Annotated in this window: 46 protein-coding genes and 3 pseudogenes (2 of these 49 cut by a window edge); 30 read left to right on the top strand and 19 right to left on the bottom strand. The window is 35.7% G+C overall.

Annotation, left to right across the window (positions count from 1 at the left end; all coding sequences use genetic code 11):
* The 4 genes from KZH69_RS08785 to KZH69_RS08770 form a co-directional block, all read right to left on the bottom strand.
* Window positions 1-1,114 carry the 5' portion of a hypothetical protein gene (locus KZH69_RS08785; RefSeq protein WP_219317062.1) on the bottom strand. The gene continues 2,195 nt to the left of window position 1, outside the view, so the window shows 1,114 of its 3,309 coding nt (coding positions 1-1,114); the start codon lies at window positions 1,112-1,114; the stop codon falls past the left edge of the window.
* Window positions 1,104-1,778: a chromosome partition protein MukE gene (locus KZH69_RS08780; protein WP_219317061.1), complete on the bottom strand. Its 675-nt coding sequence runs from the start codon at window positions 1,776-1,778 to the stop codon at window positions 1,104-1,106. Before KZH69_RS08780 ends, KZH69_RS08785 begins: the two co-directional genes overlap by 11 nt.
* Window positions 1,751-3,070 (bottom strand): hypothetical protein, encoded by a 1,320-nt coding sequence (locus KZH69_RS08775; protein WP_219317060.1) that lies wholly within the window; start codon window positions 3,068-3,070, stop codon window positions 1,751-1,753. The genes KZH69_RS08780 and KZH69_RS08775 overlap by 28 nt, the downstream gene beginning before the upstream one ends.
* Before the next feature lie 587 nt (window positions 3,071-3,657).
* Window positions 3,658-3,981, bottom strand: a complete 324-nt coding sequence (locus KZH69_RS08770; RefSeq protein ID WP_219317059.1) for a helix-turn-helix domain-containing protein — start codon at window positions 3,979-3,981, stop codon at window positions 3,658-3,660.
* 172 nt (window positions 3,982-4,153) lie between these two features.
* Between KZH69_RS08770 and KZH69_RS08765 the strand changes: the two are divergent.
* Window positions 4,154-4,362 (top strand): annotated as a pseudogene (locus KZH69_RS08765) (tyrosine-type recombinase/integrase); the annotation flags it as partial.
* A 403-nt stretch (window positions 4,363-4,765) separates the two neighbouring features.
* Here KZH69_RS08765 and KZH69_RS08760 read toward each other — a convergent pair.
* Genes KZH69_RS08760 through KZH69_RS08750 form a run of 3 tightly spaced genes read right to left on the bottom strand, consistent with a single transcriptional unit; the run spans window position 4,766 to window position 7,634 of the window.
* The gene (locus tag KZH69_RS08760) at window positions 4,766-5,998 is read right to left on the bottom strand and encodes a hypothetical protein (protein ID WP_219317058.1); all 1,233 of its coding nucleotides are present in this window, start codon (window positions 5,996-5,998) and stop codon (window positions 4,766-4,768) included.
* A complete protein-coding gene (locus KZH69_RS08755; RefSeq protein ID WP_219317057.1) occupies window positions 5,995-6,435 on the bottom strand; it encodes a Rieske (2Fe-2S) protein in 441 nt (146 codons plus the stop codon). Before KZH69_RS08755 ends, KZH69_RS08760 begins: the two co-directional genes overlap by 4 nt.
* Before the next feature lie 2 nt (window positions 6,436-6,437).
* Window positions 6,438-7,634, bottom strand: a complete 1,197-nt coding sequence (locus KZH69_RS08750; RefSeq protein ID WP_219317056.1) for a di-heme oxidoredictase family protein — start codon at window positions 7,632-7,634, stop codon at window positions 6,438-6,440.
* A gap of 313 nt (window positions 7,635-7,947) precedes the next feature.
* Between KZH69_RS08750 and KZH69_RS08745 the strand changes: the two genes are divergently transcribed.
* From KZH69_RS08745 to KZH69_RS08710, 10 genes and pseudogenes are all read left to right on the top strand, one after another.
* Window positions 7,948-8,271, top strand: a complete 324-nt coding sequence (locus KZH69_RS08745) for a DUF6660 family protein (RefSeq protein WP_369410649.1) — start codon at window positions 7,948-7,950, stop codon at window positions 8,269-8,271.
* A gap of 101 nt (window positions 8,272-8,372) precedes the next feature.
* Window positions 8,373-12,695 carry a CusA/CzcA family heavy metal efflux RND transporter gene (locus KZH69_RS08740; RefSeq protein ID WP_219317055.1) on the top strand — a complete coding sequence of 1,441 codons (4,323 nt, stop codon included), beginning with the start codon at window positions 8,373-8,375 and terminating at the stop codon, window positions 12,693-12,695.
* A gap of 11 nt (window positions 12,696-12,706) precedes the next feature.
* A complete protein-coding gene (locus tag KZH69_RS08735) occupies window positions 12,707-13,975 on the top strand; it encodes an efflux RND transporter periplasmic adaptor subunit (RefSeq protein ID WP_219317054.1) in 1,269 nt (422 codons plus the stop codon).
* A 17-nt stretch (window positions 13,976-13,992) separates the two neighbouring features.
* Window positions 13,993-14,331: pseudogene (locus KZH69_RS20475) on the top strand (MerC domain-containing protein); the annotation flags it as partial.
* 75 nt (window positions 14,332-14,406) lie between these two features.
* On the top strand, window positions 14,407-14,601 hold the full coding sequence (locus tag KZH69_RS20470; RefSeq protein ID WP_255557767.1) for a GDCCVxC domain-containing (seleno)protein: 195 nt from the start codon (window positions 14,407-14,409) through the stop codon (window positions 14,599-14,601).
* Window positions 14,602-14,716: 115 nt separating this feature from the next.
* Window positions 14,717-15,049: pseudogene (locus KZH69_RS08725) on the top strand (YnfA family protein).
* 132 nt (window positions 15,050-15,181) lie between these two features.
* Window positions 15,182-15,649 (top strand): MgtC/SapB family protein, encoded by a 468-nt coding sequence (locus tag KZH69_RS08720; RefSeq protein WP_219317052.1) that lies wholly within the window; start codon window positions 15,182-15,184, stop codon window positions 15,647-15,649.
* Between the two features lie 37 nt (window positions 15,650-15,686).
* Window positions 15,687-17,723 (top strand): heavy metal translocating P-type ATPase, encoded by a 2,037-nt coding sequence (locus KZH69_RS08715; protein ID WP_219317051.1) that lies wholly within the window; start codon window positions 15,687-15,689, stop codon window positions 17,721-17,723.
* A gap of 199 nt (window positions 17,724-17,922) precedes the next feature.
* A complete protein-coding gene (locus tag KZH69_RS20675) occupies window positions 17,923-18,246 on the top strand; it encodes a DUF6660 family protein (RefSeq protein WP_369410648.1) in 324 nt (107 codons plus the stop codon).
* Window positions 18,247-18,321: 75 nt separating this feature from the next.
* Window positions 18,322-20,490, top strand: a complete 2,169-nt coding sequence (locus tag KZH69_RS08710; protein WP_219317050.1) for a TonB-dependent receptor — start codon at window positions 18,322-18,324, stop codon at window positions 20,488-20,490.
* Window positions 20,491-20,592: 102 nt separating this feature from the next.
* Here the strand turns inward: KZH69_RS08710 and KZH69_RS08705 are convergent, their stop codons facing one another.
* From KZH69_RS08705 to KZH69_RS08695, 3 genes are read right to left on the bottom strand one after another with little or no spacing between them, the layout of a single operon-like run.
* On the bottom strand, window positions 20,593-20,799 hold the full coding sequence (locus tag KZH69_RS08705) for a GDCCVxC domain-containing (seleno)protein (RefSeq protein WP_219317049.1): 207 nt from the start codon (window positions 20,797-20,799) through the stop codon (window positions 20,593-20,595).
* A 1-nt stretch (window position 20,800) separates the two neighbouring features.
* Complete coding sequence (merTP, locus tag KZH69_RS08700; protein ID WP_219317048.1) at window positions 20,801-21,400, bottom strand: mercuric transport protein MerTP; 600 nt, start codon at window positions 21,398-21,400, stop codon at window positions 20,801-20,803.
* Window positions 21,397-21,771 carry an ArsR/SmtB family transcription factor gene (locus KZH69_RS08695; RefSeq protein ID WP_219317047.1) on the bottom strand — a complete coding sequence of 125 codons (375 nt, stop codon included), beginning with the start codon at window positions 21,769-21,771 and terminating at the stop codon, window positions 21,397-21,399. The genes merTP and KZH69_RS08695 overlap by 4 nt, the downstream gene beginning before the upstream one ends.
* Window positions 21,772-22,144: 373 nt before the next feature.
* On the opposite strand from KZH69_RS08695, the gene KZH69_RS08690 reads away from it, so the two are divergent.
* Complete coding sequence (locus KZH69_RS08690) at window positions 22,145-22,396, top strand: hypothetical protein (RefSeq protein WP_219317046.1); 252 nt, start codon at window positions 22,145-22,147, stop codon at window positions 22,394-22,396.
* Between the two features lie 101 nt (window positions 22,397-22,497).
* Here the strand turns inward: KZH69_RS08690 and KZH69_RS08685 are convergent, their stop codons facing one another.
* The 5 genes from KZH69_RS08685 to KZH69_RS08665 all read right to left on the bottom strand — a co-directional run bounded on the left by KZH69_RS08685 (window position 22,498) and on the right by KZH69_RS08665 (window position 26,019).
* Window positions 22,498-22,842, bottom strand: a complete 345-nt coding sequence (locus KZH69_RS08685) for a hypothetical protein (RefSeq protein WP_219317045.1) — start codon at window positions 22,840-22,842, stop codon at window positions 22,498-22,500.
* A 169-nt stretch (window positions 22,843-23,011) separates the two neighbouring features.
* Complete coding sequence (locus KZH69_RS08680; RefSeq protein WP_219317044.1) at window positions 23,012-23,362, bottom strand: bleomycin resistance protein; 351 nt, start codon at window positions 23,360-23,362, stop codon at window positions 23,012-23,014.
* Window positions 23,363-23,542: 180 nt separating this feature from the next.
* Window positions 23,543-24,337, bottom strand: coding sequence for an HNH endonuclease (locus KZH69_RS08675; RefSeq protein WP_219317043.1), 795 nt, complete (start codon window positions 24,335-24,337; stop codon window positions 23,543-23,545).
* A 134-nt stretch (window positions 24,338-24,471) separates the two neighbouring features.
* The gene (locus KZH69_RS08670) at window positions 24,472-25,458 is read right to left on the bottom strand and encodes a hypothetical protein (RefSeq protein WP_219317042.1); all 987 of its coding nucleotides are present in this window, start codon (window positions 25,456-25,458) and stop codon (window positions 24,472-24,474) included.
* Between the two features lie 306 nt (window positions 25,459-25,764).
* Window positions 25,765-26,019, bottom strand: coding sequence for a helix-turn-helix domain-containing protein (locus tag KZH69_RS08665; RefSeq protein ID WP_219317041.1), 255 nt, complete (start codon window positions 26,017-26,019; stop codon window positions 25,765-25,767).
* Between the two features lie 569 nt (window positions 26,020-26,588).
* Between KZH69_RS08665 and KZH69_RS08660 the strand changes: the two genes are divergently transcribed.
* The 3 genes from KZH69_RS08660 to KZH69_RS08650 are packed head-to-tail and all read left to right on the top strand — an operon-like array spanning window position 26,589 to window position 33,712.
* The gene (locus tag KZH69_RS08660; protein ID WP_219317040.1) at window positions 26,589-29,615 is read left to right on the top strand and encodes a SusC/RagA family TonB-linked outer membrane protein; all 3,027 of its coding nucleotides are present in this window, start codon (window positions 26,589-26,591) and stop codon (window positions 29,613-29,615) included.
* Window positions 29,616-29,632: 17 nt separating this feature from the next.
* Window positions 29,633-31,051 carry a RagB/SusD family nutrient uptake outer membrane protein gene (locus KZH69_RS08655; protein ID WP_255557701.1) on the top strand — a complete coding sequence of 473 codons (1,419 nt, stop codon included), beginning with the start codon at window positions 29,633-29,635 and terminating at the stop codon, window positions 31,049-31,051.
* Window positions 31,052-31,060: 9 nt separating this feature from the next.
* Complete coding sequence (locus tag KZH69_RS08650) at window positions 31,061-33,712, top strand: alpha/beta hydrolase family protein (RefSeq protein WP_219317039.1); 2,652 nt, start codon at window positions 31,061-31,063, stop codon at window positions 33,710-33,712.
* A 69-nt stretch (window positions 33,713-33,781) separates the two neighbouring features.
* Here the strand turns inward: KZH69_RS08650 and KZH69_RS08645 are convergent, their stop codons facing one another.
* The 4 genes from KZH69_RS08645 to KZH69_RS08630 form a co-directional block, all read right to left on the bottom strand.
* Window positions 33,782-34,048 (bottom strand): DUF6520 family protein, encoded by a 267-nt coding sequence (locus KZH69_RS08645; RefSeq protein ID WP_219317038.1) that lies wholly within the window; start codon window positions 34,046-34,048, stop codon window positions 33,782-33,784.
* A 109-nt stretch (window positions 34,049-34,157) separates the two neighbouring features.
* On the bottom strand, window positions 34,158-35,636 hold the full coding sequence (locus KZH69_RS08640) for a DoxX family protein (RefSeq protein WP_219317037.1): 1,479 nt from the start codon (window positions 35,634-35,636) through the stop codon (window positions 34,158-34,160).
* 111 nt (window positions 35,637-35,747) lie between these two features.
* Window positions 35,748-36,665 (bottom strand): helix-turn-helix transcriptional regulator, encoded by a 918-nt coding sequence (locus KZH69_RS08635; protein WP_219317036.1) that lies wholly within the window; start codon window positions 36,663-36,665, stop codon window positions 35,748-35,750.
* Window positions 36,666-36,698: 33 nt separating this feature from the next.
* Window positions 36,699-37,082, bottom strand: coding sequence for a DUF7793 family protein (locus tag KZH69_RS08630; RefSeq protein WP_219317035.1), 384 nt, complete (start codon window positions 37,080-37,082; stop codon window positions 36,699-36,701).
* 224 nt (window positions 37,083-37,306) lie between these two features.
* On the opposite strand from KZH69_RS08630, the gene KZH69_RS08625 reads away from it, so the two are divergent.
* From KZH69_RS08625 to KZH69_RS08555, 15 genes are all read left to right on the top strand, one after another.
* On the top strand, window positions 37,307-39,736 hold the full coding sequence (locus KZH69_RS08625; protein WP_219317034.1) for a bifunctional aminotransferase class I/II-fold pyridoxal phosphate-dependent enzyme/GNAT family N-acetyltransferase: 2,430 nt from the start codon (window positions 37,307-37,309) through the stop codon (window positions 39,734-39,736).
* Between the two features lie 31 nt (window positions 39,737-39,767).
* Window positions 39,768-40,601 (top strand): RteC domain-containing protein, encoded by an 834-nt coding sequence (locus KZH69_RS08620; protein ID WP_219317033.1) that lies wholly within the window; start codon window positions 39,768-39,770, stop codon window positions 40,599-40,601.
* Between the two features lie 501 nt (window positions 40,602-41,102).
* Entirely contained in the window at window positions 41,103-41,405 is a 303-nt protein-coding gene (locus tag KZH69_RS08615; protein WP_219317032.1) for a helix-turn-helix domain-containing protein, read from the top strand.
* A 90-nt stretch (window positions 41,406-41,495) separates the two neighbouring features.
* Complete coding sequence (locus tag KZH69_RS08610; RefSeq protein WP_219317031.1) at window positions 41,496-42,947, top strand: DUF3945 domain-containing protein; 1,452 nt, start codon at window positions 41,496-41,498, stop codon at window positions 42,945-42,947.
* A gap of 6 nt (window positions 42,948-42,953) precedes the next feature.
* Entirely contained in the window at window positions 42,954-45,044 is a 2,091-nt protein-coding gene (locus KZH69_RS08605; protein WP_219317030.1) for a type IA DNA topoisomerase, read from the top strand.
* Window positions 45,041-45,922, top strand: a complete 882-nt coding sequence (locus KZH69_RS08600) for an ORF6N domain-containing protein (RefSeq protein ID WP_219317029.1) — start codon at window positions 45,041-45,043, stop codon at window positions 45,920-45,922. The genes KZH69_RS08605 and KZH69_RS08600 overlap by 4 nt, the downstream gene beginning before the upstream one ends.
* A 23-nt stretch (window positions 45,923-45,945) precedes the next feature.
* Complete coding sequence (locus KZH69_RS08595) at window positions 45,946-46,383, top strand: DUF1896 domain-containing protein (protein ID WP_219317028.1); 438 nt, start codon at window positions 45,946-45,948, stop codon at window positions 46,381-46,383.
* Window positions 46,370-51,760, top strand: coding sequence for a helicase-like domain-containing protein (locus tag KZH69_RS08590; protein WP_219317027.1), 5,391 nt, complete (start codon window positions 46,370-46,372; stop codon window positions 51,758-51,760). The genes KZH69_RS08595 and KZH69_RS08590 overlap by 14 nt, the downstream gene beginning before the upstream one ends.
* 188 nt (window positions 51,761-51,948) lie before the next feature.
* On the top strand, window positions 51,949-52,320 hold the full coding sequence (locus tag KZH69_RS08585; RefSeq protein ID WP_219317026.1) for a hypothetical protein: 372 nt from the start codon (window positions 51,949-51,951) through the stop codon (window positions 52,318-52,320).
* A gap of 223 nt (window positions 52,321-52,543) precedes the next feature.
* Window positions 52,544-53,179 carry a heavy metal-binding domain-containing protein gene (locus KZH69_RS08580; RefSeq protein WP_219317025.1) on the top strand — a complete coding sequence of 212 codons (636 nt, stop codon included), beginning with the start codon at window positions 52,544-52,546 and terminating at the stop codon, window positions 53,177-53,179.
* Between the two features lie 68 nt (window positions 53,180-53,247).
* The gene (locus KZH69_RS08575) at window positions 53,248-54,741 is read left to right on the top strand and encodes a multicopper oxidase family protein (RefSeq protein WP_219317024.1); all 1,494 of its coding nucleotides are present in this window, start codon (window positions 53,248-53,250) and stop codon (window positions 54,739-54,741) included.
* Between the two features lie 61 nt (window positions 54,742-54,802).
* Entirely contained in the window at window positions 54,803-55,354 is a 552-nt protein-coding gene (locus tag KZH69_RS08570; protein ID WP_219317023.1) for a DUF3347 domain-containing protein, read from the top strand.
* A 1-nt stretch (window position 55,355) separates the two neighbouring features.
* Window positions 55,356-55,814: a heme-binding domain-containing protein gene (locus tag KZH69_RS08565; RefSeq protein ID WP_219317022.1), complete on the top strand. Its 459-nt coding sequence runs from the start codon at window positions 55,356-55,358 to the stop codon at window positions 55,812-55,814.
* Window positions 55,815-55,837: 23 nt separating this feature from the next.
* Window positions 55,838-56,404, top strand: coding sequence for a DUF3347 domain-containing protein (locus KZH69_RS08560; protein WP_219317021.1), 567 nt, complete (start codon window positions 55,838-55,840; stop codon window positions 56,402-56,404).
* 15 nt (window positions 56,405-56,419) lie between these two features.
* On the top strand, window positions 56,420-57,671 hold the 5' portion of the coding sequence (locus tag KZH69_RS08555) for an efflux RND transporter permease subunit (RefSeq protein ID WP_219317020.1). It continues 29 nt past the right edge of the window; only the first 1,252 of its 1,281 coding nucleotides appear in the window; its start codon is at window positions 56,420-56,422; the stop codon falls past the right edge of the window.

Raw genomic sequence — 57,671 nt, 5'->3', positions numbered from 1 at the left:
CGTTTTCAGTCATCCATTTCTCAACTGTTTCTACCTGTTCTTTGAATTTCTGAATTTCTTTGTAATTGTTTTTTATTTCAGCAATCGTCTCATCCGAAAGTTGTGCACCTTCTTCTATTTTTTTCTTTTTTAGTAAAAGCTGTCCCAAGTCATTAATACGTAATTGTGTAAGCTGATTTTCAATATACTGATGCTCCACCTGATTTTGAGCCAAGTCTTTAGAGGAAGTCTGCAACTGGATTTGAGCATTGTTTTGTTCTGTTGTCCAATAGTTAAAACGTTTAATTAGGTATTCACTGTAAAGCGTCTTGAAATTTTTATTTTTTTCTACTACCACCTTCAGTAGGTTCTCTTTCTCATTTATCAGTTCGATTTCTTCCTGAAACCTTCTGTGCTCATGAAAATCATTATTAATATTATTTACTTCATCAGAATACCTTTGCATAATGCTGTTCTGCTCTTCATCGCCAAAAAGGAACTTTTTAATGCTTTCCGATTCGACCTTAAAACCTTTGCCTCTGGAAAAAGACCTCAATATATTGGCATATGTCCTAAGGGTTTCGTCTTTGGTTAAGTCTAAGGACAGGATATCATTCGAATAAAGAATATGGTGGTATTTTTTTCTGTTGAATACCTTCATCCTTGCTTTATTAAACTTATCACAAAGATTGTTTATGGTTTCTATTTTGTCTTCAATGATCAGATCCTTAGTCATTATCGGGTCGCTCATAGGGGATAGGTCTTCCCAGTCATAACCGTTTTGAATGATAAACATCTCGGCTACATTGCTTGTACTTTCGATATATGCACCTATGGTGACATAACTGTTACTACGAACCTCGATATTTAAAAAGACATATCCTCTGGAGGACGCCTTACCCTTTAAATCTAGAAGCATTCCTTTCACATCACGCTGTTTATTTCCATCTGTTGCGGATTTAAATTCACCTGAACCTATTAGAATTAGCTGTATGATATCGGCAACCATGCTTTTCCCACTGCCACTTTCTCCACTGAAATCTGTTCGATAAGGATGGAAGAGGTAATCGGCATTTAAATGTTGTTTGATGCCGATGGTTGATAAGCTGTATATTCTAGGAAAATTATTGTACATCTTTCATTTCTTTAAGCAGGTCGTCTATTGTTTCTATCTGTGGTTGATAGGCACCACGCAGCCTTTCAAATGAAGGCATGATTTTGAATTTGTTTTTATTGTCTTCGTCATCCCACATCAGCCAGCCCAGCTCGCCAAACTTATAAAATGCTTTTTTTACCGTTTCTTCAAATCTCTGGTCATTTAAATCTGAACCTTTATCAGAAGAATTGTCGTTAATTAGTTTCCGGAGTGCATTCTTTTCTTCTTCATACTCGTCATAAAGCAATGTGATAAATTCGGTTATGCTGTCAAGTTCAATGTTGCCATCCATTTTGAACATTTTGAGAAATAACATGCCTATTATAATATGTTCAGTTTTCAGGTAATCCTTATTATCAACTGGGACATTACTTTTTCCGATTTCGTTTACATCAAGGAAGTAATATTGGTTGAATTCATTACCCTCTCTGCAGAGGTTAAGATTGAAAAAATCTTTATAGTAATGTTTCAATGAAATATAATTTTCATTTAAAAAGCGGTACAGGTCTGGCGTTGTGGGATATTCCCGCTGGACATGCATACCATTTTTTAGAGAATAGTCCAATCTGGAGAAGACTGATTGGGCTTTTTTTTCAAAAAGGAAATTATATTTTTCTATTTTTTCTGAATTGTCATCTGCCATATCGATATACCTTTATTTTGACCTGTATAAGATGCCTGTTTGTTGATTATTATCCTGTATTTATTTTTTAAACCTGCACTTCTTCTAAGGGTGTTATGAGCTGTTTTTACAGCAATGGAAAATTTTTCAGTTTCCAGAATTTTAAAGAAAAAAGGTGTAAAATCCAGGATGCTGTCCTGCTCAAGCTGAGAAAATGCAAGCTCTGTCCAATATTTTATCCTCTCTTTTTCATACTTCCACCTGACTGTCTTGTCAACTAAATCTTGCCTTTTAGAGATATTAATTTCCCTTTTGTATACGGTAATTGGCACCTTGGGGCTGATTTCCCTTATTGGTATTACAGTAAGGCGGGCAATAATTTCCGACGCTCTTAGCTTAAATACAGGGATACCTTTGGGAAATTGAATATATTTATTTCCTGATCGTCTTCCGACCGTTGAATGCTCCAGTATGTGAGTGAGGAACTTGTTGGTTTTTCTATCAAAGTCTTGCTTATTAAAATCATATATAAATTCCCTGATCCTAGGTTTTATCTTCTCGATTCTTTTACTGACCTGTTCGAGCTGGCTTCTGGAACTGTCATGAAAATCCTGGACTTTCTTTATATTTTCAATGTAGCCGCTAGCCTCATTTTTTTCAAGGATGACTGTGAGGATTTCGTCGATGTCATATGATATTTGAAATGCATTTCTTAACTCGGATGCCTGCTCCTTTATAATGTCAAGCCCCATTTCAATCTGTTTTAAAATGTCCTGAATATTGCTGCCTTCAGACTTAACGGTAAGTTTAAAGTCACTCACCGATTCATTAACCTGCTGATCCAATATTTCAATCTGGGAAGAGAGTGAGGGCATCCTGATGTCAAAATGATCTTCTACCCACAGATTAAAATTAGTTCCAATCTCCACGGCGGTTGTAAGACTGTTATATAACTCAACAAAGAACCTCTTTATCTTAGCAGGATTATACTTGGCGATAAGACGTTTTTCGAGACTCTGGCAAAATTCAAGTCCGTATTTTTTGAATTTATAAGTCCTTTTAATTTCATTACGCCAAAGAAAAGATTCCTGAAGCCTTAATATCACGTTATTGTTCCTGTTATGTTCTGTTCTGGTGGAATCAGTACCCTGATCTTTAAAAACCTTGTTTATGAGTGAGACGATATTCTCTTCTGTAAAATCTTTGTCTTTATATTTTCCATAGAGCGATAAAATAATTAATCCGTCATTTTTTTCCGGAACTAATTTCTCGTATTGATCTTTGGCTTCTATATATAAATTAAAACTTTCCAAATATTGTTAATTAAGAATAAAATTGATTGATGATTTTTGGGAAAAGGGAAAATATTAAGCTAAATTTAATGAATTTATTTATAAAACTACATTTTATATAATTTTTAGCTGCTGTACAGATGCGTTAATTTTTACCTTTTCATAGTCTGTAATTAAAATAGTTAGGCTAAATTTTTAAAAAAAAACTTCAAGAGTATAAAGATTTTAATTTACATGGTATTGATAATTAGTATAAATAATATAAGCATTGTCTTGAGAAATTCAAATTAATCAATATTAAAAAAAGATTATAATTTGAGGTCCATTTGACAAAAATAAAAAAGGTGGTAAAGAACAACTTCATTTGAAACATCAGATTCACTCAGTTAATTTTGATTATGGATATCTTTTATTAACAATATCGGAAATTATAAAATAGTTTTTATTAACATTGATGGTGTCTAATTAAGGTTTTTCTTTTTGAAAAGTTATATACATTTATAAACTTTGAATATTGATTATATCACTGACATAAAAAAAGCTAAGTGATGTATGATTGCGTACTTAGACATGAAGGTTAAAAAGTAAAAAGGTCAAAAATCTAACATTTAGATTTTTGACCTTTTTTCAATATCATTTTGGATTTCTAAATAAGTTTTTACCCGACCTGACTTAATCCATTTCATCAACTCATGCCTGTAAAAATAAATACGTTTGCCTTGTTTATTAACAGGGATTTCCCTTTTACATACTTTACTATAGATTGTTGATACCGATAGGTCTAAAAGTTTTGATGCTTCTTGAATGTTTAGAACTTCTTCTTTATTTTCTTCTACATTAGAGATTCTTACAATAAGTTTTTCCAAATGCTCCAATTTATCATGAATTTTGTTCATCATTACGGGTATTTGGTCAAAAGTAAATGGCTTCATACGATCTGTTATTTAAATCTAATGTAAAAGTATTTATTGCCAACATTTGAGATAAAAGATGTCCTTTAAAGAGGGAGTTTGGCTTTTAATTGTTACAGGACTATAAGAAATCAAATCCATTAAGGAGAAATGTTGATTCGAACTATTCGGTCTATTAGCCCCATCCGAACGAATGAGTAATCAGAAAATGAATGCCTATTTAAAAGAAATAGCGGGCGTTTGCGAGATAGAAAAAAATTAACCTTTCACATTGCCCGACATACTTTTGCAACCACTGTGACGCTTACTAATGGCGTTCCTATTGAAAGTGTAAACAAAATGCTTGGTCATAAAAACCTTCGTACAATTTATAAATATTTATTTTGCAGAATATACTTATGAAAATGTTTTCTACTATTGTAAATAATTAAACCAAATAAAAATGCCAAATAACTTTTTACCCGAATTAGATGTATTAAGAGAATTTATAGATATTAATAATCTACATATAAATCATTCAAATATTCATTTAAAAAGTAAATGTAATTTTAAAACACTAAGAATACACACAGATGTTTATAGTGATGTAATAATATCTTTCAATAATTATAATGAGAATGTATAGTCATTATTTTTAAGGATTTTGATACAAATTTTTATCCGACAGTTTTTTTAACACCCTATCAAAATATAGACATAGATGACGATGCTTTAATTATTAAAGGTGCTTTTCAAAATAAAAAATTGGATAGATGCAAGGACTCAATTTTCCCATTAAGCAAAAATTAATAATACAACCTTATATCTAAAAATAAGAAGAAATTCCCAAACTAATTCCGTCTGTTATTGAAGGCGGATTACCAAAAATATCTCGTTGTTTTTGATAACGATAATTAAATCGGATAACCGTTTGGGATGTAGGTCTAAAACTAATTGCGGGCATTATACTCCAAAGATCTTCTCCTATATTTCCTCCAGTTTCATTAAAAGTTCCAACATTCCAATCTACATATTCTAATCTACAAGCTAGATTTATGACAGCATTTTCCCAACCTAAAATGGTTCTTTTCAAAACAGGTTGCACAATATCCATAAATCCACCATATTGTTTGTTTCCAAATTGTTGAGAATAAGTTTCAGGAACATCAACATTAATCCAGGCAAATTCTGTTGTAATGAATGTTTTCGTTTTTGGAATCGTTGTATTAAAATCCAATGCAAAAACAGAAACACGCCTTTTGTCATCAATCACAATTCCATCGTCTTGAAATTTATTATAAATTCCTTTCATATAGGATATTCCAAGTTCCCCTATTTTATTGTTTCTAATAGCAAATTTTCCAGTAAATAAAGGTTCTCCGCTATTAATTTCTTCGAATCGTTCAGGGTTTTTCTTTGCTTCCGGTAAAAACGTTTTGTTTTCAGCATTTTCAATTATAGAGTTGTCAAAATTTCCAGACAAATAAACTTCATAACCAAACATCCAATTTTGAGTATATTTTTTTCCAAAAAAACCAGCTCCAGCATTACTGAATGTTCCTGGCAACATTTGAGTTGCTGAAATAGGTCTATCTGTAAATTCCCATTTTGGTCCGTCGTGATTTTGATTAAAAGAGCCTATTGGATTCAAAATTATCCCAGCTCTTAAATTAACTAATGGATGAAATTCTACATCGACAGAAGCAAATTCTATGGCTATTTCTTTCCCTCCATCCTCAAATTCTATTTCGCTTAAAAATTTTACTCTTTTACTAATGGCAGATGACATAAAAACAGACAATCTTCTGGCTTGAAATTGATGCCCTTCTGATGCGCCGTCTGTTGTCATTTTTTGCCAATTCATTTCAACATAACCACCAATAGAAATTGGTGTTTTATTGATATTCAAAGCAGGTCTATTGTATAAAGCATCCATATTCAGAATGTTTTTTACAGTATCTTTTGGGATTCTTTTCAGTAAACTGGGGTCAATTTGAGCAAAAGAAGTTAAACTAGATAACAATACAAAAAGGAATATATAAGTTGGTTTTAATCTCATTTCAGGGATATTTTTAAAATGTTGTTTTCAATTACTATTGGAAATTTTCTCAAGTCTTTATCTGCAGGTCCGTTTTCTAAAACACCTCTATTACTAAATTCACTTCCGTGCGCAGGACATTGAAGCTTATCTCCAAAAACTTGTAATTCTGCTCCTTGATGCGTACAAACCATTAACATAGCAGAATATTCAGTAGAATCAAATCGATAGACGCAAATTGGCGATTTTAATAGCTCATTTTGAATAATGATATATTTCTTGTATGTTGTTTCTCGGTCTTTTTTTATTTCAAAATCAGAAATCGGTACCAAAATATCCGATCCTTTAATTTCTTTTGAAAGAATTTGAGAAGAGCTGCAACTTTGCAATAATGTTATACCTGTAATCCCTGCTAAACAGCCAAAACCACAGGCTTTTAAAAATTCTTTTCTATTCATAATTACAATGATTTTATAAATTTTAATACGGCGTTTTTATCCGATTGGGAAAGGTTTTGAAACGCATTTTTACTATTGTTTGCCTCTCCTCCGTGCATCATTATTGCTTCTTCGATACTTCTTGCTCTTCCATCGTGCATCAAGAAATAATTACCTCCTTGTGAGTTTTCAGAAAGACCGATTCCCCAAAGCGCAGGAGTTTTCCATTCGAATGTTTTGGCACTTCCTTCTGTATAACCATCGTCTAAACCTGCTCCCATATCGTGTAAAAGCAAATCGGTGTATGGCGAAAATGTTTTAAAAGAAAGCGGACTTATAGGCGAATATCCAGTAGTTAGTTCAGATTTATGACAACCTGTACAATTAATTTGTTTGAATAATTGCTTCCCTTGATTTACGACATTATCATTTTGATTGCGTTGAATAGGCGCTTTTAATACATTCAAATAAAAAACAACATCATTTACTTTAGAGGTCGCAACTTCAGGATCAATTTCTAAATTGGAATAATGGTCTATTGGACTGAAAGCAGATGTTATTCCCATATCTTGATTGTAGGCATTCACAGTTTGATGCAATAAATCAAAGGCTGATGCTTTTTTGCCAAATCGTCCGATATATTTTCCGTTTTGAGTAACCGAATTAGATGAAGGTATTGAATATCCCGGAATTGTAATCCAGTTTACTGTTCCAGAAATTCCATCCCCATCGCTGTCATTTGGGTCTGCCATTGCCAATAAATCGGCATCAGAAACATTTTGTAAAAAACCTAAACCTGAAAATGCAGGAGGTGTAAATTTAGAAAACGTTGCTCCAGCAGGAATTTGTTCGGGTAAGAAACCAGGCAATGCTCTGTTTTGCAATTGTGGTCCGCCTTGATTTAAAAATTGGTTTCCAGTTTCGTCAACTTGACCAAAACGAGTAAGTGTTGTAAACAAATGCCCTTTACCATCCCCTGCGTGACAGTTGATACAACTAGTTCCAACAAAGGTTGACCCCAACCCAGTTTCTCGGGTAAAAACTTCATTGACGGCTGCATCACCACGCAAAAATTGAGATAATTGCGAACTCGTAAGCCCCTCTACAGTACCATCTAGTAATTCATCATCTTTAGGAATATCAACATAGCTCGTTTCACAAGATGTTAAACCAATAAGAACACAAGCCACTAAAAGTGTATTCAAAAATTTATTTTTCATTACTCTAAATATTATTTTTAGGCAAAACTAAATAAATATTTAGAATAGTAATATTATTATTGAAATATTTTAAAGCGTAATATATTTACATTTGTTAAATAATTAAATATCAAATGCCAAAACCACAAAGAATAAAAAAGAAAAAGATGGTAAAGAAAAAACCAATTACTGCATACGCAGTGATTCGTGTTATATTCATAACTTTAGTTTGCATAATATTGATATTAGGAATAGTTGCAAAGGTTATCCACTATTTTAACATTCACTGGAAATAATTAGTAACAACAAAAATAAAATTACTACTTTTACAGCAGTGAAACATACAAACACCATATTATCAATCATCTTACTAGTACTTTCCTGTTTGCCTTGTGCAGATATGGAAGTAAATAGTGCAGCACATACTAAACCAGAATTTGCTTCAAACAACGATGAACATTCTCACGATAAACAAAATGATTTGTGTTCACCATTTTGTGCCTGTAATTGTTGCAATGTGTCATTAACATATTTTCCTGTAACAACAATTAATTTCCCCATTACTACTGAAATAATTAAATTACCATTACCTACATACAAATCCATTTTATCTTCCAATTTCTACGGAAGTATTTGGCAACCGCCTCAAATAGCATAATGATGCCCCGCCTTTTTTGGCGGGGTTAGAAAGTTGTGACCTTTTCACAAATAATGGCAAATATTCTATTTGCTAATTTCTAATTCATTATAATATTTTCAATGTTAGACAAAATCATACAATTTAGTATAAAGAACAAATTCATTATACTCTTATTTACCCTTGTACTTATAGCTTGGGGGAGTTATTCTCTTAAAAACTTACCTCTGGATGCTCTGCCAGATGTAACCAATAATCAAGTACAAATTATTACTACTGCCCCCACATTGGCAAGTCAGGAAATAGAGCAATTAATTACCTATCCTCTTGAACAATCTGTAAAAACAATTCCCAAAGTAATCGAATTGCGAAGCATTTCTCGTTTCGGATTATCGGTAGTAACCGTAGTTTTCAAGGACGATGTAGATATTTATTGGGCCAGAGCACAAGTTTCACAACGGCTAAAAGTAGCCGAAGAAAACATACCGGCATATGCAGGAAAACCAGATTTAGGCCCTATTTCTACAGGTTTGGGCGAAATCTACCAATATGATGTTTATGCCAAAAAAGGCTATGAAGACAAATACGATGCCGTAAAATTGCGAACCATTCAGGATTGGATCATCATTCCCCAATTACAGGGAGTTGAAGGCGTAGCTGAAGTAAGTACATGGGGTGGAAAATTAAAACAATATGAAGTAGCGGTAAATCCAAATACCTTAAATAGTCTTGGAGTAACCATCACAGAAATATTTGATGCTTTAGAACAAAACAACCAAAATACAGGTGGTGCTTATATCGAAAAAGACCAATATTCTTATTTCATACGTGGTGTTGGTATGGCTACCGGCATCAAAGATTTAGAAAATGTAGTAGTCAAAAATAGAAATGGTTCACCTGTTTTAGTACGTGATGTAGCAGAAGTAAGAGAAGGAATTTCCTTGCGTTATGGAGCTTCTACAAAAGACGGGAAAGGCGAAATTGTTTGTGGTATGGCCCTTATGCTGAAAGGTGAAAATTCAAAAGCCGTAACCGAAAGGGTAAAAGAAAGAATGGTTCAGATTAACAAAAGCCTGCCCGAGGGAGTTGTTGCCGAAGCCTTTATTGATAGAAGTAAATTAGTCGATAATGCCATTGGAACGGTAACGAAAAATTTACTTGAAGGAGCATTAATCGTAATTTTTGTACTGATTTTATTTCTTGGTAATCTTCGTGCGGGATTAATCGTTGCTTCCGTAATTCCGCTTTCGATGCTGGTTGCCGTTATACTTATGAACGCTTTTGGCGTCAGCGGAAACCTGATGAGTCTTGGAGCAATCGATTTTGGAATTATTGTCGATGGCGCAGTCATAATTGTCGAAGCCACTATGCATCATTTGCAGAAACTCAAAAGAAAAAAAGATTTAACCCAATCTGAAATGGATGAAGAAGTATATCAATCTGCTTCAAAAATTAGAAATAGTGCTGCTTTTGGGGAAATCATTATCTTAATTGTCTATTTGCCAATTCTGGCATTAGTAGGAACAGAAGGTAAAATGTTCAAACCTATGGCAATGACGGTAGGATTTGCTGTAATCGGAGCCTTTATTCTTTCTTTGACTTATGTTCCTATGATGAGTGCCATGTTCTTATCCAAAAATACAGAACACAAATCTAATTTCAGTGACCGTATGATGGCTTGGTTAGAGGGTATATATACCCCATTTCTTGAAAAAGCATTACTTTTCAAAAAAACCGTTCTGGCAATCTCATTAGGATTATTTGTCCTGGCAATCGTAATTTTTCAAAATATGGGTGGCGAGTTTATTCCAACAATTGAGGAAGGGGATTTAGCTATTAATGCTACTATTATGACAGGAAGTTCGCTTTCGCAAATGGTAAAAACGACTACAGAATACGAAAAAATTCTAAAAGCAAAATTCCCCGAAATAAAAACGATTGTGACTAAAATAGGCAGCGGCGAAATACCAACCGATCCAATGCCAATTGAAAGTGGAGATATGATTATTGTATTGAAAGACAAAAGTGAATGGACTGGCGATTATGACAACTGGGAAGATTTAGCCAATGCAATGAAAGAAGAAATGGAAGCCATTCCAGGTGCCAATATAGAAGTATCGCAACCCATCCAAATGCGATTCAACGAATTAATGACAGGAAGCCGAAGTGATATTGCCATTAAAATATTTGGTGATGATTTAGAAACTTTAGGAAACAAAGCTACCGAGTTAATAAGCAAAATCAATAAAATTGAAGGTGTGGGCGATTTAAAAGCCGATAAAGTAACCGGATTGCCGCAAATTACTGTAAAATACGACTATAATAAAATAGCATTATACGGTTTGAATATTACTGATATCAACCAAATCATCCGTTCCTCATTTGCAGGAGAAAGTGCCGGTAAAATCTATGAAGAAAGCAAACGATTTGATGTAGTAGTAAGAATGAATGCTACTAATAGAAGTGATATTACTGATGTAAGTAACCTTTTTATTCCTCTGCCTAATGGTCAACAAGTGCCGCTTTCACAAGTAGCAACGGTTTCGTATGAACAAGGTCCTGTTCAGGTTTCCCGTGAAAATGGTAGACGTAGAATTACTGTTGGATTAAACGTTCGTGGTCGTGATATTAAAAGTGTTGTCGAAGAGATTCAGCAAAAATTAGACAAAGATTTTAAACTTCCAGCAGGTTATTACGTAACCTATGGCGGACAGTTTGAAAATTTAATTGAAGCTACTAAAAGACTTTCGGTAGCGGTGCCAATTGCATTAGGATTAATAATGGTTCTTTTATTTTTTACATTCAATAGTATGAAGCAGGCGGGATTAATATTTACCGCTATTCCACTATCAGCTATTGGTGGTGTTTTTGCCTTGTGGATGCGAGGAATGCCTTTTAGTATTTCGGCAGGAATTGGATTTATAGCCCTTTTCGGAATTGCAGTGCTAAATGGAATTGTATTGATTTCCTATTTCAACCAGCTAAAAACCGAAGGAATAACCGATCCATTGCAACGAGTTTTAATGGGTACAAAAACACGATTACGTCCTGTTTTAATGACAGCTGCTGTAGCCTCTTTAGGTTTTATGCCAATGGCATTATCAACAAGCGGTGGTGCCGAAGTACAAAAACCATTGGCCACCGTGGTTATTGGCGGATTAATATCAGCCACGTTATTGACATTGATTGTTTTACCAATTTTATATTTACTCTTTGAGAAAGGAATTAAAGGAAGAAGAAAAAAAATAAAAACTTCATTCGTTACCTCAATTGTTTTATTGATAAGTAGTTTTTCTTTTGCTCAAAACAGTCAGCCTATTTCACTTCAAAAAGCAATAGAAATGGCAAAAACAAACAATATCGATTTAAAAATTGCCGATAAGGAAATTGAAAAACAAACGGTGCTGAAAAAGACTGCCTTTCAGGCAGATCCTTTGCAAATACAGTACCAGGGCGGGCAATTTAATAGTAAGTATTATGACAGTAATGTTTCTATACAACAATATTTCCCAATAGGAAGAATTACAAAAGCCAACCGACAATTGCAGGAAGAATTGGTAAAGCTAGCAGAAAAGCGAAAAGCATTATCCGAATTTGAAATTGAAAAAGCGGTATCAATCGCTTACTATCAATATTTATACGGCGTTACTATTCAAAAGCTAAATACAGATTTATTGGATATTTATTCTAAATTTCTGAAGAATGCAGAACTTCGTTTTGAAACAGGCGAAAGTGGAAAAATTGAAGTAATCAGTGCCAAAGCAAAATCGAAAGAAATTGAAACCCAGCAAGCACAACTCGAATTTGATTTGGCAATTTATCAAAAGCAATTGCAGTTTTTTATTCAAACCGAAGATAATATTGTACCGGATAGTGCAACACCAATGAAGTTTTCAATGCTGTCGGATGAAAACCAATCTAAAGCAGCAACTTTAGTAAGTGATTATTATACACAACAAATTTCGGTGTATCAAAAAGAAGCCAATACGTTTAAAGCAATGCGAACTCCAAAATTAGGATTGGGTTATTTTGCACAAACCATTGATACCAAATCTTATTTTCAAGGATTTACCGCAGGTTTGCAAATTCCTCTATTTGGTGGTGTAAATTCAGCTAAAGCCAAAGCATCAGCCATTAGTATTTCGCAATCCCAATTAGAATTGGATAAAAATAAATTGGCTTTGAAGTTAAAAATGCAGGAATTGAAAAATGATTTCGAAAAACAACAAAAAGCATTAGAATACTATCAAAAAGAAGGTCTGCAATATGCAGAACAGATTATTGCAACAGCGCAAAAAAGTTATGCTAATGGCGATATGAGTTATTGGATGTACATTAGTTTTTTGAATCAGGCTATCGACATCAAAAAACAAAATGCCGAAGCTACCAATGCTTACAATCAAAGTGCCATTCAATTACAATTCCCATCCATTTCTAACAATTAATAATTTCTACAATGAAAAATATAAAGATAAATACAATTTCAAATATCAAGATTAAAACCACACTCTTACTACTTACTTCTTGCCTCTTACTTCTTACTTCTTGTGGAGAAAAGAAAACAGAAGAAGCAGCTCACGAAGAAGAAAAATCAGAAAATGAAGTAGCATTAACTGCTATACAATACAAAACTGTTGGAATTCAAACAGGTTCTGTAGAAAATAGAAATTTGAATTTAGTGATTAAAGCCAATGGATACACTACAGTTCCACCACAAAATATGGCAAATGTTTCTACTTTAATTGGTGGAACGGTTAAAGATATTTTAGTTCTTGAAGGTACTTATGTAAACAAAGGAAAAGTATTGGCTACCATTCAAAACCTGGAAGTAGTTGAAATGCAGGAAAATTATAATTCGGCTATTGCCAATATTGAATACCTGCAATTAGAATACAATCGTCAGAAAACATTAAGCGACCAAGATGTAAATCCTAGAAAATTGCTACAGGAAGTAAAAGCAAAATTAGCAATTGAAAAAGCAAGAGCTAAAGCATCTAAAGATAAATTACAGGCTTTGAATATGAGTACTAAAGGATCAAGTGTGGTACCAATAGTTTCGCCGATATCAGGTTATATTGGGAAAATTAATATTGCCAAAGGCGCATTTGCCGAAACAGGAATTACACTTTTTGAAGTAGTTGATAATAGCCAAATGCACTTGGATTTGAATGTCTATGAAAAAGATTTAGGATCTATTGCCGTAGGACAAACGATAGACTTCATCTTAACAAATCAAGGAAATAAATCTATAAAAGGAAAAATATTTGGGATCAATAAATCATTTTCAAACGAAAGTAAAACCGTAGCCGTTCACGCCAAAATTAATCCGGCTGATTCCAAGGATTTAATTTCGGGAATGTATGTTTCTGCCAATATCAGTATTAAAAATGCCACTGTTCCTGCCCTGCCAAAAGATGCTGTAGTAAAAAATGGCGATAAATATTTTGTTTACATTCAGGAAGAACACGAAGAAAAGGCTACAGCTAAAAAACCTGAAGCTCATGCGCATAAAGAAGGCGAAGCACATTCTGAAGAAACAGCAGGCGAAGAAGAAGGACACAACGAAATTCATTTCAAAGCAATTGAAGTTGTACCTGGAACTACGGATTTAGGTTATACCGAAGTGAAATTTGTTGAAGAAATTCCTGCTGACGCAAAAATTGTAATCAAAGGCGCATTTTATTTGCTTTCTGCTATGAAAGGTGGCGGAGAACACGAGCATTAATTGATTTAAAAAATAATATGAAACTAAAATCAAACATTGACAAATTGGGGACAATTGGACTTTTCATTACGGCACTATTTTCCCCTTGCTGTTTTCCATTATTTGCTTTTGGGGCATCAGCACTTGGACTTGGAAGTATAGAACTATTTGGAGGTTGGACAATGTGGGTTTTTCAAGCGATGGTTTTAATTGCAATCGGTGGACTTTACATTTCTTACCGAAAACATCTTTGTTTGTACCCTTTGCGAATTGCTATTCCGAGTGGAATTTTAATATTCTTTGCTTACTATTTTAGCAAAATAGAAAATCCAACTTACTTAATTTATGTTGGAATGTTTGGACTTCTTATTGCTACTATCGTAAATTATTACCAAAATAAACTTCACGGAAATTGCAAAACGTGTACAACCTATGAAGGGAAAACGGTTGAATTGAAATCAACTTTAACGTGTCCAAATTGTGGATATAAAAAAGATGAGCTAATGCCAACTGATGCTTGTCAGTATTTTTACGAATGTGAAAAATGTAAAACAATACTCAAACCATTGGAAGGTGATTGCTGTGTTTATTGCAGTTATGGAACAGTAAAATGCCCACCAATACAAGCGGGTGATAATTGTTGCTAACATAATAAATATAGAAAACAAACCCCATTTTGAAAATGTTTTTTCAATCCGAAACCCAAATGAAGTCAGTTTGATAGAATTTAGCATTTTCAATTTTGGGGTTTTATAAAATAGTATGATTCCATTTATGAAAACTATAGTCTATTTTATTCTTGCAGGTTTATGTGAAATTGGCGGAGGTTATCTTGTTTGGCTTTGACTGAAAGAAGAAAAATCCGTTTGGTACGGTGTTACAGGAGCAATAATTCTTGCTTTATATGGATATGTAATGACTTTGCAAACTGCCTCTTTTGGAAAATCTTATGTTCTATATGGTGGGATTTTCATTGTTATGGCATTAATATGGGCCTGGAAGATTGATAATTTTAAACCTGACAAATACGATTTGATAGGTACTGCTATTATAGTTATTGGCATACCTGTTATTCTATATATACCAAGAAAATAAAAAATTATGAAACACTAACTCAAAAACGATGTAAACTGAAAAAAATCTATTGTACACTCAAAGAAGAATTAAACATAATATTACAACCGATAACAAGTAATACACTATTTAAAATTAATTATACATAAATTTATGGATATAAATTCCGAATTAATTATTGTTTCTAAACTGATTGTTTCTTTTTTGTTAGGGGCTTTTATTGGTTTAGATAGAGAAAGACACGGTAGTGATGCTGGAATAAGAACTTATGCAGCCGTTTGTATCGGAGCAACTTTGTTTACAGCCATTACAGCACATTTGGTCAATAATCCGGCCGACACTTCAAGAGTAATTGCAAATATTGTAACTGGTGTTGGTTTTCTGGGTGCTGGAATTATTTATCGCAATTCTAGTGCAGGAACATCACACGGATTAACAACAGCAGCAACAGTATGGTGTACTTCAGCTGTTGGTGTTGCTGTAGGATTGAATATGTTCATTATTGCTATAATAGGATCATTGGCATTGTATTTTTTACTTTCATTACATCATCAAAAGTGGTATGTAAAATGGAAGCAAAATATGATAAACAAACACGGCAAGGAAAACGAAAATGATTAACTTAAAAGATACTTAATTAATTTTAAACGATTAAAAAATGATAAATACAGACCCAAAACACCAACACAAATACGATGTAAACGGCAAACAGCTTTGCTGCACACTGGAAGAAAAAATAAACAGCAAAACCAATAATCAAACAGGATGTTGTTCTACTCATAATGAGCCAGAAAATCATTCTGACGATGATGGTCACGAACATTCAGAGACAAACCAATCTATCTTTCAAATGTTTCTGCCAGCAATCATAAGTTTTACATTATTACTTATTGCCATTGGTTTTGACAACTATTTTCCACAAACTTGGTTTACAGCTTGGGTACGAATTGGTTGGTACATTGTGGCATATATTCCTGTAGGTCTTCCTGTAATTAAAGAGGCTTTTGAAAGCATTCGTAAAGGAGAAGTCTTTTCGGAATTTTTATTGATGAGCATTGCTACCATTGGTGCATTTGCCATTGGCGAATATCCCGAAGGTGTTGCAGTAATGCTGTTTTATGCAGTTGGAGAAGTATTTCAAACATTAGCAGTTCAAAGAGCAAAATCAAACATTAAGGCACTATTAGACCAAAGGCCAGATACTGCAACTGTAATGGAAGGTGAAAATGCTGTTTCTAAAAAAGCCTCTGAAATTACTATTGGAGAAATCATCCAATTAAAACCAGGAGAAAAATTAGCATTAGACGGAAAGTTACTTTCTGATACAGCTTCGTTCAACACCGCAGCCCTAACAGGAGAAAGCAAGCCAGATACCAAACAAAAAGACGAAACCGTTCTTGCCGGAATGATAAACCTGAATACAGTTGTTTTAGTCGAAGTAACAACTGCCTACACCGATAGTAAATTATCTAAAATCCTTGAAATGGTGCAGGAAGCAACAGCAAAAAAAGCACCAACCGAATTATTCATTAGAAAATTTGCCAAAATATACACACCAATAGTTGTTTTTTTAGCAATTGTAATTTGCGTGTTACCAATGCTTTTTGTCGATAATTATGTATTCAGTGATTGGTTGTACAGAGCCTTAATCTTTTTGGTTATTTCCTGTCCTTGTGCGTTAGTAATTTCAATTCCGTTAGGATATTTTGGCGGAATTGGTGCAGCAAGTAAAAACGGAATTCTGGTCAAAGGATCCAATTTTCTAGATATTATGGCATCTATTCAAGTGGTGGTTATGGATAAAACTGGAACACTGACCAAAGGTGTTTTCAAAGTTCAAAAAGTCGTAGCGATGGATATTTCCGAAGCCGATTTAGTAAAATTTACAGCAGCATTAGAAACCAAATCAACTCATCCCGTTGGAACCGCTATTATAGAATACGCAAAAGGAACAGAGAAAAACATAACTGTTACCGATGTAGAAGAAATTGCAGGACACGGACTAAAAGGAAAAGTCGATGGAAACGAAATATTGGCAGGAAATGTAAAACTGATGAAGAAATTCAATATTAGTTATGATGTTGAAATTGACAATACACCATTTACAATCATAGTTATTGCCATCAATCAAAAATATTCCGGCTACTTTTTGATTGCCGATGAAATCAAAGAAGATGCAAAAGAAGCTATAGAAAGTTTACACAAAATAAATGTAAAAACAGTAATGCTGTCAGGCGACAAACAAGCCGTTGTTGATGCTGTTGCCAAAGAACTAAACATTGACCAGGCTTTTGGGGATTTATTACCTGAAAACAAAGTGGAGAAAGTAGAAGCACTCAAAAATGAACATCTTCATATTGCTTTTGTTGGCGATGGGGTAAATGATGCACCAGTGGTAGCCCTCGCCGATGCCGGTATTGCAATGGGAGGTTTAGGAAGTGATGCCACTATTGAAACGGCTGATATTGTCATTCAAAACGACCAACCTTATAAAATTTATACAGCCATAAACATCGGTAAAAAGACCAAACAAATTGTTTATCAAAATATTGGTTTGGCATTTGCTGTAAAAGCAATTGTTCTCGTTCTTGGCGCAGGAGGTTTAGCCACAATGTGGGAAGCTGTTTTTGCTGATGTAGGAGTGGCAATGTTAGCTATTTTGAATGCAATTAGAATACAGCGAATGAAATTTTAGGGTAGATCAATAAAGGAGTTTGTAATTAAATCTATTGGAGTGACTTATACATTTATTCTATTCTGTTGTTTTTCAAAAGAGGCATTTTAAAATCTGGTAATATGCTATCAAAAACAATTGAAACACTAAAAAAAACTATTGGAATATTATTTATAGAATAAAATAAGTTTGTAGTAAATAATATCTATAAATTCGCAATGTGAAAATATTTGCAACAATAGTATCGTTTATTGTACTGTTTCTTTCAACAGTGCCTTGCTCTGCATATGCAAATCATTCAGAATGTGGCATAAAGAAAAATTGTGAAAAGGATTCAAATGATTGTGGCAACGATTGTAACGGAAAGTGTTCTCCGTTTTATTCGTGTGGCACCTGTGTTGGGTTCACAATAAATTTAATTTCTGCCTATTTTAGTAAAAATTTAGATTTTACAACAGACGAAATAGTACAGCCAACAGCGTATGATAAATTTATAAATTCTTCTTTTATCTGTAAAATTTGGGAGCCTCCAAAGATTTCCTAATATATAAAACTTTTGATTTGTCTGATTTTGAGATCGGACAGATATGTTATGTTTATTAATATTAAGAAATTACAAATGCTTAAATATATTTTTTTAATTGTGACAATAGTAACTATTGGCACGGCGCAAGCTCAGAATAAAATCAAATTCCATATAAAAGATGCTGAAACGAATGAATCAATAAAAGATGTATCAGCTAAAATAGAAGGAACTAATTTGGTATCTACATCCGATAATGTAGGTATTGTTATTTTTGAAAATATTTCAGAAGGTGTACATACAATTTCTTTCTCTTTAGAAGGTTATAAGAAACACAAAACATCATTTACAATACCTTTTGCGGATGAATTTTTTGAGATTGCTTTAGAAAGCGAAGCCGAAGAAATGGATGAAATTATTGTCACTTCAACCAGAGGAACAAGAACCATCAGTAACATTCCGACCAGAGTAGAGTTTATTGCAGGAGAAGAACTCGAAGAAAAAGCCAATATGAAACCAGGGGATATCCGCATGATGCTTAACGAAAGTACAGGAATACAAACTCAGCAGACATCTGCAACTTCTGGAAACTCTTCTATTAGAATCCAAGGATTGGACGGAAGATATACTCAAATTTTAAAGGATGGTTTTCCTCTTTATTCCGGGGCTTCCAGCGGACTGGGATTATTACAAACACCCCCTTTAGATTTAAAACAAGTGGAAATAATCAAAGGTTCTGCTTCTACACTTTATGGAGGCGGGGCAATTGCAGGTTTAGTGAACCTTGTTTCCAAAACTCCGACTGAAGAAAGAGAATTACGATTTATAATTAATGGAACCTCTGCTCTTGGACTGGATATCAATGGGTTTTATTCTCAACAGTTTAATAAAATTGGATTGACAGTTTTTGCTTCACATGATCGAAATGCTCCGTATGATCCTGCTGATATCCAGCTTACTGCTATTCCAAAATTTGAACGTTATAATTTTAATCCAAAATTATTTGTCAATTTTAATGAGAACACAAAGCTTAATTTTGGCGTAAATACGGTTTTTGAAAACCGTATAGGCGGAAACATTGATTATATCAAAGACGAAAGCCAATATCCAGACAGTTACTTTGAAAAGAACAAAACGCAGAGAATTAGCACTCAATTTACCCTTACGCATAAATTCAACGAGAAAGAATCTTTGACAATTAAGAACAGTTTCAATAATTTCAGCCGTGTCATAACCATACCTGATTATGTTTTTGACGGTTTACAGAACAGTACCTTTTCTGAAATTAGCTATTCGAAAAATGGGGATATTGCAGAATGGGTTACCGGCGCAAATTTATATACAGATAATTTTACCGAAGACAGCAAAACAGCCTTTCCTCTAAGAAATTATAACCAAATAACTTATGGTGCTTTCATTCAAAATACTGTAAAAGCTAAAGAATGGCTGGATATAGAAACAGGTCTGCGAGGCGATTATGTTGTTGATTATGGATTTTCTTTTTTGCCAAGAATTTCGGCTTTATTTAAAATCAATTCTAAATTTACTTCCAGACTTGGTGGTGGGTTAGGTTACAAAACGCCAACCATTTTTACTGAAGAAAGCGAGCGCATACAATACCGAAATGTACTGCCTATTAATAGTGATTTCAATACGCTTGAGAAAAGTTACGGCCTTAACTTTGATGTGAATTATAAAACTAATATTACCGAAGATATATCTTTATCATTGAATCAGTTATTCTTCTATACGAATGTTGATAGTCCACTAATCTTGACTTCACTCCCTAATAACATTTATCAGTTTGTAAATGTTGATGGTTATTTAAACACAAAAGGAGCCGAAACAAATGTCAAATTAGGATATAAAGATTTCAAATTATTCCTGGGTTATACTTATACTGATGCATCAATTGATAATAATGGGATAAAATCTGAAAATCCTTTAACTGCGAAACACAGATTGAATAATGTTTTGATGTATGAAGTAGAAGATAAATGGAAAGCTGGTTTAGAGGCTTACTATTACAGTCCTCAAAAACTTAATGACGGCACTATTGGGAGAGAGTATTGGATTTTCGGTTTTATGGTTGAAAAGCTTTGGGAAAATTTTTCAGTTTATGCCAATTTCGAAAATTTTACTGATACCAGACAAACAAAATTTGGAAGTATTTATACTGGGCCAATTTCAAATCCTGTCTTTAAAGACATCTATGCTCCGCTGGACGGATTTGTTGTTAATGCTGGAATTAAACTAAAAATTTAGATATCTCATAAAGAATCAAAGCCTGCAGGATTAAACCCAGATTCTGCAGGCTTTTTTATTGTGCTTTTAAGATCGTTTGCGGTTTAAAAGTATATTTGAAGTTTAGCAACACCCATTTCCAACTTGTATTGGCGGACATTTTACAGTTCCGTAACTACAATATACGCAACAGTCGCCTTGTTTTGGTTTAAGAACTTGTTTGCATTTTTCACATTCGTAAAAATATTGGCAAGCGTCTGTCGGCATTGTTTCTTCTTTCTTGTGTCCGCAATTAGGACAAGTGATTATTGATTGTAATTTGATTTCCATTTTAATTTTCCTTTTTGTCGGTTACAGAATATCCTGTTGAATTTATTGCTTTTTCAATTTCAGAAATGTTAGTTTTTGAGCTGTCAAATTCTACGATTGCGCTTCCGTTTTCGTATGAAGTGTTTGAACTTATTATTCCTATCAATTTATTTACTTCGTGATTAACGTGTCCTTCACAACTTGCACAAGTCATTCCGTTAATCGTAAATTCTACTTTTTGAATATTTGATTTGACCACCATTATGATTTGCTTTTCTGTCTTTGGATAGAAAATGGTTGAATAGTATGGAAAGGCAAGCATAACTATTGCAAATGCTGTTGCAATTCCTAAAAATATTTTTGACTGAATGAATTTTGGTTTTTCTTCTGTCTCACAATTGCAGTCAATTTGCTTTTTAGGTTTCAAATTTTGATACCAAGCAAAACCAAGCACTAAAATTGTTAAACCGATAAAATACGGTCGTAAAGGTTCGAGCCAAGAAAAAGTTGAAGCAAATCCGCTTGTGCCTGCGATTAAAGCCAAGACTGGTGTAATACAACACAATGAAGCCCCAATTGCTGACAAAAGTCCTGCCCCGATTAGCTTGTTATCTGTTTTCATATTGTTTCTAAAATTTTGTTCTCTTCAAGCATTTTAAAAAACGGTTTCAGCATTTTTTCATACTCTTTTGTCAATGAGTAAAAAATGGTTTGAGCTTCTCGTTCTGTTTCAATGAGTTTTCTGTCTTTGAGTTTACGCAAGTGTTGCGAAACTGCTGAAATTGTCATACCGAGAATGTCGCTTATATCACAAACACAAAGTCGTTTTTCTTCATAAAGCAGAAATAGAATTTTCAGTCTTACGTTGTTTCCCGCCAATTCAAGTCCGTTCGATAAATAGTCAAACGACCCGTTGAGCTCAAAAACTCGGTCTTTACAGCGATTTATTTGTTTGATATCTGCTTGTTGTCGTATGCAAGAATTATTTTCCATAATGCAAACATAGTTAATTTGCTTATTTAAGCAATTACTTAAATATAAAACTTCAAAAAAAATCAATTTGTTTGTCGGGGAGTGTAGTCGTAGCCTTGCATTAATTAAATGTCAGCATTTTTCATTATTTCTTCTTTTCATCCTTCCAACTACCATTATAACCTCTATCCCTCAATGATAAAATGGCAATTCCGGTAATTAAGAAAATGCCCATCTTTGATTGGCTAACTTATATTCTTACGTAGCAATTATATACTTGAATGCACAATCTAAAAAAAAACAAAATTTAGTTTGGAATAATTTTTTTTGTAATTTGTAATACATTTACCTTAGTCTGGATTTTTAAAAAAAGAACATTTTAAAATGGTACAAAATGCTGTCAAAAATAAAATATCTAATATCTGAATATCGTTTTTTTCTCTTTAGTATTACATTGCTATTTATTCTATTGATTTATAATCACAATAAAACTCTCACTTTGGAGAAAGAACTTGTTCGAGTAAACAATGAACTTCGTGTGAAACAAGTCATTTTTGAGAGAAGACAAAAGGAGTATTATGAAAAAGTCGAACAACAGCAAGCAAAACTAGAACGTATGATAAAAGAAATAAAGTCGCGTAAATAAGACTTGTCATCGGTTTCGTTCACCTCAGATTTCATCTCTTTGTTCTTACATACTCGACGTAGACCTTATTATTTTATGGAGTTAATATGGTAATTTATTTCCTATAATTTCTCAACGCAAAAATCTGCTACAGGTAAATAATCATAGTTTTGATAATATTTGTCGAGAATCTCATGTATTCCACTACCAGTATAGACAATTACATTTCTCATATATTTGATTCCGTCATTTCTAATAATGATATGTCCTTCAAAAGCTTGAGCTAAAATTTCATCATCATTCTTATTAAAGATTAGATATCTTTTATAGCTTGTGAGGGAGAGTGTATTTTTTCCTTTTGATTGATTATGTTCATCATATCCGTTATAAAACAATCCAGATTTCTTATGTACAATTTTACAAGTTTGTACATTCTTTAAATTTTCACTTTTAATTAGTTCCATCATTTTTATTTAATTAGAAATTAAATGTATTTGATTTGATACAATATTTTTTTTTAAATTATTTCTGGATACCTTCAAAACGGGTTCCGTTGTTCTTGCTAAGCAGGCAACGAAACCCTTGCTGTTTAGCGATTCGTTATTTTTATTCCTTTATTTAGGTTTTTATTATTCATTATATACTTTGTCCAAAAGTCAGCAAGTTATTGTCAGGGTCAAGTATTGCAAACTCTTTTTGTCCCCAAGGTTTGATTTCTAAATTTCCATTTGGGTGGATGCTCGTTTTATTATCAAGTAATGATTGATAAAGTTTGTCAATATCGTCAGTTCTTATATAAATACCTCCATAGTTTTCTTTAAGATCAAGTCCCTTAAACTTAAAAAAGTGGATTTCTATTTTGTCTTTGGCAACTATTAAATAATCATCATAATCTCCAAGTTGTTTAAAACCTAAATTGTTTAAGTAGTAATCTTTTGTTCTTTCTTTGTCACGCATTGGTAATTTTGGATTAACATCTGTAAGCATAATTATGTTTGTTAGTTTTTTTGTTTATCTGTTTTCCATTCGTCCAGAACAAAGACCGCTAGCGTCACTCTACTACAGCGAGTTTAGCTCTAAATTTAGCCCTATTCTCGGATTTGCCAAATCATCCCAAATACAAAACCAAATTCCCATTAAGACTATTGCCCAAATCCGTTGTACCTGTTAGGCGCTGGCATTTCTATGTTCAATTAAAAATTCTTTGTTCGGCCAATGTTTTTCGTTTTTCGGAAGTTTTATTGTTTGATTGTGAAATGCAGAAGATAGAAGATTGTCATAATTACTAATAGCTTTATGTTTCGTATTGCTTTGGAAAGCTATTGAATAATCATTATTAATTGTAAGTAAACCATTATCGAACAAGCAATGATGGTTAGCACACAATAATATTCCATTTCTAACATCTAAACGTTGACTTTTCGAAGCTTTTGACCAAGGAATTATATGGGCAGCTTGTAAAGCAAAACTAAAACTAAAATCACAAAAAGCGCATCGAGAATCATAAGCTTTTAATAATGCTTTTCTAAAAATTATTTGAGCCGTTCCTCTAACTTTAATTTTGCTATAAGTTTCTTTAGATTTCTCAGGCTCATTTAATAATTCATTTACAATTTCCTCTTCTGTTGTTCCTGTAATAGCATAACTAAAAGGATTTTCCAAATTATTCCAATTGCAATTATAAACTTTTTCAAAACCTTCTTCAATATTATCAACATCCCAAGCTGTGAATCCGGTTCCTGGAATTCCATTTTTGTCTCCAACCAAAATGGTTATTGGAGGCAAATGATTATTTAAGCAGTAATCTTGGATTTTATCAAGAACAAATCTAACTGCACGATGATGAACTCCAATTTCATTTCCAAAATTTTTATATGTTATGAAAGTTTTTTCTAATGAAACTCTTTTGAGAATTTGCCAACCTAATGCAGCTCTTTCAAATTGATTAATTTCTTTATCCATAATTATTCTTAGCTGTTTTTTAGCTGCTTGCGCCTAACGTTCTAGTAAAAAGCGGGTTTGTGCTTTAATTAAGCCCTATTTTCGGATTTGAAAAATCATCTCAAATCCGTTGTAGCTATTTTACAATCGCCTTTTTAGATATTATATTTCATATGATTTTGCATCATTAAATTATTCCTTTTACTAGCTTCATCATATAATGAAAATATATAATTATCAATTTGCTCAATGTTTTCTTCATATATTTTTAAACAATTACTAATATATAAGTTTGATTTAAAGAAAATATCGCTAATTAAAAACGTTTCTTTTAAAAACTCGACAATTTCAATTTTAATTCCATTTTCTAATGCAATATTTTGATAGTGACTAATAATATATGATATTCTTATCATAGTATGTGGATGAGACTTTTTGTCTAGATAAAATTCATCAACACTTTTGTCATCATCAAATTCCCTGTAATAGAAAAGGAGAAATGTTATTAATATTCCTGCTAATCCAATAGATAATAAATTTTTTAGATTTTCGTGATTTCGGTTTTCAATACTTAATGTTTCATAATAATCTAAAATATGACCACAAACGAATTGACTACCATTTAAATCAGCATCATATTCCAAAATATGACTTTCAGGAATGAACAAGTTTTCAGTATTTTCAAAAAATGAGAAATTCCCATCATTTTTTTGTACTAAATGAGCAAACTCGTGATAGTATGTAAACAATGTGGAGCTTTGTAGTAATAGTTCATTGAAATCAACTTTTATTAAATTTGATAGCTCAACATATTTTGTTAATCTGTCATTTTTAAATATACTATTATTTGAATATATACTTTCGTGAAGTTTTTGAATTAAATCTTTAGAAATCATTAATATATAATTTCCATTATCACGAGTTGCGCCTGCATTAATGAAGTTTTCTTTGTTATAATAAAAAAAATATGATGGCTCAATTCCAAATTTAGGGCTGTTAATTTTTAAGTTATCATAACAGAAGTGAAATAATTTAAGATAAATATCTTTGATTGGATTATCTTCTAAATCTAAAATAATTTCACTATTAATTTTTGTTCTTTCAGCAATTATTTTAGAGTTTTCTAAATATAAATTCATCATTAATTTTGATTTTTCGTTTCGTTCGGCCAAAGTGTCGAATAACTTGCATGTAGGTTTGACGCTGTAAATTCCACATCAAATCTGAAGAGATAGATTTGATAAGTACCAGATTTTATTGTTTTGCTAAAATAGAAATTAATTCTTATAAATTATTAATGTGAGCTTTTTATTGATTTTGTTTTTCATACCATTCCATTTCTCAAATATAGAATGTATGAAATACTACTTTTTTATTGTAAAGTCAGTTCCTCCCGATTTGACAAGTAATTGTTATAAAGCAAAAAAAAATGCTTCATAGCATCTTTTTTAAAGTTCGTTAAAGTCAAATAACGATATTATGTCTATTTTGAATTCTTTAGCGATTCCATATAATACGTCGACTGTTGTATTTGTTTGTCCTCGTTCGATTAAACCAATGTGATTTTTTGCCAATCCAAGTCTTAGAGCTAATTCTTCTTGCGAAATTTTCTTCCCAGTTTTTTCATTCATACAATTATTTCTCAATTGCATAATTCTCTTTCCTAATAGTTTTCGTTCCTTTAAAAAGTTAGGCTTATCCATTTGATAAAATTCGCACTTTGTTAAAATAAAAAAGGCAACATATATATTGCTTTATTAAAAAAATTATTATATTTGACGATATTATTATAATTTCGCGATTCTTCATATAAAATATTTGAAGCATTCGCTTAGAATCTCGCGTTAGAAAACTGGTAATTTTGCAACGAGATAATAAGTAAGATGCTCACGTCCTATGGCGTGGGCTCACTTATTGTTGCTCGGTATACCAGTACCTCTAACGCAGTAAGCTGAGTTCCATGCCTTTTTTTATGCCCTTTATTTAGGCAAAACTCAACTTTTATTCTTAGCGTTATTTCATCATTTAAAGTCTCGCAATATCACTTACTGAATTAGTTGGGAAAAGCACTGCCACCGTCTGGCTGCAACAGGCAACGGCAGATGTTTTTCCTTTTAATAAACCTTTAAAATTAAATGCCTATGAATTAAAAAAATAAAAAACCTTTGTGCCTTAGTGGCACAATAAAAAAATGGCCCTCTAACTCGCCGGCAAAACTTGTATAGAGGACCTAGCTAATAAAACTAACATTTTACTAAACCAACCCAATATTATGAATAATTTTTCATTATCTATGGGTGGAAAGGCTTTTTGTTTCCTGTTTTTAATGGGTAACATCCTGTCTTTTTCCCCTATACAAGCCAAAAATTCACTACGGCATAATCTAAGAACTGCTCAACAGTTTCAAGTTCAGGGAACTGTCACAGATGGTGGTAATCCTTTAGCTGGTGTGAGCATTTCGATAAAAGGGAAATCAATTGCCACCGTAACGGATTATAATGGTCATTACACCCTTTCTGCCTCATCAGAAGACATTTTAGTTTTTTCATATATAGGATACAGAACGCAAATAGTTTCCGTGCAAAGACGTAGCACCATCAATATTAGTCTTCAGGAAAACACAACCAAACTGCAGGAGGTTAAAATTAATGCAGGGTACTATTCAGTAAAGAACAGCGAACGAACCGGAAGTATCTCTAAAATAACCACCAAAGACATCGAGAAACAGCCCGTTACCAATGTCCTTGCCACTATGCAAGGTCGTATGGCTGGAGTTGATATCACGCAGGATACAGGAACGCCGGGAAGTGGTTTTCAGATTAAGATACGTGGACTCAACAGCCTTCGTGAAGAAGGGAATGAACCATTGTATATTATCGACGGCGTACCTTATTCTTCAGAAATCATCGGATATAGCAATACTACTAGTGGAATACCTACGCCCACGAGTCCGTTAAACAGTATTAACCCTAATGATATTGAGAGTATAGAAGTACTCAAAGATGCCGATGCGACTGCTATATACGGTTCACGCGGTGCCAATGGGGTAGTGCTGATTACCACCAAAAAAGGTAAGGCAGGAAAAACCTCTGTAACAGTTTCCGCCTCGTCAGGAATTGGAAAAGTCACCAAAATGATAGACCTGATGGATACCCAGCAGTATCTGGAAATGAGAAGACAGGGTTTTGCCAATGATGCTGTTACGAACTATCCCGATTGGGCTTATGATATTAACGGCACTTGGGATCAAAACCGTTATACCGATTGGCAGAAGGAACTTTTGGGCGGAACTGCGATAATCACCAATATGCAGGCATCCGTATCTGGCGGTTCCGATTTAACCCAATACCTGCTCAGTGGCACGTACCATACTGAAACTACGGTGCTCCCAGGAGATTTTGAGTACGATAAAGCGGCTGTCCATTTTAGCATGAATCATAGGAGTGAAGATAAAAAATTTAAACTCACTTTTTCAACAGGCTATACGGCTCAAGACAATTTACAGCCTGAAACCGATATTAGCCGCACTGCACGAAATCTGGCTCCAAATGCCCCCGCCTTATATGATGCCGACGGTAATCTGAATTTTGAAAACAGTACTTTTAGAAATCCATTGGCAGCGCTTCGCGCCATCACCACTGCAAAAACAAATGATCTTATTGCCAATACCGTACTTAGTTATGAAATATCCCCCAGTTGGGAACTAAAGGCCAATTTAGGCTTAACGGATTTAAAAAATGCTGAACAGCGGCTATTGCCTTCGACGATGTACGATCCCGCTTACCAAATCGGAAGCAGCTATTCATCCTTATTTACCAACAATACCCAGAGAAAATCATGGATTGTGGAACCGCAGCTTCGCTGGAACCATGATTTCGGTATCAGTAAAATTGACATACTGGTGGGGGGGACGGCGCAGCAGCAAACTTCTTCAAGGCTGTACCAGTTCGGATATGGTTTTGCCAGTAACAGCCAGATTACAGACATCGCTTCGGCCACGCAAAAATCCATTTATGTAAGCGATGAAACCCTTTATAAATATCAGGCCTTTTTTGGACGACTTAATTACAACTGGGATCAGAAATACATTGTGAACTTAACCGGGCGACGGGACGGTTCAAGCCGATTTGGTCCAGGCAAGCAGTTTGCCACTTTCGGAGCTGTAGGTGCTGCTTGGCTGTTCTCAAAAGAAAATTTCCTCAAGGAAAACACCGTTTTGAGTTTTGGAAAGCTAAGAGCGAGTTATGGGAGTTCGGGCAGTGATCAAATAGGGGATTACCAGTATTTGGATACTTATACATCCTCTGGTCTAAACTATAATGGTGCTATCGGTTTGGATCCTACACGACTCTACAATCCAGATTTTAGTTGGGAAATCAATAAAAAATTGGAAGTTGCATTGGAAATGGGCTTTCTAAGTGATAGAATATTCTTTACGCTGGCTTGGTACAGAAATAAATCGTCCAATCAGCTGGTTGGAATTCCTTTGCCTGGTACGACGGGATTCAGTTCCATTAACGCCAATCTGAATGCAACGGTTCAAAATTTGGGTATGGAATTTACCCTTAGAACCGTAAACTTTGAAAACGCCAATTTTAAATGGTCAACCAACTTTAATATTTCCGCTTCCAATAATAAACTGCTCTCTTTTCCGGGACTCGAAGGTTCTACCTATTCAAACCGATACGTTATCGGGGAATCGACCAGTATTGTAAAGACGTATCAGTTCAAGGGTGTCAATCCACAAACGGGACTCTATGAAGTGGAAGATGTCAATAAGGACGGCATGATTACTTCATTGGGAGATAAAAAGACCGTTATGGATCTCACTCCTCAATATTTTGGAGGTTTTGAAAATCAGTTTCAATATAAAAACTGGCACCTTGATTTTCTGTTCCAGTTTGTAAAACAGCAGAATTACGATTACAATCCAAATGTTCCCGGAGGCAGTTTTTTCAATCAGCATTCGGACATGGCTAATGCATGGCAGCATGCAGGAGATCAGGTTTCTTTTCAAATGAATACAACGGGTGAAAATGGGGATGCCATAAATGCCTATTACAACTATCTGGACAGTAATGCCCCTATCGTTGATGCATCTTTCATTCGGTTAAAAAATATTGCACTGAGCTATGACCTGCCGCTGCAGACCATAAAAGGCGTTCACTGCAAACTGTCACTGCTGGGACAGAATGTATTAACATTTACCCCATACAAAGGCGGTGATCCCGAATTTAAATATACAGCCTACTTGCCTCCGCTAAGAATAATTACCGCAGGCGTACAGCTTACTTTTTAACCTTAATACATACAGCCATGATATATATACTTACTATTTTTAAAAAGATGCTTCATAAAAGTGCTAAAGAGCTGACTGCTGACAGCTGTTTCCTTATAGCGGTATGCCTGACACTGGCTGGCTGCGACAGCTATGTGGAGGTAGATCTTCCTGCTTCGCAGCTGACAGCCAAAACAGTATTCGAAGATGCAGGAACGGCTAATGCCGCAATGGCGGGTTTGTATGCCAAAATGAGAGATGGCGGCTTATTAGCTGGAAATTCAAACGGTGTTTCCTGTAATCTTGGCCTCTACGCCGATGAATTTGATTACTACTACCAATATTCTGTCAGTAATTTTTATACCAATTCGTTATTTCCCGGTGATCTTGGGGTAAACGATATCTGGAATAAGAGTTACAGCCAGATTTATAGTGCCAATGCGGTTCTTGAAGGATTGGACAATTCCACTGCCATAGCGGAAGCAGATAAAAATCAATTGCAGGGAGAAGCCCTTTTTATAAGAGCCTTACTTCATTTTTATCTGTTGAATCTCTATGGCGATATTCCCTATATCAGCACAACGGATTATCTGCTGAACAGTAAAGTATCCCGAATGCCGCACGACAAAGTGTATGACCTGATTGTTACAGACTTAAATAATGCTATCGAATTATTATCGGAGGATTATGTTTCGCCCGAGCGTATTATTCCCAACCGCAGTACTGCCAAGGCACTTTTGGCACGGGTCTATTTATATATGGGACTATATCCCGAAGCTTCCAATGTAGCCTCTGCCGTGATTAATAATCCACAATATATCTGGGAAATGGATTTGGATAAAATCTTTCTCAAAGAAAGCAGCACGACCATCTGGCAATTTATGCCGAACACCGCCGACAGTAATACTGCCGAAGGGAGTCTGTACATATTTACTTCTGGTCCACCACCCAGCGTGGCGCTTAGGCCTGATTTTGTAAATGCTTTTGAGCAGGGCGACCAGAGAAAAACACATTGGATTACTGAGGTGACCGATGGAGTCTCAACTTGGTACCATGCCTCTAAATACAAACAGCAATCCACTACCCCAAGCTCGATGGAATATTCCGTTGTGTTTCGTTTGGCGGAGCAATACCTCATCCGTGCCGAGGCCAGAGCATATCAGGGTGATCTAATTGGCGCCAAGGAGGATCTAAATCTAATTAGAACTATGGCGGGACTTACCAATACAACTGCGGTTACCGCTGAGGAAATTATAACTGATCTTCTCAATCAGAGGCGTTTTGAGCTGTTTACTGAATTTGGGCAGCGTTTTTTTGATTTGAAACGAACCGGAAAACTCGACCAAGTGTTATCCGCTTCCAAGACGGGCTGGAATACCAACGATGCCCTATGGCCATTGCCGGCGCTTGAACTCAATTCGAACCCCAACCTGAATCCGCAAAATCCGGGATATTAAATTAAAGTCATGATACTATTCAAAAGAAAAATTGATTTCGAATGTTCGAGTTTGGTGTTGGATCTATTTCTTTTAGTGTTGTTATCCTGTTCCATACTGGGGCAGGCACAACAAAAGAAGCCATTAACCGAGAAAGATTGCGACAGGTGGGGAACGCTCGAGGTAAAAGCCATTTCCGAAAAGGGAAAATGGGTGAGTTATGCAATGCACTACGAAAACCACAGCGATACCTTATTTGTGCAAAGCACCGACAAAAATAAACGTTACGTCTTCCCGAATGGGAATGATAGCCACTTTGGAGGGGAACAGCTATTTGCTTTTCTGGCTCCGGAATCCAAATTAAAAGTACTGCAGCTGCGGAAAAGCAAAATTGCCGTATATAACCATGTTAAGCGGTATGAATTGGCTATGGATGGTGAGTACATTATCACTTTGAATAAGGGATATGGTGAAAAAAGCCTGATGAGAATCCGTAATCAAAATGGGAAGGTAATTGACAGTATTGCTGGCGTAACTGGATATGCCTTAAATGAAAACAGGGATGCACTACTGTATGCCAGCACTCAACCGGGACACAAACAAGTAGAGATCATACATTTTAAGCCGTATTCCCGCGTTGTGGTCTCAGTAAACAACGGTTCTTGTTTTAATCTGATGTGGGAAAAAGGCGCAAAATCAGTGGCTTTTTTACAGGAAACAGATTCCCTTTCCAAGGCAATTACCGTGAATTATTATAGAATTGCCGATAAAAAACTATTCTCATTCGATTATGCTTCTAAAATGGGCTCAAAGAATACGGAAGTTTTTAAAGAGACAAGATTCTCTATTTCTGATGACGGGACAAAAGTTTTTTTTATGGTGGCCAAAAAGAAAAATCCCGAGGCAACAGAAAACCCAGATGCTCCCGAAATTTGGAAAGGCACCGATAAATGGCTTTATGCAGACCGGCAGCGTCAGCAGGCCGAGGGAGATATTCCCAAAGTGGCCGGCTGGTATCCTGATACGGGTGAGTTTTTACAGATCAGCAATGATGAGCTGCCAGCAATTATGTTGAGCGGGCAGCAGCAGTATGCTGTTTTATACAATAAATTTTCCTATGGCCTGCAATCGAGCTATTATGAAGAAGCGGATTTTTATTTAACCAATCTAAAAGACGGATCCAAGGAGCTGATACTCAAAAAGCAATCCGTTGATCCCAACCAGATGGGATTTGATCCCTTCAGCAACAAAATACTGTATTACCGGGAAAAGAATTGGTGGATTTATGATCCTGTTGCTAAAGCACATACGAATCTGACCAAAAAAGTGGTGACCAGTTGGGATAACTACAGTACTGTTGATGCTCCCCATCAATTTGGGGTCTATGGCAATCCGGGCTGGAGTTCAGATGGGAAGAAAGTTTTATTGTATGATGCCAATGATATCTGGCAGGTGGCCATTGATGGTTCTTCCTGCACCCGACTAACCCGAGGACGTGAGAAAAATATGGTTTTTAGAATACCTCGCATTGAATTTGACTGGCATTCACAGACTAACTATGACAGGAGAGAATCAGTACTTTTCGATCTGTCCAAAGAGCTATTGCTTGAGGCGCGGAATACCGAAGACTGGTCAACTGGATATTATATTTACAACAGCCGATCAGGGGAAAAACCCTTGATATATGGAACCAGTAAAATCGATGAGATCCGAAAAAGTAAAAACAGTACTTATATTTTCCAGAATCAAACTTTTAGTCAATCGCCAAGACTGGAATTCAGGAAGAAAAACGAGACTGTTTCCAAAATTCTGTTTGAATCCAACAGGCAGCAAAATGAGTATTTTTTTGGAAAATCAGAATTAATGTATTACACCAACAACAAAGGGCAAAAACTAAAAGCAGCTCTCTTTTACCCTGCTCATTATGACCCTTCAAAGAAATATCCGATGATAGTGCATATCTACGATGTGATGTCCGATGAGCTGCATCAATATGTGAATCCCAGTTTTTTGAATCCCGAAGGTTTTAATGTCACCAATTATGCGCTAAATGGTTATTTTGTACTGATGCCCGATATCATCTACAAGATGGGTAATCCGGGAAGTTCGGCCGTTGATTGTGTAACAGCAGGAGTCAATGCGGTTATTGCTAAAGACATTGTGGATAAAGATAAGGTCGGTTTATACGGGCATTCATTCGGAGGGTATGAAACCAATTTTATCATATCGCAGACCAACATTTTTGCAGCCGCCGTTTCCGGCGCCGGTGTAAGCGACATCATTTCCTATTACTTTAATATCAGCAGGAATGGTGATTTCCGATCGGACATGTGGCGATTTGAAAATCAGCAGTTCCGCATTGGAAAATCGCTGTATGAGGATAAAGAAGCCTATATAAGTAACTCTCCCATTATGTACACCGAAAACGTAAAAACCCCGCTACTTTTGTGGGCAGGTAAAAACGATAGAATCATTCCCTGGAATCAGAGTGTTACTTATTATTTGGCGCTCCAGAGATTGGGCGTAAAAAACATGCTGTTGGCATATCCTGACGAGGATCATTCATTGGAGAATGCTGAAAACCAAACAGATCTAAGTAAACGAATGATGGCATGGTTTGACTATTTCTTGAAAGAGAAACCAACGCAGTCCTGGATATCGGAAGGAACATCAGTTGAGTGACCATTAGACAAAAAATAATGCAGTTTCTTTTTAGGAAACTGCATTACCTTTCATTGAAATCTGCTTAAGCTAATTAACACGATGCAATTGTTCATTACAGGAAGTTTCGTTTCCTCCATAGGCGGTAAAGCTGCCATACAGACAAGCGGGACCACCACCTGAAGCACAATTTACTTGAACCTCCTGACATTTGTCAACTGGCAGATTGTGAATGTAAGCCGGAATCAAAACATCGGTTTTGCTTACATCCGAAGTGTTGGTACTTACCGCACCAGCACTGGCAAGAGCAAATGCTGCCACAGGCAGCACAAACGCTCTTAAAATGGTTGTTTTCATAATCTTAAAGATTTTAATTAATAAAAAATTTGATCTACTCTTTTTTACAGGTTTTCGATCGTTACTCCTGTACCGGCCGGTATCTTTTTATACTGTTTATGTGCTTCTATTAGATTCTTGATTGGATTCTTTTTCCATATCCATATTTAAGCAGATAGTGTCCCGAAATGATATACAGAGCCGAATCGGAAGCCAAAAAATTCTGCATCCGAAATCCTTCTTCATCATAGACATAAAAACTTAAGACATAGGTTTGTTTTGATATATCATACACATCAACAACGGTGGCATATTTCCAAACCTTACTACCTTCATATTTGCCGCGCAAAAGGGAATTGACAAAAAGTAAGTTGCCCCATACTGTCGTGCGACTGTTGACCATATAGGGTGGTGCTCCCAATTTTGTATCACCGGATTGTTTTATTTTCAACACCTTTAATTTTGCTTTGGTAGTGGTATCAATGGTGTTTCCACGATGTTCCACAACAAGGCTTTCATTGGTTATAATGTATTGATTGCGGTAATAATAGGTGTAAATTAATTTATGCAGTGTTGTGCTGTACTGCAGTGTCCCGTCGGTATCAAAAATACCGTCCAGCTGTTTTTGCAATACCTGCGGATTGTACTTCACATCTTTCCTTTCATAACTATTGGAAACTCCCACAATATTTTCAACTGTGCGCGGATTTTGTGTACGAAAGACTGCTTGCTTTTCATTTATAAAAACGATGTCAGAAAAATAGAAGCGGTTCTCACTGATGACTTTGGCTTTCCAATCGGAAATCAAACCTCTGTAAATGACAGGCACGGTGCCGTCAATAACATAAAAATAGGGAGCAGTGACCCGAACCTCGACTGCCTGGAATTTAAAATTCTCACGATCAAGTTTTATGGTGTACTTCTTTTTATTCTTTAGATTGGAATCAATTTTAAGAATCTGAAGCGGAGCCAAGCGATTAGCTAAATATATTTTGTTTTTGTCTGTACCCGCAACATAGTACGATGGATTTCTCAAATCAATGCTACCTACTTTCGCTGCGCTTGCCTGCGGAAAGCGTCTAATAAAAGGGTTTTCCTTTTGCATAATATCTTCCGAGAAAAGAAATAGTCCTGTAATAATCAAAACACTTCCTAAAACTAAAACTGATAATTGGATTAGAATGCGGTTGTTCATCGCTTGCAATAGGATAGCAACAATTGCTAAAAGCACAAATACCACATTAAAAATCAAATGCTCCGTCCATCCTAATTTCTCTAGTATACCGCCACAGGAACAGGGAACGAAATAGCTGAAATGGAGTATGATAACTATATAAGCAGTGAACATGCTCATTAATGCAACAGCTCCCCATAAAGCAAAATATCTTAATTTGGGGATGCTCAGTAAAACAGCAATAATCAGTTCAATAACAATTACGGAATAAGACACAAAATCTGCAAATGGACTTAAAAGCGGAGATTGACCCAACTGAGCTTGAAAGTTTTCAAAATCCAATAGTTTACTGACTGCCGCATAAACAAAAAGTATAATATAGAGCAAGCAAGTAAACTCTAAAAACAGGTTCTGTATTTTGGTATTCAATCTCATAGCTTCATAGGTTTTAGTTCTACAAAGTAAAATTCTGAATTCCAAAACCAAAACACTTGTCTTATTGGGAGCAAAACTTGCCTAAAACGGGTAAAGTTTAAAAACTAAAATTTAATCTTCCAAGAGGGAATTAAAACTGGTTTCATTTCGCTTCATTTCGTACGGCGAAAAACCAAATCGTTTCTTAAAGGATTTTGAAAAATTGGGATAATTGTTAAAACCATTCATTAAACATATATTTTTCAAAGGGATTGTAGTATGTTCAATCATAAAATAAGCTCTTTTCAAACGCTCATCATTATAAAACTGGTAAATACTGGTCTTAAAAAAATGACGAAAGCCATCTTTTAATTTGCGTTCATTGGTACCAAATTCATATGAAAGTTCTTTTAAAGATGGAAGCGGTTCTTCAAGATGTGCTAATATATAGTCATAGAGTTTCTGGATCAAAAGCGCATCAGCTTTACGGGTTTTATTATGTTTATCGTTTTCATTTTCGTACATCAAAGGACGATAAGAATCTTGTCGGGCAGGAGTAACAAAATTTAATATAATTTCCGAACTATTAACTAACCTTCCAATAGTACAAGAAATAGAAACAGGCAAATGTTCTTTAGGTGTGAAATCTAATACAATAGTTGTAGGCAAAGAAACATTTACATCGAGTACGTCTTGAAATTGTTTAAAAGAAGCTGTAGTAATAATGTCCGCCAAAGGTAGGTCTATCAACTCAGATTCAGAATAACCTAAAAAGTAAGTAACTTCAGGGGTAAAGCTTTTGATTATAAAAGAGCCATCCAAAACTAATGTGCTTTGAGCTATAAATTGATGTGTCCTATGGGTATTTACATAGCCGACTTGAAAAATAGATTCTTTCATTTCTTCCGCAACCATATTAATTAAAACAACTAGCGTTTCCAATTCGTCCTCATTGGAACTTAAAGGAATGCTACTGTTAAAATTGCCGCGTGCCATCTCAAATAACATTTGATGAATGGTAACAATGCGGTTTTCATTGTGCGCTTTCATAAAACTTAACTTTTAATTTTTCTTTCTATAAAACTAAATAAACCCTTTAAGATAAACCAGAGCATCCTCTTCATTTGTAAAAATTTGAGTAGGCACACTGGGCTTACTAATTTCTACATAAAAAGTACTAATCGTCAACAATACTTTTTCATGCACAAGCAGACCAACTGCATGTGTCAATATAGAGCCAGATTGTGCCAAATAATCTCTCCCAGACTTTTTGGTGGCTATAACACCACGAATATCACACAGAACTGGATATGCTTTTTCATTTTGAAAATGAATTCGATCTGTTACAACACACTGTGCTACCTTCAGATCAATAATGATATTAGGTTTATATTCAAAAAAAAGAATACCATCGGTAATCCAAAACCGGGCAAAATCATTTTCATAAAGATCATGTGCTGCAATCATGTTCTATGAATTTAGGGTGTTGTAATTTAACAAAAATATAAACATCTATTAACAAGGCAGTTGCCAATTTGGGATTATTTGTTGCAATTCGGTGTTTTAGTTGTCAATTTGGGACTTTGGCTTGTCATATTGGGAGTATTGAACTAATAGATGAAATAACTTTCATTTTTTATAGTGACTTTTATATGTCTATTTTTTAAATATCATCTAAAGAGAACTAACCAATGGCAAAAATCAAACACAATAACTTTATCGATACAGTGGATGAGGTTTTATCTGGAGCTAAAGAAGAAGGCATTTTGCATTTATATGCTGAAGACCATTTTTTAACAGGCAGGACAATTCAAATCAAGGGAAAAGAAATGTTTCATTTTGGAACAACGGGGTATCTGGGCCTCGAACAGGATTTTCGGTTGAAAGAAGCCGCTATAGCTGCCATACAAAATTATGGCACACAATTCCCACTTTCAAAATCATATATTTCACATCCACTTTACAATGAATTAGAGCAAAAAATTGGATTAATGTATGGTATACCTCCAATTATTACAAAGAACAGCACGTTAGGTCATTTAGCGGTTATTCCAACATTAATAAGAGATGAAGATGCAGTTATAATGGATCATCAGGTACACTGGAGCGTCCAGAATGCATGCCAGCTTTTAAAACTGCGAGGTATTCCAGTAGAAATGATCAGGCATAGCAATTTGGAAATGTTAGAAAACAAAATAAAACAGCTAACCAGTAGATGCAATAGAATTTGGTATATGGCTGATGGAGTATATTCCATGTTTGGTGATTATGCGCCCATCTCGGAATTATTGGCTTTAACTCAAAAATACCCTCGTCTTAATCTCTATTTTGACGATGTTCACGGCATGAGTTGGAAAGGCAAAAACGGAACTGGTTTTGTTTTTGATGCTATTAAAGAATTACCTGAAAACTGTATTGTAGTGAGCACTCTAAGCAAAACCTTTGGAGCGAGTGGTGCAACAGTATTTTGCAGGAACCAAAAACTGAGAGACAAAATTAAAAATTTTGGAGGTCCTTTGACTTTTTCGGCTCAATTAGAACCCGCATCTGTAGCGGCTGCAATTGCTTCAGCAGACATCCATTTATCTCCTGAAATAGAGTTGAGACAAAAAGACTTAGCTGATAAAATTAGCTGTTTCAATCAATTGCTGGCGCAAGGAAATCTTCCCATAATTTCAAAAAACGATTCCCCTGTTTTCTTTTTGGGAATGGGCACACCCGTAACGGCTTATAATTTTGTACAGCGTTTATTTAAGGAAGGTTTTTTCCTGAATTTAGGAATTTATCCTGCTGTACCAATCAAGAATACTGGAATTAGAATTACGCTGTCCAGTCACAATCAGCAACAGGACATTTCAGCCTTGGCTGAAGCAATGGAATTTCATTTTCCTAAAGCTTTGGAGGAAACCAATAACAGTGAAAATAAAATCAGACAAGCTTTTGGAATAGACAGTAGAAAAGCAGACAAGATTACAGAATCAAAAGAGCAGGAGCTTTTTATCGAAGAAAAAAACACCATTCAGGATATCGAAAAATCTGAATGGGATGAATATATGGGGAAACAAAATATTTTCGATTGGGATGGAATGGCTTATTTGGAAAAGACATTCAGCCGGCATCCAGATCCAACTAATCAATGGGATTTTTACTATTACACCGTTAAAGACAACAAAGACAACATAATATTAATGACCTTTTTTACTTATGGACTTTGGAAAGACGATATGCTGGCAACAGAATCTGTCTCCATCCATTTGGAAGAAATAAGAAAAATAAATCCTCTATACCTCACCTCAAAAGTATTGAGCATGGGTTCTTTATTTACAGAAGGGAAACACTGTTTTATCAATCAGCAACATCCTTTAGTGGAAAAAGCATTAAAATTATTATTAGATAAAGTAGAAGAAAAATATAATGCACTAAATGCTGATATGCTGGTTTTAAGAGATTTTGATGAAGGTAACAACTACAACAAAACAATACTGGATCAAGGGTATTTCAAAATAGACATGCCGGAATCCTGTGAAGTGCAAAGTCAAATATGGAATAGTAATGAGGAATTTGCCAATGGGTTATCACCCCGGTCACGGAAGCATTTCAATAAAGAGATAGAACCTTACGAAAAATATTATGATGTTAAAATAAAAGATAAATTAAGCAAATCAGAAATAGAGAGAGCATATCAACTCTACGGAAATGTAAAAGATAATAATTATGCGATCAATACATTTAGATATACCCAAGAAGTTTTCGAAAATATGAATGACAGCCAAAACTGGGAGTTCATACTATTAGCTTTGAAAACAGAAATAGAAAATCCATTTGTAGGAATTATGTTTTGTTACAAAAACAATACTCATACATACGTCCCAGAATTAATCGGAATGGATTATGAATGGGCAAAAAAATACCAACTCTACAGACAATTGTTATTTCAAACGATAAAAAGAGCTTCTGCACTACAGTTTCAAAAAATAGACTTTGGCGTGTCCGCTTCCTTTGAAAAAAGAAAACTAGGAGCTAGGGTAATTCCAAAAGTAGCTTATGTTCAGGCAAGAGACAATTACGCAATGGAACTGATGAATACTTTGCAAAATGATTACAAATCAATTGCAAAATGACGAAAGTATGTGACAACTAATATTTAAAGAGATGTTTAAAAAATCGATTGACTCATTTAATGCTGTCTGCAATGAAATTTTAGAATCAAACGAAACGATGCAAAATAAGGCTTGCAATGGAATTGTATTGTGTAATAAAACATTAACTAACTTAAAAGAGATAGTGGATAAAAATGATTTCAATACGGTTCCTGAGGAAATTGATTTTTTCAAAAACATCAAACCTGTTCCTATGAGCTTATTGATTTATTTTACAGAAGTACGTTCCTGCGAACTAAGAATGCCTAAAGCGGGTAACACCTATAAAGTTCAGTTCTTCCAAAAAGAATTGCGAAAAATCAATAAATTCTTTTACAGAAATGCCGATTTTGTGCATTATATGGAACAAGGATACTGTTACCTGGACCATCAATTCTTTACCAGAAACCATCGTGATAATTTTCCATTTACACCTATGACCGATTACTACCAGTTCCCCGAATTTTCAACATCGCAAGACATGCTATGGGCAAAAGTAAAAGCGATGTACCGATTCATTCATTACATCCGCCAAGCATTAAAAAGACTAAAAGTCGATGATTCTGAAATATTTGAAGAAAAAAAACACAAAGTATTGGTATGGACAGGACCAAAAACAGCTTTAACAGAATTAATTTATGCCTTGTTTTCTAATGGGGCAATTAATTATGGTGCGGCAGATATTAATACGATAACAGCATCATTTGAAGATTTTTTCAACATCAAACTAGATAATATCTATAAAACCTATAGCGAAATCAAAGCTCGTAAAAGCAGTAAGACAAAATTTCTGGAAGAACTAACCTTAAACCTACAACAAAAAATGTCCAGAGAAGACCAAGAGTAAAGTTGTAACTACGAAAACTCACAAGCAGTAAATCCTCATTTGAAAAAGGATATACTGCTTTTTTTTATGCTAGAATCAATCAAAGAATAATTCCCAGTAAAATAAAAGTTTTTACAAGTTTCAAATGTTAATTTTTCCCGTACTACGAAACGCATTGGGATAAAATCCAATAATTGCCACTAAATTTTGTAAAAATAGACTAATCAGTATCCATCTAAGACAGGAATCGTGCCTGACTCATTTTTTATGACAGAATCAGACAAATAATTGAGTTTACAAAAGAGAATATTTTAAACAGAATAAGGGAACATTATTTTTTTAGAGTTAAATCTCCCAGTAAAACCAAGACTTTACGAATTTTAAATGTTAAATTTTTTCCGTACTACGAAAGCCATTGGGATATAATCTAACAAAAGCTACTGAATTTTGTAAAAAGATACTAAGCAGTACCTCTATTGGAAGAATTGCTGCATACTATGTCTTGAACCTAAAATATTGATTATGAATATTGACAGAATAGAATTTATGGCTTGGATGGAGCGAATAATGGAGCGGTTCGATATCCTTATGGAATTAGTAAACGTAGATAAAAACCAACTTGCTGTTATTGATGGAGAAGAGCTGTTGGACAATCAAGATGTTTTGCAGATGCTTAAGATAAGTACACGCTCCCTGCAGCGTTACCGCTCTTCCGGCAAGCTGCCTTATTATACAATTAGTGGGAAAATTTATTATAAGCTATCTGATGTACACCAATTTGTCAGAGAAAGTTTTAGCGCTCCAATGCCCAAAGTAAAAAGCTAGCGGGGGACAAATAGTGCCAAGGAATGCCCGTTAATAAGAAACTGTGAAAGCTTCTTTTATTTTCGATGTCGAATTCAAAAATTTCAAATTATGAGCGAACAAACTTTAGATAAGTCTCAATCTCCAGAACAATTATCCGAGATATTATTGGTGCTGGATAAAGAGAAAAAGAAAATTCAGGCTGTAAAGGGCATTGATGAAAATGGCAAGCTGGAAACCGTCGAACCTACAAAGAAAAACCACAACCAGTTTATGCGAGTGGATAAGCAGGGTGATTTCTTTTCCAACTTCTTCTCCAATTTCTTCAGTCAGCTGAAGAACCCTACCAATTTCTCATTTTTTAAAGTTCCTGCACTATTGGCTATTAATATGGCAAAAGAAATGCAAAAACAGGTAAATCACCCAACACCTGCAGGAGAAGAACTAATGAAGCAACACGAAGTGAAAGCAGAACCTAGTCAAAATAATAAACAAGAAAATAAAAATAGTATGGAAACAACACAGAGAACATCGGAAACAGGCGAATACCGCTACAAACCAGAACAGATTGACTGGGAAACAATGAACAATCTTGGACTGAATAAAGAAAAACTTGAAAAAATGAACGTGCTTGATCCTTTATTAAGAGGTTTTAAAACGAATGAACTTGTACCTGTAAGCCTTAATCTTGGCACTGCCGTTACCCGTATGGATGCACGGCTGTCTCTGCAACAAAATGATGAAGGGGCGGTAGTGGTTGCCATTCATGGGATCCGCAAAGAGCCAAACCTGAATTTTGCTTTTTTCGGTCATGAGTTCAGTAAGGAAGATAAAAACAACCTGCTCCAAACAGGCAATATGGGCCGTGTGGTCAATCTGACAAATCCAAAAACGAATGAGGCCATTCCCTCTATTGTCAGCATAGACAGGCTGACCAATGAGTTAGTGGCACTGCGTACAGATTTTATAAAAGTTCCTGAGGAAATCAAAGGGATAAAACTGAACGAAGAACAAAAGCAAACCTTACTGGAAGGCAAACCACTTTATTTAGAAGGCATGGTTTCCAAGAAAGGAACTCCGTTTGATGCTACCGTACAATTCAATGCAGATAAACGATTTGTAGAGTTCCTGTTTGACAGGGGGAACTCCAATAAGCAGATACAAGGCAATGAGCAAAACCAATCGCAGGTAGCTCCTAAAATTTTCAGAGATAAGGAACTTGATAATGAGCAGTACCAAAAGTTCAAAGACGGTCAGACTATTTATGTTAGTGGATTGGTAGATAAGAAGGGTAAAGAATATAATGGTTACATCACCTTTAATAAGGAAACTAATAAGATAGACTTCTCTTTCCAAAATCCGAATAAGGTTAAAGAACAGGCGAAACCTACTGAAGGTTATAAAACGCAGACGGCGGTCAATTCTGAGGGCAAAACCAATGAAGCAACCAAGAATATCAAAGAGCCTTTAAAATCGGGTCAAAAAAATCCCGACAGCAAAGAACAGCAAGAAGAACAGGAAGCAACCAAAGCACCTGCCAAATCCAAAGGACGTAAAATGTAATGTGTGATGAAAGTAGTTATTGCAGAAAAGCCAAGTGTCGCTAGGGAAATAGCTGTTCTATTGGGAGCCTCTGAAAAAAAGGATGGGTATTTGACAGGTAATGGTTATTATGTTACGTGGGCTTTTGGACATTTAGTGGGGTTGGGTATGCCGGAAGATTACGGCATTTCCGGATTTCAGAAATCATCACTGCCGATACTGCCGAATCCCTTTTTACTTAGGGTGCGCAAGGTAAAAAAAGACAAAGATTATACGGCAGATATGGGAGCATTAAAACAACTGAAAGTTATTGAACAGCTCATTGACCGTAGTGAAAAAATTATTGTCGCAACCGATGCCGGACGTGAGGGTGAACTAATATTTCGTTACATCTACGAATATTTGAAATGCAACAAGCCCTTTGAACGCCTTTGGATTAGTTCGCTAACCGAAAAAGCAATCAAGCAGGGTTTTGAGAACCTAAAACCCGGAAGTGATTTTGACGGATTATATCAGGCTGGGCAGGGCAGGAGCAGAGCCGACTGGCTAGTGGGGATCAATGCTTCGCAGGCACTCTCGATTGCCGCAGGAAATGGTATTTATTCACTCGGTAGAGTACAGACCCCTACACTGACTTTGGTATGTAAGCGCTATCTGGAAAATAAGAACTTCTCGGTACAGAAATATTGGCAGATACAGTTGTCCCATACAAAAGAGTTCACTGACTTTGAAAGCCTGTCCAAAAACAAATGGGAAGATAAAAAGCTAGCGGAAGATGCGTTGAAATCAATTGGAAGAAACGGGAATACTGCAATGGTCACATCCGCAGAAAACAAATACGTGACGGAACAACCGCCTCTGCTGTTTGATCTGACAGGCTTGCAAAAGGAAGCTAATAAAAAGCTAGGCCTCACGGCTGAAGAAACCATGAACATTGCCCAAAGCCTGTATGAAAAGAAATTTATTACTTATCCGCGTACCGGAAGTAAATACCTTCCTGAAGATCTGTGGGCAGAGATTCCCAATCTTATCAGGGCTTTGCAGGATATGGAAACCTTCAAGCAAGCAGTAACCAAAGTGAAATGGGGGACTTTCAATAAACGTATCGTGAATGATCTTCGTGTTACAGATCATCATGGTCTACTCATTACGGACAGAATCCCTTCGGCATTACAGGCAAAGGAAAATGCCGTTTACAATATGATTGCCTTTCGAATACTGGAAGCAATTTCACAAGCTTGCACAAAAGAGACAACCGATATTACTTTACAGGCTTTGCATTATGATTTTGTCGTGAAAGGCTGCAAGATATTGGAACCAGGCTGGCGTTCGATCAAAGGCAGTTTTTCAGATGATGATGCTGAACCAGTGCAGGAATTGCCCAAGCTGAAAGAAGGTGATGAACTCAAAATCAAACACGCTTGGGTGCTGGAAAAGAAAACAAAGCCTCCTGTGCTTTATACAGAAGCAGGGCTTTTAGCAGTTATGGAAACTGCGGGAAAGGAAATAGAGAACGAACAAGAGCGCAAGGCATTAAAAAGCATTGGCATCGGTACACCCGCCACAAGGGCTGCCATCATCGAAACCTTGTTTACCCGTAATTATATCCAAAGGGAATTGAAATCCCTGATACCTACCGGAAAAGGATTACAGGTGTATGAACTTATAAAAGATAAAAAGATTGCAGACGTAGCGATGACCGCCGAATGGGAGTTGATTTTACAGAAAATAGAAAACAACGAAAGTAACGTAGATACCTTCCAGAAGGAAATGGAAAACTATGCTACATCCATTACCAATGAATTGTTGCAAACTGTCATTGCGCAAGAAAATCTAGCCATGCTTGACTGCCCCAAATGCAAAAATAGGCAACTGATTATTAGGGATAAAATTGTCAAATGTCCTGATGAGGTTTGTAATTGGATACAATTCCGAAATGTGTGTGGTGTGCAAATTGGTATAGCTGATATTGAAAGTCTTGTGAACAAAAGGAGAACCTCTCTTATAAAAGGAATGAAAAGCAAAGCCGGAAAGGAATTCGATGCTTATATCATATTGAATGATAAAGCCGAAAGCTCTTTTGAATTTGAAAAATCTAAATTTCCGAAGACAAAATGAGCAATTCTATCATTACTAGTCTGGATATTGAGAACCGAATTTATACTATACGAGGACAACAGGTTATGCTCGACAGTGATCTCGCAAGGATTTATCATGTAGAAACCAAAGTCTTCAATCAGACTGTAAAGCGAAATACAGACCGCTTTCCTGAATCCTTTTGTTTTCAATTGAAACAGGATGAATTTGATACTATAAACTTGAGGTCACAATTTGTGACCTCAAGTTTGAATTATGGGGGAAGGCGTTATTTGCCTTATGCTTTTACCGAACAAGGAATTGCGATGCTTTCAGCGGTACTCCGTAGTGATATTGCCATAAAAGTAAGCATCGAGATAATGAATGCCTTTGTGGAAATGCGTAAGATGCTAGTTAATAACGCAGGCTTGTTTCATCGACTGGATAAGATAGAATTGAAACAGGCAGAATCAGACCAGAAATTTGAAGAAATCTTTAAGGCACTGGAAAGCGACAAGCTCCACAGCGAAAAAGGAATTTTCTACAACGGTCAAGTTTTTGATGCCTATACTTTTGTCTCTGATATTATCCGCAGTGCCAGCAACTCCATTCTCTTGATTGATAATTATGTGGATGACACAGTGCTTATCTTATTGGGTAAGAGAAATAATAATGTTACCGCAACAATCTATACCAAAAGTATAAGTAATCAGTTGCGGCTTGATGTGCAAAGATTCAACAGCCAGTACCCTCCAGTTGAAGTTGAAGTTTTTTCTAATGCCCACGACCGTTTTCTCATAATTGATAATACCGAACTCTACCATATCGGAGCATCATTAAAAGACTTGGGTAAAAAATGGTTCGCCTTTTCGAGAATGGATATTGAGGTAGGCAGAATGCTCCAAATTTTAGCCGTTTAGCAAAATTCTAAACAAAATATAGTATGAATACAAAACAAAGAGACCTGTCGTATTATGCATTAAGAATACAGGAACTATTGAATACGAGCTTCCCTGGAAGAGCTTGGGATATCAAATTTATCAACCAGCGTTCAAGCAGGGCGGCTAATGCGTATGAAGATGCTTTTCGCGCAGGGAACTCCGTCAGCCAATGTGACCATATTGCCAATTGTGTCTTATTTGAAGGATTGCACTTTTCAAAATTTGACATACTTTTTCAAGTTGTCTGCAATGAGTTCGATACCAGAATGGCTGATGAGGAATTACGACCATTTGCCTTAAAGATGTTACCCGTTTGCGAACTTGTTTTTACAAACTATGAATTGACGGATGACTTCACCTATAGCATTGAGTTTAACCTGCTCTATACCGAACTGACTGGAACCATAGCCATTTGGATAGAAGAAAATGGGCTTCAGTAAACGCCAACATCTCCAACGGAACATTGATGCCCTGCGAATTGCTTTTAAACTGGAAAAGGAGAACGGAAAAGCCTCCGAAGGCGAAAGGTTGCTAATGATGCAGTACAGTGGATTTGGAGGTCTTAAATTTGTGTTGAACCCTGCCCAAAATCCGGTAGACATTAACCATTGGAGAAAGACCGAACACGAACTTTTCCCCCTCACTCAGGAACTCCATAGGCTTCTAAAGGAAAATACAACTGATGAGAAACAATACCGTAGTTATGTGGACAGTATGCGGAGTTCTGTACTGACTGCATTTTACACCCCGCCTCAGGTCATTGATGGGATTTCTGCTTCCTTAAAAGAAAGTGGTGTAAGCATCCAAAAACTTTTAGAACCCTCTGCCGGTATTGGCTCTTTCATACAATCTTTTGTAAATAAAGATGTAGCACAGGTTACCGCTTATGAAAAGGACTTGCTTACCGGAAAAATTTTAAAACAACTCTATCACGATAACACTATCCGCATCAGTGGTTTTGAAGAAATAACCGAAAAGGAAAGAAATAGTTATGACGTAGTAGCTAGTAATATCCCTTTTGGGGATACGTCCGTATTTGACCTTTCCTATTCCAGAAGCAGGGACACGGCAAAAGTGCAGGCTGCGCGAAGCATACACAACTACTTTTTCATGAAGGGAACCGATATGCTCCGTGAAGGGGGTATATTGGCTTTTATTACTTCACAAGGTGTGCTGAACAGCCCAAAGAATGAATCCATACGCAGGGCATTGATGAAGGACAACAACCTAGTGTCTGCCATTCGGCTTCCGAATAATTTATTTGCCGATTATGCTGGTACAGAAGTAGGAAGTGATTTGATAATTCTGCAAAAGAATACTGCAAAGCAAAGTTTGACCGAATCGGAAGAACTGTTTTGTCAGAGCCAAATAACGGAATACAATACATCAAGCAATGCCTTGTTTCAGGATAACGGAAGGATTATATACACTACACAGATGTTAGCTACTGATCCTTATGGACAACCTGCATTTATCTGTACCCACAAGGATGGTGTGGAAGGAATTGCCAAAGATATGAAGCGAATGCTATCGGATGATTTTAGGGAGCATCTGGATATTGGCTTGTATAAAGGTGAGCGAAACGATGCACCTGTCATAAAAATTCCGATAACACCAACGGTTGTACCTCACGTTGCTCAATCTGTAACTATTACACAGGAAGCACAGACATTATCTACTCCAACAACAAATAAGGCAATTGTAAAAGAAGAAAGACAACTAAGCATTTTTGACCTGTTTGAAAATTTAGATGAACGAGTGGCCGTTGTTGTTCCTGATAAAGCAGTTAGAATAAAAAAACAACCAACCAAAATAAGAAAGGGAGTGAATGGGCATCAAGCAAACCTATTCAGTGGTTTGGTGCGGCAATCCTACTTACCTTCAGTTTCGACTTCTCTTGTAAATAACAATACACCTAATGAAAGGAATGCACAGGAAGTTATCGGAGATTTGTTTTCAGCACTGAACATAAATAGCTTGGACGAAAAGATTACCGCAGGTAACACCATTGCTAGATCTGCAATTTATACCAAAGAAATACAATTTTTTCACCGAAGCGATTGCCTTACGGTAGATAATGGTTGGGTTGGCTATCTTAAAGATTTTGATAATGATAAGCAGCACGCAATGTTTCATCCTTTGCAGTTGCCTCCATTGCAGAAAGCAAGAGCCGAGGCCTATATTTCTGTACGGGATACTTACCTCGATCTATACCAGAAAGAAGCCCAACTGCAAACCGAACATAAAGAGGAAAGGGAAAACCTTAACAAACTGTACGATGCCTTTGTGAAAAAGTACGGCAATCTGAATAATGCGGAAAATATTAAGCTTGTCAAAACAGACAGTTCAGGTAAGGAAATCCCTTATCTGGAGCGTGTGGTGGGTGGTGTGGTACGCAAGGCCGATATATTCCACCGTCCGGTAAGTTTCTCTATTACAACATTAACTACCGATAAACCCGATGAGGCGTTGGCTGCATCGCTGAATAAATACGGCAATGTTGATTTGGACTTTATGTCCCAAATCAGCAGTATAGCATTCAACGATTTGAAGGATGCATTACGTGGTAGCATCTTTTACAATCCTATGGAAAATCAATATGAAATAGCTGAAAGATGGATAGCCGGGAATGTAGTGGAGAAAGCCGCTGCTGTAAAAACCTACCTCGAAATAAATTCCAGTGATGCAGAAGCAAAACAAAGTCTTAGGGCTTTGGAAGAAGCCCGACCCAGACGTATCGAATTTGAAGAGTTAGATTTCAATCTTGGAGAGCGCTGGATACCGACAGGGATCTATGCCTGTTTTGCTTCTCATATTTTTGATACGGACGTGCGTATCCAGTATTCTGAAACTTCCGATGATTTTTCTATAAAATGCGATAAAAAAAATGTGCATATATGGGATAAATATGCCGTCAAGTCTGAAAGCCGAACGTTTGACGGGATTGCTCTGCTGAAAAATGCATTAGTCAATACCACTCCCGATATTACCAAAAAGGTCATGATTGATGATAAGGAGATCAAGGTACGGGATATGGAAGCCATACAGATTGCGAATACAAAGATTGATGAAATACGTACAGCTTTTACCGAATGGCTTCACACCCAAAATGATGAGTTCAAAAAAAGACTAACCAATCAATATAACGATACCTTTAACTGTTTTGTACGTCCGCAGTACGACGGAAGCCATCAGGAATTTCCCGGACTGGAAAGAAAAGGCTTAGGTATTAACGATCTGTATTCGAGCCAAAAGGATACAGTATGGATGATCAAGCTGAACAATGGTGCTATTTGCGATCACGAAGTAGGAGCGGGGAAGACATTGGTGATGTGTACCGCATCACAGGAGATGAAGCGTTTGGGAATGGTACACAAACCAATGATAATAGGATTGAAAGCCAATGTTCATGAGATTGCAGAAACGTACCGTAAAGCCTACCCACACGCTAAAATTATGTATCCTGGCAAAGAAGATTTTACCCCACAGAAAAGGCAACGGATTTTCGGAGATATTAAAAACAACGATTGGGACTGCGTGATATTGACCCATGACCAGTTTGGCATGATACCCCAGTCGCCAGAAATGCAAAAGGAAATCCTACAAGCCGAACTTAACAGCGTGGAAGATAATCTTGTCACTTTGGAAGCACAGGGTAAAGAGATTTCAAGGGGAATGCTCAAAGGTGTAATCATTAGGAAACAGAACCTTGAAGTTAAGCTAAAAACTTTGGAACATGACATTGCCAACCGTAAAGATGATGTAGTGGACTTTAAGATGATGGGTATCGACCATTTACTTGTTGATGAAAGCCACCAGTTCAAAAATCTGATGTTCAATACCCGTCATGACCGAGTTGCAGGTTTGGGCAATATGATGGGAAGCCAAAAAGCCATGAACCTGCTTTTTGCCATCCGCACCATTCAGGATCGCATACAAGGTGATATGGGAACTACCTTTCTTTCAGGAACAACTATCAGTAATTCCTTAACCGAGTTATATCTGTTGTTTAAATATCTGCGTCCAAGAGCATTGGAAAAACAGGGCATTAACTGCTTTGATGCGTGGGCGGCTATCTATGCAAGGAAAACGACTGATTATGAGTTTTCGGTAGCAAATAATATAGTGTCAAAAGAACGCTTCCGGTACTTTATCAAAGTGCCCGAACTAGCCCAGTTTTATTCGGAAATTACGGATTACAGAACCGCTAAGGATATTGGTATTGACCGTCCGGAAAAGAATGAGGTACTATATAATATACCGCCTACGCCGGATCAGGAAGTGTTCATCCAGAAATTGATGGAGTTTGCTAAATCAGGAAATGCGACCTTATTGGGGAGACCACCGCTGACAGACCGTGAAGAAAAAGCAAAGATGCTAATTGCTACGGATTATGCTCGCAAGATGTCGCTCGATATGCGGATGGTAAGCAGCAAATATCATGACCATCCTGATAGCAAAGCTTCCCATTGTGCTGCTAATATTGCCAAGTATTACCAAAAGTTTCATGCACAGAAAGGAACACAGTTTGTCTTTTCGGATTTAGGCACTTATAAGCTAGGAGAATGGAACGTATATGGGGAGATCAAGCAAAAGCTTGTAGAGTACCACGGCATACCGCCCAACGAAGTCCGTTTTATACAGGAAGCTAAAAATGATAAGCAGCGTAAGGAGCTTATCAGCGGTATGAATGAAGGAAAAATCCGTGTGCTGTTCGGTTCTACAGGTATGCTGGGGACAGGCGTAAATGCACAGAAAAGAGCTGTTGCCGTTCATCACTTGGATACCCCATGGAGACCAAGTGATCTTGCCCAACGTGACGGAAGGGCTGTCCGAAAAGGCAATGAAATAGCCAAGTTCTTCGCCGATAACAAGGTGGATGTGATTATCTATGCAGTTGAAAAATCGCTGGATAGCTACAAGTTTAATCTGCTGTACAATAAACAGCTTTTTATTGACCAGCTTAAAACTAATAATCTCGGAAAGCGGACCATTGATGAAGGGAGTATGGATGAAAAATCGGGAATGAATTTCTCTGAATATGTAGCCATATTATCGGGTAATAACGATCTTTTGGAAAAAGCAAAATTAGAAAAGCAGGTCGCCGGATTGGAAAGCGAAAAACACGCATTCAATCGTTCCAAGTTCAGCTCCAAATACAAGTTGGAAGACACTACCATTGCGCTGGAATCTGCCAGATCACGATTGGAACGAATGAGCCTTGATTGGGAAAACCTGCAACAACGCATACAAAAACGGCAGGACGGTACGGTACTGAACCCTGTACAACTTGATGGATTATCACTTCATGGAGATGTTAAACAGATTGGAGCCAAGTTAAATCAGATTGCCGATACAGCTCGTACTGGAGGTCAATATGAAGAAATAGGCAGACTGTATGGATTTACGTTATTGGTTAAAACCGAAATATCCGAAAAAGAGGGTGCTGATATGAAAATCAATCGTTTTTTTGTACAGGGTGAAGGCAACATAAAATACACCTATAATAATGGTTTAATTGCTAATGATGCAATGCTTGCATCAATGAATTTCCTGAGTGCTTTGGAAAAAATACCAGGATATATCGAACAAGAACAAAAGAAAGTTACCGAACTGCAAAAAGATCTGCCTGTACTTCAGGAAGTCGTCAATGGTATATGGACGAAGGAAAATAAGTTGAGTGAACTAAAAACTGAACTGGCGTCGATTGACAGGAAGATACAGCTATCTATTACTACAGAACCGAAAGAGCAGGAAGATGCTATAAAAATCAATAATGTTGAGGAAAGGTCTTCTGTAGGTTTAAAAGCAATGTAATTTTATTGGTGATAACAAAACACTCCTTTTTGTTTAGCGGTAAATTTTGAAATGCACCTTAATTTTTGGCTTCTGAGGCGTAATTATCTAACTTGTTAAGAAAGTGCAGCGAAAAATATATTTTTTAACAATTGATTAGTAAACAATACATATAATTTGATTAATTTTGTTACAAATTAAAGTACAAAATGAATAAATTTCACATTATAGTAATTATATTATTTGGATTCTTATTGATACCAAGTAGTTCTTTTGCGTGTGAAAATAATTCATCTAAGCATTCTGCTGCAAAAGAAACTTCTTCAAGAATGGATAATGATGATTGTTGCAAAAATGACAGTCATTCAAAAAATAAAAACCACGACGGTTGCGGTGGTAAATGCAATCATTCAAAATGTGCTTGTGCGACTTCTTGTAGCAGTTGTACAGTTGCTATCAATGAGTTGAAATTTAATAGCAATCTTTTTAATTTCGCGTCAGAAAAACAAAAATTTCACAATTACGAAACCTCCATTTCTTCAGGTTTCAATTCCTTATGGCTTATACCAAAAATAAGCTAAATCAAATTTTGACAGCCACAAGTGTGTCAAATCGAAAGCAATTCTTGCTTTTAAATCATCTATTTTATCACCTAATCAACTATTAAATTATGGCTTTTTGCTATTGTTTACTTATGCTTTAGCGTGTTCAATTTAAAATTATCTAAACTTATTAACGAAACTGTAACTCACTAAATCGAAAATTTCGACGAAGGCATTACCTTGTTTCATAAAATCAAATAAAATGAAAAATTTAATTATCATATTAAGCGTTTTCTTAACAGCAATCACATCAGTATCAGCTCAAAAAGCTACAAAAAAAGAAAGTCCTGAAACAATTTACGTTTGCCCTACCCACCCGGACAAGATGAATCCAAGTTCAGGAAAATGTCCTGAATGTGGAATGGTATTGACAAAAATTACCGAAAAAGTACCTACTTACGCCACAAAAGGTAGTCAACCGATGACTAAAACGGTAACCAAATATGTTTGTCCAATGGATGGATCAACTTCTGATAACCCAGGTGAATGTTCTAAATGTGCAATGAAGATGGTAAAAACTACCGAAAAAGTAGATACCCACGCTCTAAAAGGCAGTCAACCTAGAAGCAAAATGGTAACTAAATACGTTTGCCCTACAGATGGTTCAACTTCTAAAACTGAAGGAAAATGTTCTAAATGTGGAACGGGAATGGTAAAAATTACTGAAACAGTCGATACCCACGCACTAAAAGGCAGTCAACCTAAAACTAAAATTGTGACAAAATATGTTTGCCCAATGGATGGTTCAACCGCTGATACCAAAGGGGAATGTCCTAAATGTGGAATGGAAATGAAAGAAATGAATAATCAAAAAAAGGAAGAAGATCATAAACATTAATTTCTTGAATTAATAAAACCTGTAGGGTTTCTAGACCCTTTGGTAAAAAAATCTTTAAATAAACCCAAATGAAACGTAGAAATTTTATAAAATTATCTGGTTTATCAACTACTGCCATATTAGTAAGTAGCAGTATTCCGTTTCTTTCCTCTTGTTCAAATAGCAATATGGATATGGATATGGGAGGAAATATGAATATGGGGCAACCAGTTCCAGTAACAGAAGGTAACTTTTCAGCCCTATTTGCAATTCCTCCAATTGTTGGTGGGACAACTATCCTTACAGCACAAAATGTTACAGTAAATAGTAATGGATTTGGAAGCATCAAAGGGTTAGGTTATAGTTTAGGTAGCTTACTTGGCCCTACTATGAAACTAAATAGTGGTCAATCTATGAATGTAAACTTTGTAAATCAATTAAACGAAAAAACCAACATTCATTGGCACGGACTAAAAATACCAGCTAATATGGATGGACATCCCGAAAATTTCATCAATGCTGGAGGTTCCTTTAATTATAATTTTACGGTAAATCAAAGAGCCGGATTGTATTGGTACCATCCACACGCTGAAGGAACAACAGGCAAACAAGTTTTTCAAGGTTTAGCAGGCTTAATTATCGTCAATGACAGTGAAGAAGCAGCATTGAATTTACCATCAGGTAATAGAGAACTACCATTGGTAATTCAAGATAAAAGAATTTCAGGAGGAAGCATTCCTTATGCACCTACAATGATGGATCAAATGACGGGTTTAATGGGGCAATACATACTTGTTAACGGTGTATATGCTCCAATTCACAATGTTGAAACTGCAAAATATAGAGTGAGAATACTAAACGGTTCTAACGCAAGAATTTACAATTTAGCGCTATCAAATGGAGCTTCATTTACAGTTATTGGCAATGATGGTGGCTTATTGGCAACACCACAAACAGTAAACAGTCTGATTATTGCTCCTGGAGAACGTGCTGATTTAATAATTGATTTTAGTTCAATGGGGCTGAATTCAGAATTATTTTTAATCAGTAAAACTTTTGTTGGTGGAAATGCACAAGGAACACAGGAATTTAAAATAATGAAATTCAAAGTCGCTACACAAGTGGTTGACAATTTTAGCATTCCAACTACTCTTTCTTCCATTTCTCAATTAACCGAAAGTATGGCTACTAAAACTAGAAGTTTTGAAATCTCTAATGTGGATAGTGGTTCAATGTCAGGAATGATGATGCACACAATCAATAATAAAAGCTATGACGCAAATAGAATTGATGAATTAGTTAACAATGGAGCAGTCGAAATCTGGACTTTTGATAACACAAACGGTGCAGAACCACACCCAATGCACTTGCACGGTGTACAATTTCAAATACTAAATCGAATTGGCGGAAGAGGTACACTTACAGCTTTAGAAAAAGGATGGAAGGATATGGCTTTGTGTATGCCGGGCGAAAAAGTAAAAGTTTTAGTCCCATTTAATGGTTATACAGGAAAATTCGTTTTTCACTGCCATAATTTAGAACACGAGGAAACTGGTATGATGGGACAATTTCAGGTTTCATAAAACGGTACACTTTTACAAAATTTAAAAATACTTTATCAATAACAATTTAAAAATAAACAAAATGAAAAATTTAATTCTTTCAGCCATTGCGATGGCATTCGTATTAGTTTCTTGTGGCCAAAAAAACAAACAAGAAGAAACGGTCAAAACAGAATCAACAACTGGACTTGTTGCACAATCCGACTTCTCAATTGATATTATTGTGAAAAATTATTTGGCAATTAAAAATTCATTGGCAAATGATGATTCTGATGCTGCGGCTGATGCGGGAAAAGTATTGTCAGAGACGATGGCAAAAACTGGTATGGAAAAGGTTTCTTCCGACCAGATGGAAACTTATATGAGTATAGCAGATGATGTAAAAGAACACGCAGAGCATATTGGAGATAATGGAGGAAAGATAGAACACCAAAGAGAACACTTTGTAACTTTAAGTAAGGATATGGAAGACTTAATTCAATTATTCGGAACCAATCAAAAACTTTATCTGGATTTTTGCCCAATGGCAGATGACAACAAAGGTGCTGTTTGGATAAGCGAAACCAAAGAAATTACAAACCCTTATTTTGGAAAAGATATGGCTACTTGCGGTTCTATAAAAAAAGAATACTAGAATGAAAATAATCATCAAAAAGATACTTTTTATAGGGTTAATTATTTTTTTGTTGATGCAGTTATATCAACCTGCTCGAAACATAAGTTTTGAGCAGGATATAACTGGCAATTTTACAAAAGTGTATAATGTACCTAAAAACATAGAAACCATATTACGTACCTCTTGTTATGATTGCCATAGTAACAACACCTATTATCCTTGGTACTCTTACATTCAACCCTCTCGGTTTTTTATGGAAAGTCATATTGCAGCCGGAAAAGAAAATTTGAATTTCAATGAATGGGGAAATTATAGTGCCCGTAAACAAAATAATAAATTAGATAGAATTGCAAAACAAATCAAATCAAACGAAATGCCTTTGTCGTCCTACACTATGATCCATAAAAACGCAACCCTTTCAGCCACTCAAAAAAAAGAAGTATTGGATTGGATTTCACAACTAAAAGACAGTTTATAATTAATATTTAAAAATAAAAAAAGATGAAGAAATTAAAAATGAGTATAGCAACAATACTATTGTTAGCAGTAACCTATGTGAACGCACAAGATGGACACAACCACAACCACAACACAATGAAAATGGACAGTAAGAAAATGGATCATAGCAAAATGACTATAAAAAGCGATGCGAAAGCGGAGGCGATTTTAAGTGATTACTTCAATTTAAAAGATGCTTTGGTGAATGATGATGCCAAAAAAGCGGCTCAAGCAGGGTCAAAGTTGATAGCATCCCTAAAGGCATTTAATAGAAAAAATTATGAAGGTATGCAACAAATGAAACTTATCGAAATTATTGCAGATGCAACCGAGCACGCAGAACACATTGTAAAAAGCCCTATAGATCATCAAAGAGAACATTTCAAAACATTGAGCAAAGATATGAGCGATTTGCTTGCCATTACAGGAACTGCAAACACATTATATGAGCAGTTTTGCCCAATGTATGACAAAGGAAGTGCGTGGTTAAGCACAAGCAAAGAAGTAAAAAACCCTTATTATGGAAGCAAAATGCTAAAATGTGGGAGTGTTAAAAAGCAAATTAACTAAACTAAATTAAAAATAATGGTAGAAAAATTAATAACATTCTCACTACGAAATCGAGCCGTTGTATTGTTGGTTTCTGCTAGCTTATTTGCTTGGGGAATTTACAGTGTACAACAAAACCCTATTGATGCCATACCTGATTTATCCGAAAATCAAGTGATTGTTTTTACGGAGTGGATGGGAAGAAGCCCACAAGTAATGGAAGATCAAGTCACTTATCCTTTGGTTTCAAACCTGCAAGGTATTCCTAAAATTAAAAATATTCGTGCTGCCTCAATGTTCGGGATGAGCTTTGTCTATATCATTTTTGAAGATGATGTAGATATATATTGGGCAAGAACCCGGGTTTTAGAAAGGTTAAATTATGCTCAACGCTTGTTGCCTCAAAATGTAGTTCCAACTTTGGGTCCTGATGGTACAGGTGTAGGTCACGTTTTTTGGTATCATTTAAATGCGAATGGTATGGACTTGGGAGAACAAAGAGCCTTGCAAGATTGGTATGTGAAATTTGCCTTGCAAACCGTTCCGGGAGTTGCCGAAGTGGCTTCTTTTGGTGGATTTGAAAAACAATATCAATTAGTGTTGGATCCATTGAAAATGCAATACTATAACGTGAATATGATGGAAGTGATGAATGCCGTCAAGACCAGCAATAACGATGTTGGTGGTCGAAAATTTGAAATGAGCAATATGGCCTACATTATCCGAGGTTTAGGCTACATAAAAAACGTAAAAGATGTAGAAGACATTGCTATTAAAAACTATAATTCCGTTCCGGTAAAAGTTAAAGATATTGGTTCAATACAAATGGGTGGCGATTTGAGACTAGGTATTTTTGATGAAAATGGTAATGGTGAAGTTGTTGGCGGAATTGTAGTAATGCGTTATGGCGAAAATGCCGATAAGGTAATTACTGCTGTGAAAGAAAAAATGAAAGAAGTCGAAAAAGGATTACCTGAAGGAGTTACTTTTAAAACATCTTATGACAGAAGCGAATTGATTGAAAAAGCAATAGAATCAGTCAAAGGCACTTTAATCGAAGAAATGATTGCCGTTTCTATAGTTGTTTTATTGTTCCTTTTTCATTGGCGAAGTGCGCTTATTATTCTGATACAATTACCCATTTCTGTTGCTATCGGATTTATACTGTTGGAAGCTTTTGGTATCTCTTCCAATATTATGTCATTAACGGGTATTGCTCTGGCAATTGGCGTTGTCGTTGATGATGGTATCGTAATGGTAGAGAATGCATACAGGACAATTTCGGAGA

It is taken from the genome of Flavobacterium taihuense (assembly GCF_019351435.1).
Lineage (GTDB): Bacteria > Bacteroidota > Bacteroidia > Flavobacteriales > Flavobacteriaceae > Flavobacterium > Flavobacterium taihuense.
This window is presented reverse-complemented; position numbering and strand designations above follow the sequence as displayed.

Coding starts and splice junctions, on each gene's coding strand:
- KZH69_RS08620 (WP_219317033.1), top strand. CDS start 39,768: ATGTTTAAAAAATCGATTGACTCATTTAATGCTGTCTGCAATGAAATT.
- KZH69_RS08710 (WP_219317050.1), top strand. CDS start 18,322: ATGCTTAAATATATTTTTTTAATTGTGACAATAGTAACTATTGGCACG.
- KZH69_RS08610 (WP_219317031.1), top strand. CDS start 41,496: ATGAGCGAACAAACTTTAGATAAGTCTCAATCTCCAGAACAATTATCC.
- KZH69_RS08695 (WP_219317047.1), bottom strand. CDS start 21,771: ATGGAAAATAATTCTTGCATACGACAACAAGCAGATATCAAACAAATA.
- KZH69_RS08705 (WP_219317049.1), bottom strand. CDS start 20,799: ATGGAAATCAAATTACAATCAATAATCACTTGTCCTAATTGCGGACAC.
- KZH69_RS08655 (WP_255557701.1), top strand. CDS start 29,633: ATGATATATATACTTACTATTTTTAAAAAGATGCTTCATAAAAGTGCT.
- KZH69_RS08575 (WP_219317024.1), top strand. CDS start 53,248: ATGAAACGTAGAAATTTTATAAAATTATCTGGTTTATCAACTACTGCC.
- KZH69_RS08595 (WP_219317028.1), top strand. CDS start 45,946: ATGAATACAAAACAAAGAGACCTGTCGTATTATGCATTAAGAATACAG.
- KZH69_RS08635 (WP_219317036.1), bottom strand. CDS start 36,665: ATGAAAGCGCACAATGAAAACCGCATTGTTACCATTCATCAAATGTTA.
- KZH69_RS08670 (WP_219317042.1), bottom strand. CDS start 25,458: ATGATGAATTTATATTTAGAAAACTCTAAAATAATTGCTGAAAGAACA.
- KZH69_RS08650 (WP_219317039.1), top strand. CDS start 31,061: ATGATACTATTCAAAAGAAAAATTGATTTCGAATGTTCGAGTTTGGTG.
- KZH69_RS08735 (WP_219317054.1), top strand. CDS start 12,707: ATGAAAAATATAAAGATAAATACAATTTCAAATATCAAGATTAAAACC.
- KZH69_RS08755 (WP_219317057.1), bottom strand. CDS start 6,435: ATGAATAGAAAAGAATTTTTAAAAGCCTGTGGTTTTGGCTGTTTAGCA.
- KZH69_RS08740 (WP_219317055.1), top strand. CDS start 8,373: ATGTTAGACAAAATCATACAATTTAGTATAAAGAACAAATTCATTATA.
- KZH69_RS08600 (WP_219317029.1), top strand. CDS start 45,041: ATGAGCAATTCTATCATTACTAGTCTGGATATTGAGAACCGAATTTAT.
- KZH69_RS08580 (WP_219317025.1), top strand. CDS start 52,544: ATGAAAAATTTAATTATCATATTAAGCGTTTTCTTAACAGCAATCACA.
- KZH69_RS08640 (WP_219317037.1), bottom strand. CDS start 35,636: ATGAGATTGAATACCAAAATACAGAACCTGTTTTTAGAGTTTACTTGC.
- KZH69_RS08605 (WP_219317030.1), top strand. CDS start 42,954: ATGAAAGTAGTTATTGCAGAAAAGCCAAGTGTCGCTAGGGAAATAGCT.
- KZH69_RS08750 (WP_219317056.1), bottom strand. CDS start 7,634: ATGAAAAATAAATTTTTGAATACACTTTTAGTGGCTTGTGTTCTTATT.
- KZH69_RS08615 (WP_219317032.1), top strand. CDS start 41,103: ATGAATATTGACAGAATAGAATTTATGGCTTGGATGGAGCGAATAATG.
- KZH69_RS08690 (WP_219317046.1), top strand. CDS start 22,145: ATGCTGTCAAAAATAAAATATCTAATATCTGAATATCGTTTTTTTCTC.
- KZH69_RS08560 (WP_219317021.1), top strand. CDS start 55,838: ATGAAGAAATTAAAAATGAGTATAGCAACAATACTATTGTTAGCAGTA.
- KZH69_RS08570 (WP_219317023.1), top strand. CDS start 54,803: ATGAAAAATTTAATTCTTTCAGCCATTGCGATGGCATTCGTATTAGTT.
- KZH69_RS08760 (WP_219317058.1), bottom strand. CDS start 5,998: ATGAGATTAAAACCAACTTATATATTCCTTTTTGTATTGTTATCTAGT.
- KZH69_RS08585 (WP_219317026.1), top strand. CDS start 51,949: ATGAATAAATTTCACATTATAGTAATTATATTATTTGGATTCTTATTG.
- KZH69_RS08720 (WP_219317052.1), top strand. CDS start 15,182: ATGGATATAAATTCCGAATTAATTATTGTTTCTAAACTGATTGTTTCT.
- KZH69_RS08715 (WP_219317051.1), top strand. CDS start 15,687: ATGATAAATACAGACCCAAAACACCAACACAAATACGATGTAAACGGC.
- KZH69_RS08645 (WP_219317038.1), bottom strand. CDS start 34,048: ATGAAAACAACCATTTTAAGAGCGTTTGTGCTGCCTGTGGCAGCATTT.
- merTP (WP_219317048.1), bottom strand. CDS start 21,400: ATGAAAACAGATAACAAGCTAATCGGGGCAGGACTTTTGTCAGCAATT.
- KZH69_RS08770 (WP_219317059.1), bottom strand. CDS start 3,981: ATGAAGCCATTTACTTTTGACCAAATACCCGTAATGATGAACAAAATT.
- KZH69_RS08685 (WP_219317045.1), bottom strand. CDS start 22,842: ATGATGGAACTAATTAAAAGTGAAAATTTAAAGAATGTACAAACTTGT.
- KZH69_RS08630 (WP_219317035.1), bottom strand. CDS start 37,082: ATGATTGCAGCACATGATCTTTATGAAAATGATTTTGCCCGGTTTTGG.
- KZH69_RS08665 (WP_219317041.1), bottom strand. CDS start 26,019: ATGGATAAGCCTAACTTTTTAAAGGAACGAAAACTATTAGGAAAGAGA.
- KZH69_RS08565 (WP_219317022.1), top strand. CDS start 55,356: ATGAAAATAATCATCAAAAAGATACTTTTTATAGGGTTAATTATTTTT.
- KZH69_RS08680 (WP_219317044.1), bottom strand. CDS start 23,362: ATGCTTACAGATGTTAATCCAAAATTACCAATGCGTGACAAAGAAAGA.
- KZH69_RS08675 (WP_219317043.1), bottom strand. CDS start 24,337: ATGGATAAAGAAATTAATCAATTTGAAAGAGCTGCATTAGGTTGGCAA.
- KZH69_RS08625 (WP_219317034.1), top strand. CDS start 37,307: ATGGCAAAAATCAAACACAATAACTTTATCGATACAGTGGATGAGGTT.
- KZH69_RS08590 (WP_219317027.1), top strand. CDS start 46,370: ATGGGCTTCAGTAAACGCCAACATCTCCAACGGAACATTGATGCCCTG.
- KZH69_RS08780 (WP_219317061.1), bottom strand. CDS start 1,778: ATGGCAGATGACAATTCAGAAAAAATAGAAAAATATAATTTCCTTTTT.
- KZH69_RS08660 (WP_219317040.1), top strand. CDS start 26,589: ATGAATAATTTTTCATTATCTATGGGTGGAAAGGCTTTTTGTTTCCTG.